Origin of the sequence: Glutamicibacter sp. MNS18, assembly GCF_026107515.2 — a bacterium.
In the GTDB taxonomy this organism is placed as follows: domain Bacteria; phylum Actinomycetota; class Actinomycetes; order Actinomycetales; family Micrococcaceae; genus Glutamicibacter.
Genome location: NZ_JAPCHW010000001.1, coordinates 286076 through 342241, shown reverse-complemented (window position 1 = coordinate 342241; position 56166 = coordinate 286076). Strand labels below are relative to the sequence as shown.

The following is a 56166-nucleotide window of genomic DNA, read 5'->3' as shown; positions in this document are numbered from 1 at the left end:
GCTGACGGGGTCGCGGTGGAGTCCGACATGTACCTCGACGACGGGTTTCGTGCCGTGGGTTTGGTCAGTCTGAGGGACGCGGCGATCGCAGGACGTCTCTTCGTGTCCATCCAAGCAGTGCAGGCGGCGGCCAGCCGCGCCGATCCCACATGCCGTTGGGATCTGGACGGCGCGACCTATCGTGGTTATCCCACCCAGGATGTGAGGCAGTGGCTCGACCTGCTGGTGCACGGCACCTGGAGCTATGCTGCCCAGCCCTTCCAGCAGCTGGCGAAGAACGCCCGGGAGGCCGGCCATGACCGCGATGTCCGCAGGATCCTGATCCGGCAGCGAAGGGACCAGCTCCATCGTGCCGCTCCGGGTTCCGGAGAAAGGCTCTGGGGAGCGTTGACCCGGGTCACCGTGGGATACGGTTACCGTCCCTGGCTGGCGTTGCTGTGGGTCGGGGCGGTGTTCTGCATCGCGCTGGGCATGGTCTTTTGGTGGGCCGTCGATGGCCTGGTCACCACACCGCAGATGCAGCAGTCCGGGCTCGGGCTCGCCTGCACGAACACCCAACGGATCCTGATCGCCATCGATCTCTCCTTCCCACTGGTATCAACAGGTGCGGATATCGCCTGCCAGATCGATGCTGGAAGCGCCGCGGGAGAACACCTCTTGCGGGTCGGGGCCGTGCTCAAGGCCTTCAGCTGGGGATTCACCGCCCTCTTCGTCGCCGGATTCACCGGTATCGTCCGCAGAAGCTAGCTCCACCTCGGCCGATACTTCCCGTTGGCACTTCCTTCCTCGAAGCCCCGGTCGACAGCTGGTGGACACAGAGCGCCTGGGAACCGGCCCGATGCACCGAACCCGCCGGACCAGTCTGTGCCACTCCCCCGAGTTCCCCTTTTCACGACCACGGATGTTTCCCTCCACGAGGGTCAGTGTGTGATGCTGTGGTCCATGGTACTGACACCGTTGGAGCAGCGGCTGATCGACCACCTCGTTGCCGGGCTGCGTCTCGACCTGGATTCCGCCTACACCGAGCACTCGGGAGCAAGCGGCGAGGAAATGCTCGGGTGGGGAGCCGTGCGTGAAATCCGCTCGGAGGTGATCCGCAGTATTCTGCGCGGCCAGCTTGTTCCCGTGGAAGGCCCCGATCCGTGCGGATTACGGGTCAGTGGCGCACGAATAGTCGGGCGACTGGACCTGGAAAACATGGTGGTGGCCATCCCCCTTGAATTGGCCGGGTGTCATATACCCGAAGGAATCAACGCACGAGAATGCCGCATTCCACGGCTCGCACTGCACGGTTCGACTATCGGGGTATCCACCGCTGGCCGGAAATCCGGTGCACTGTGCCTGACCGGGGCCAATATCGGCAGCACGCTCCGGCTCACTGGCGCACGGCTGGAAAATGAGCAGGGCCCAGCCCTTTCAGCAGACCGGCTCCACGTGGGCGGCGGAATGATTCTCAATGATGGGTTCACGGCATTGGGCGTTGGCCCCTCCGGTGCGGTGCGCTGTCAGGGCGCCAGCATCGGCGGCCAACTCAATTTGCGCAATGCGCATCTGGAAAATAGTGATGGTCCAGCGTTGTCGGGCGACCGGGTCACGGCCGAGGGTGGCCTACGAATGAACGACGGGTTCAAGGCCTTCGGCACCGGAGATGCGGGGGCGGTCCGGCTTCTTGGGGCACGAATCGGTGGCCAACTCAGTCTGCGCGATGCGCACCTCGCGAACCCCGATGGGCCAGCCTTGTCGGCCAACGGGATCAGCATCGCAAGGGACTTGTTCATGGACGGCACGTTTGCGGCCGTTGGCAGGGTCGGCCTTGTAGGCGCAAGCGTGAAAGGGCGGTTGGTGGTCTCCGCGAAAGCGGCAAGAGCGGCCACGCATCGCCCGAGCAATAACTGGGAGGTGGATGGGTTGGGGTATTCGGGCTCCCCACCAATGAGGTGACGCAGTGGCTGGACCTGTTGCAGCTGGGCACCCCACGCTATGCCGCACATCCGTATCAGCAACTTGCCGGAAATGCCCGGGGTGCCGGCCATGACGGCGAAGCGCGGATGATTCTGATGCGGCAACGGCGCGATCAACTCGCTCGCGCGAATCCGGGTTTCGGAGCGAAGTTGTGGGGAGAGCTGACCCGGGTCACCGTGGGCTACGGGTACCGCTCCTCACAGGCCCTGGCCTGGCTCGCCGGGCTCTTCCTGCTCACTGTGGTTCTCATTTTTTGGATCCTGCCCCAGGGCCTGGCTACGGCCGCGGAACTGCAAGTGGACGGCACCAGCATCGGCTGCATGGCAACCCAACGCCTGCTGGTCGGAGTGGAGCTCTCCTTCCCGCTGGTATCGACCGGAGTGCACGAGGCATGCCAGATCGCCTTTGGCAGCGCCCAGGGAGAGGCCCTGGCGTGGGTGGGGAGCATACTGAAAACCCTCAGCTGGGTGTTTACCACCCTTTTCGTGGCCGGCTTCACCGGGATCATCCGCAGGAACTAGCCACCGAGGCGGTGTCGATGGAACCTCTGCACCAATGCAGGCACACGGCAGCACGAGCAGGGCATCTGGCTGCGAGGAGCCAGTAGCGACGCCCAGTCCGCTCGGGGCGATGCCGTCGACGGGTAAGTGTGGAAGGAGCTGTCGATTGCAGTGCGCAAAGACATGGAAGTGCCCGTGCAAGCACCGGGATTGTCAGCAACGAATAACATCTCAGCAAGGTCCGATTGACTGGTCTTCGAATTTCCCGTGAGCCAGAGCCACTGCGATGGCGTTGTGGCAGTTTGGCGCCTTGTTCCGTACCGGTACAAGCAAGCTGGACACCATCCATCAGACGCTCGATTACGCGACACACTACATCATGGGCTCATGGGTCTATCAGAGCAAGACGAGAACAGCCGCGATCCCCAGGACGTGCTCGCCCGGGCGATTGAGGCGCACGGGGCTCCGAAGGAGCTGCTCAGCGACCATTCCAAGGCGTTCAAGCAACTGCGCCAGGGGTCGACCGATGCAGTGGAAAACTTCCTCGCATCCAAGCGAACCATGCCGATCAGAGGGCTGTCAGGTAAGCCCACGATCCAAGGCAAAGTGAACTTTCATATCAGGTGCCGCAGCATTTTCTAGACGCGAACAAACTACAGAATCTCACGAAGCCGAAGAATCGGATCAAACACTGTCGCCAGCATGACACCCAACGTCGGCCGCATCAATCGCTGCATCAAGCCACCCCACGTTTGGCGTGGGAAACGCTCGTTCATTCCCTTGCAACCGAACCGATCCCCTTGATGGTATTAGAGGACAAAGCGGCGGAGTGTCTTAGGGTGCGCAAATTGCGTCAGGTTGAGCTGGACAAGGCGACTATCGTGGTGCCAATGACAGGTGAAATCATCGACGCTGACATCCTTGATGAACCCACGTCGGAACTGGCCTCGAACCAGATGCTAGTCGAAGTGAGGAGAGAACAGCGCAAGGACTTCTACCAGGAGAAGCACACTTCTGTTCCGACGACTTTTGCTGGACGTCAGTTTCATCGCGCGGTAACCGAGGAAGAGCTCCTACTTTCTGATCCAGACACTACAGAAGTTGTTCTCTCCTTCCCACTGCCGTTGATGGCTTTGCATGCGCGGGGTAAACTCATCGCTTCCTACTCGATCAGGGAATCGGGCTAACGAATACCACCACACAGGGGGAACGCAAGGCCCCTGAGTATCGTGAACAGTCGGTGCTTCGGGAAGACCAAAAACCAGAAGTGTTCAACCACGTCTAACGATGTTGGATGCAGAAACCCTAGGCCCGACGAATCTGCTCTTGGCACCTGTGCACGAAGAGATTGAGATCGGTTGTTCACGAAGTGGCGAGATCCGGTGTCTCCGATGTACCGAGATTCCGCACCAAGTTGCCAGAACAGTGGTACCTTCCGGCTAATTAGCACCCAGCCTTGAATAGGGAAAACAGCCAACGTTGAACTGAAGCGGTAACGGCTCTCCGCTGGCAGCAGATCCTGCTGCCAGCGGAAATCCGCCGTCATGAGCGCTCACTCTTTCTGTCGCACTAAGGCGTTATACCTCCGATGCTGGGGTCGAGGCTTGGAACTATCCTGCATAACCTGCCCGCACCACATCACAGGTACCCTTGAAATATGACTGCCGACGCACAATCAAGCATCATCTTTGGCGGACAATTCGCCCGTGAACTTCCCGAGCTCGCCGTTCACTGGCAGGCGGAGGAGGCTCCGGATCCCCGGCTGCTCGTACTCAACGAGCCACTGGCCGAGATACTGGGCTTCAACTCCGAGTCCTTGCAAAGCCCCGAGGGTCTGCAGCTGCTACTCGGTACCGTGCTCCCCAGTGGCACCACCCCGGTGGCGCAGGGTTATGCCGGTCACCAGTTCGGATCCTACTCTCCGCGACTGGGTGATGGGCGCGCCCTATTGCTCGGCGAGCTCATGGATTCGGCTGGCAACCTTCGAGATATTCACCTCAAGGGTTCCGGACGCACACCGTTCGCTCGCGGTGGCGATGGACTCGCCGCCATCGGTCCGATGCTCCGTGAATACGTGGTCAGTGAGGCAATGCATGCCATGGGCATTCCAAGCACACGCTCACTGGCAGTGGTAGCGACCGGGCGACCGGTTCGCCGCGAGGCGCTGCTGCCCGGCGCCGTGCTGACCCGGGTGTCCAGCAGCCATTTGCGGGTCGGCAGCTTCCAATACGTACGGGCCATGAACAACGAGGATCTGCTGCGCCGCCTCGCAGACCATGCAATTGAGCGCCACTATCCGCAGGTGATGGAAGCGGAAAATCCTTATCTCGCACTGTTCGAAGCGGTGCTCACCGCCCAGGCAACTTTAACCGCCCACTGGATGCTGGTGGGTTTCATCCACGGGGTGATGAACACCGACAATATGACCATCTCGGGGGAAACCATCGATTACGGCCCGTGCGCCTTTATAGAGGTTTTTGACCCGGCAACGGTCTACAGCTCAATCGATGAAAGCGGGCGCTATGCCTATGGCAATCAGCCCATCGTAGCGCAGTGGAATCTTGCCCGTCTTGCCGAAGCCCTCTTGCCACTCTTCCATGAAAACCAGGAACATTCCGTTGCCCTGGCACAGGAATCACTCGGTGCCTTCCACACTCAGTACAGTGCCACGTGGCTGGCCGGAATGAAAACCAAACTTGGTCTGGACGAGAGATTCGAGGATGAAATAGCCACGTCACTCACTGACGAACTCTTCGCTCTCCTGCAGGCAGACCGCATCGATTACACTTCCTTCTTCCGGAACCTGGGCACCGCCGCGCGCGGTGACACCGAGCCCGCACACTCAATGTTCTCCGACCCTGCCGCCTTCGATACCTGGGTCGAGCGGTGGCGGGCATTGGAACCGGATGCGAACCGGATGGACCGGACCAACCCTGTCTATATCCCGCGCAACCACTTGGTCGAGGAGGCTCTCGCTGCCGCCGTCGACGGTGATTTGGAACCCTTCTCGCAGCTCTTGGCCGCGGTCACCGCACCCTTCGAGCAACGCCCCGGCTTCGAACGATACGCCGCTGCCGCCCCGGAAAGCTTCGGACCCTACCGGACTTTCTGCGGCACCTAAACCGCCGTACGGGAAGGGCTATGCCATTCCGCGTCCCTTGGCATTGCCATGGAAGATTCCTCAAGGTGCCGCGTCAAACCCCTAAAATCTATCGGTTAGACAGCAGCATTTCACGGATCTCTAATTTGCGTATGTTCCCTCTCGGGAGATCGGTGAGATCGTGTCATGAGACAGCTGGGTGCCCACCGTGGTTTCCAGATGGTAGGCGATATCCCACACCGTCATGCCCCCGGCGTACAGAGAAATGACCATTCCATCCAGGCCGCCGGTACGACGTGAGCCCTGGGGCACCAGCGTCAGAACGAACGTGCCAGCCCGGTCCCGCGGGATTTGAAGGTCAATATCCCCGGCCATGGTGGACACGGTTTTCGGATATGAGCCGTTGCGGGAGTTCGGGATGAGGCGTCCTTGCTCGTAGCCGAGGTGGTCGGTGAGTTCGGCTTTCAGACCGCGTTCCAGCCCGGCGCGGATGTTCTGTTTCGATGTTGCCGTCTTTGCCGTCGAGCTGGATCTCACCACGGTCGATGAATCCCATAAGTTCGTCGAAAGCACCGGAGTCCTTCACGGCGTCCATGGAGCCAAGTGCCGCGAACTTCTCGGCGATATCTGACGCGTTTTCCATGGATGCTCGGGCCTGTTCTTTCTGGGTGGTCAGCCGTGCAGCAACGAGTGACGCTCTCAATAACGTTCGTTTTTGAGACAGGAAGCTTCCTGCAGACGAGGCATCTGTGACTATTGGTTTCAATTGGCGGTTTTTTAGAGTTGGAATGGCGTATTGCATGGCGTCCGGAACGAGCAGGCGGGCAATGCGTGGCATAAAGAAATGGGTAGCCGCCTCGAAGTTTTCGAAGTGGCTACCCATCAATCGGTGCTATTTTGCAGGTTGCGTCTCTGTGAAACCATGCTGGGTTCCGGTGGGGATTCCGAGAGTGATTGGCTGTGGTTCACCGCAGCATCCAGCCGGTTCGGTATCAACGGTTCTGCAGCCGTCGGATTCTTCAACGGGGGAATCGCATGATCCACCGAGGTCAGTGGAGCATACACCGGTTTCTGGCAGATCGAGCTCGACCATGGCAGCGGCGTGGGCGTCGCCAGCCAGGTGGGCCGCGATGGAGCGTATCTGCTCGTAGCCGGTGGCCATGAGGAATGTGGGCGCGCGCCCGTAGCTTTTCATTCCAACGATGTAGAAGTTCGATTCTGGGTGAGCCAGCACCTTTTCGCCGTGGGCGCTCACTGTTCCGCAGCTATGGAATTCAGGATCGATGAGCGGTCCGAGCTGGCGGGGCGCTTCAACTGCTGGGTCGAGTTCCAGACGCAGCTCTGAGAGCATGCCCAGGTCCGGGCGGAAACCCGTGGCGGGAACGATGAAGTCGACGGTCATCTCACGGTCATCAGCCAACTGCACGTGTAGTTGGTTGTCGCTGGTCAGTCGTGTGATCGATGTGTTCTCCAGCAATGTAATGTGTTCGTTTTCAACGAGGCGGCGCAGACTGGTACCGAGCTGACCACGAGCCGGGAGTTGGTCCGCAGCCCCGCCACCGTAGAGTTTGATCGGATTCGCCGCCCCACGCAGGCCCCATAGGATTTGGGTGTCCTCGTTTTCCTGCTTCAGCCGGCCTAGCGATATGAGGGTGTTGGCAGCCGAGTGTCCAGCCCCGAGGACCAGGATTGTTTTTCCTGTCAGCTTCTCGCGGTCAGCTCCAAGGGGATCAGGCAAGGGCGAGGTGATTTTGCCCTGGGTTCGGGCTTCCTCTTCGCCGGGTGCTTCGAGTCCGGCGCGGCCTACTGGGTTAGAGGTGTTCCACGTGCCCGACGCGTCAATGACTGCTCTGGCCGTGAAATCCTGAATTCCGTCAGGGGTCTGGGCGCGCACCAGGAAGAGTGCTTGATCTCGTCCGCCGGTGCGGGTTTTGTCCAGGCCCGTTCCTTCATCCGTTACGCGGGAGACGGCAAGGACGCGGTGCTGGAAGCGGATGGAAGGTGCTAGGCCAGGGTGCGCGGCCAGTGGCTTGAGGTAGCCTTCGACTAGTTCGCCTCCGGTTGGCAGCGATGTTTCGCGGGGCATCGCCCAGTCCGCGGCGTAGGCTCCTGAGGGCGTTTCCAGTAGGCGGCGCGCAACGGCATCGACGTTGTATTTCCAGGGGGAGAAAAGTTTGATGTGCGCCCATTCGTCCATGGACGCTCCAGCTTGCGCGCCTGCCTCGAGTACCAGGAAGTGCTGCTCGCGCTCGCTGAGGTGGGCGGCGGTGGCCAGGCCGACGGGTCCTGCGCCGATGACAATAATTGGATGCTGCTTAGTCATGAGGGGTGTTCCTAACGCTGTGGCAGCAGTTCGCTGATGAGGGTTTCGATGCGCGCGCGGATCTCGTCGCGGATCGGACGCACTGCATCGACCCCTTGTCCTGCTGGGTCATCCAGCTTCCAGTCTTCGTAGCGCTTGCCGGGGAAGATCGGGCAGGTATCGCCGCAGCCCATGGTGATCACGACGTCGGATTCTTTCACCGCTTCGGTGGTCAGGATCTTCGGGGTTTCCGCCGACATGTCGATGCCCTCCTCGGCCATCGCCTGCACGGCGGCAGGGTTGACCGATTCTGCTGGCGCGGACCCTGCCGAACGAACCTCGATCCGCCCTTCGGAAAGGTGCGCGAGGTATGCGGCGGCCATTTGCGAGCGGCCTGCATTGTGGACACAGACAAACAGTACTGAAGGCTTCAGGTTTTCCATTGTTGAGTCTCCCAAGTTTTTACTTGTTACTAAGCGTGTCGAGCAGTGCACGAACGCGTGTGGTGATGTCTTCGCGAATTTCTTCAAGGTCCTGGCCAGATGCGGCAGCGGGGTCTGGCACGTCCCACTCTTCATAGCGGACCCCGGGAAGGATGGGGCAAACATCCCCGCAGCCCATCGTGATGACAACATCCGCAGCGCGTACTGCATCATCGGTCAGCGGTTTGGGGAAACGTTCAGCCGACCGGCTTTCGCCTTCGATGTCGGTAAGCATGCGCTGAACGCCTGGATGGATTTCGGATGATGGTGCTGATCCGGCGGAGCGAGCAATGACTGCGCCATCTGAAAGATGGTTCAACAGTGCTGCAGCAAGTTGGGAACGCCCAGCATTCGCGACGCAGAGGAACAGCACCTGTGGTGTATCGGAATGCGTGTGGTGTCGAGCGATGTCGGCCAAACGTTGTTTTGCAAAACGCTCAGTCAGCGACACCAGGTGCTGGCTTACGCTGGCCGTGCGCGCCAGCGAGGCGTAAGACTCGCGAACAATTCGGAGCACTAGATCACCGGACAGATCTAGTGATCCCTTGGATAATTCTTGTGCGAGACGGGTGAGCTGCTCATCGTGCGATGCATGTAGTTCGAAAGACATGGCTAACCAGCTAACTTTTCAGAGTTTCAGCAGTGGATGGGAAGAACTTGCGGGACCACAAGGCGGCGTAAACCAGCGCTACCAGTACGGGTACTTCGATCAGCGGACCGACCACGCCGGCCAAGGCCTGGCCGCTGGTGGCGCCGAACGTGGCGATGGCTACCGCGATGGCCAGCTCGAAGTTGTTGCCGGCCGCGGTGAAGGCCAGCGTGGTGGTGCGCGGGTAGCCCAGCTTCAGGGCGTGGCCGATGAGCATGCCGGCGCCGAAGACCACGACAAAGTAGGTCAGCAGCGGGATGGCCATGCGCAGCACATCCAGCGGCTTGGAGATGATGTTATCGCCCTGCAGGGCGAAGAGCAGCACGATGGTGAACAGCAATCCGTACAGTGCCCACGGTCCGATTTTCGGCAGGAATTTACCCTCGTACCAGTCGCGGCCCTTGGCCTTTTCGCCCAGGGTGCGGGTCAGGTAGCCAGCCACCAGCGGGATACCCAGGAAGACCAGCACCGAAGCGGTGATCGCGGCAATGGAGAACTCGGCGCTGGTGGTTTCCAGACCAAGCCAGGATGGCAGCAGCTGCAGGTAGAACCAGCCCAGGGCGCCGAAGGCGATGACCTGGAACACGGAGTTGATGGCCACCAGCACGGCGGCCGCCTCGCGGTCGCCACAGGCCAGGTCATTCCAGATGAACACCATGGCGATGCAGCGCGCCAGGCCCACAATGATCAGCCCGGTGCGGTATTCGGGGAGGTCTGCCAGGAAGATCCAAGCCAGCACGAACATGAAGGCAGGAGCCAGGGCCCAGTTGATCACCAAAGAGGTGATCATCAGCTTCTTGTCGGCAAGCACTCGGCCGGTCTCGTTGTACCGGACCTTGGCCAATACGGGGTACATCATCACCAGCAGGCCGATGGCGATGGGCACCGAGACACCTGCAATGGTGAATCGATCCAGCAGCTCACCGAGCTGCGGGAAGATCCGGCCCAGGCCCAAGCCGACGGCCATTGCAAGCAGGACCCATAGGGCCAGGTAGCGGTCCAGGAAGGAAAGTTTGGCCGCCACAGGGGCGGTGTCGGGCACGGTCGCAGGTGTCATGCAATCATCACTCCAAGTTGAGACATCGACGAACATCGATGTTTCGAGTATGCTTGCTTATATCGACGTTTGTCAATCTCTGATATGAGCGAAGAAACGAGCCGAAACCGATGAGCATTCCCACCCTGATTCCCGCTGGCGCAAGCCCCGCCGAAGCGCCCGAGCTATGCTGCGTCCCATCTCAAGGCGAGCAGATTCTGCAGCCTGAGGATGCCGAGCTGCTGGCAATGCGCTTCAAGGCCCTGGCTGATCCAAACCGTTTGCGCATCCTTTCCATCGTTTCCGCAAGCAAATCGGCCGAAACCTGCGTGTGCGACCTGTCCGAACCGCTGGATCTGAAGCAGCCGACAGTCTCGCACCACCTGAAGATCCTGGTCGATGCCGGGATCCTGCACCGCGAGAAGCGCGGAGTATGGGCCTACTTCTCCGTAGTCCCCGGCGCCTTGGAATCCCTGGGCTCCAGTCTGGTGGCCAAGAAATGAGCGCAAGAGCCAAACCAGCGGCACTCTTCGTCTGCGTCAAAAACGGCGGCAAATCACAGATGGCCGCTGGACTCATGAAGGCCCGGGCCGGTAGCCAGATCGAAGTTTCATCGGCGGGCACGCAGCCGGGATCCAAGATCAACTCCCTCTCAGCCGAAGTGCTGCTCGAACAGGGCATCGACATCACCACGGAGCACCCGAAGCAGCTCACCGAAGATGCAATGCGCCAAGCCGGACTGGTCGTCGTCCTCGGACGCGAAGCGGAAGTCCCTCCGACCGACGGTGTGGAGATCGAAGTTTGGGAACTCGATGAACCAAGCTCCCGTGGCATCGATGGACGCGAGCGGATGCTGCTCGTGCGAGACGAGATCAGCCGCCGCGTCGCAGATCTGGCCAGTCGGCTGCTCTCCCCGAAAAATTAAGACGACACCACAGCGAGAAGAAAGAATCCCTATGATCTCTGACGAAATCCGCGACGTAATCATCGTCGGCTCCGGCCCGGCCGGTTATACCGCTGCGATTTACACCGCGCGTGCGAACCTGAAACCACTGGTCATCGCAGGATCAGTCACCTCCGGCGGCGAACTGATGAACACCACGGACGTGGAAAACTTCCCAGGTTTCCCCGAGGGAATCATGGGCCCGGACCTGATGGACAACATGCAGAAGCAGGCCGAGCGCTTTGGCGCCGAGATCCTCTTCGATGATGTCACCGCGATGGACCTCGCAGGCGAGATCAAGACCCTGTCCCTGGCCGACGGCACCACCTACCAGGCCCGCACCGTGATCATCTCCACCGGCTCCGCCTATCGCGAACTGGGCCTGGACGACGAGAAGCGCCTCTCCGGCCACGGTGTCTCCTGGTGCGCTACCTGCGACGGTTTCTTCTTCCGCGAGCAGAACATCGCCGTGATTGGCGGAGGCGACTCAGCCATGGAAGAAGCCCTGTTCCTGACCAAGTTCGCTGCCAAGGTCACTGTGGTGCACCGCCGCAGCGAGCTGCGCGCATCGAAGATCATGGCTGAGCGCGCCCTGGCGCACGAGAAGATCGACTTCGTGTGGGATTCCGAGGTCGTGGGCATCAACGGCGAGGACAAGGTTCAGAGCATCGAGCTGAACAACCTCGTCAACGGCGCCAAGAGCACCTTGGATGTCACCGGCATCTTCGTTGCCATTGGCAACGACCCACGTGTTGATCTGGTCAAGGATCAGCTCGAGCTGACTTCCGAGGGCACCATTGCCGTCGAAGGACGCACCTCGAAGACTTCGCTGCCAGGTGTATTTGCTGCCGGCGATGTTATCGATTCCACCTACCGCCAGGCAATTACCGCAGCTGCTTCCGGCTGCGCGGCTGCACAGGACGTGGAGCACTACCTGGCTAACGTCAATGAGACTGTAGCTACCGTCTAACCCAGCGGTTTCATCGGGGCGTTGAGAGCCGCTGATTTCCGGTTTTCCTGGAAGTCAGCGGCTTTCTCCAGTTTCGGGGTCGCTGGTAACACCAGGATCACTGGTGTGGGTGCCGGACTCCACTATTCCGGTCGTGCCTTTCATCTCGTTGACGGGCAGGGTAGCTGCCGGTTCAGGCGGCCAGCTGGCCATGCCTCCATTGCTGGTACCAAGCGTGGGCCCGTTCCAGCAGTTCGATCAGCAGCGCTGCTTCCGGTGCGGTAGCCGGTACCAACAGGCCTGTTTGCCGGCTACTGGTGATCAGTTTCCCGGCAATCACGTACAACCGGTACCGCCACCGCTTCACATCCCAACACCCGGCAGGATGCCCCACCGGAAGCATCGCCAGCTGAATCCAGCACGTCAGGTTCATGGCCAGCACCGCCAGGTTCGTCCAGGCCTGATTCGCTGCAAACGACCAGTAAGGCAGCTTGCCCAACCCGGTGGCCTTCAGCGTTTTGATCCGGTTTTCACACCGTCCCCGGGCCCGGTGCCGTGCGTCAAGAAACGCTGGGTTGTAGCGTGGCGCGTTGGTGAGGAACGCGGTGATGCGGTTGCCGTCGGTGTCGAACAGTGAGGCCTTCGCCCCGGGATGCAGCGGTTCGGCGCGCAGGTAGATGCGGGTGCCTGGCGGGTAGTCCTTCAATACCAGCACTTTGCTCGCATCGATAACCCACGCGTCATCGCGCAGGTTGCCGTGTTGGTCGGTGGCTGGTTCCCAGTACTTCTTCTCATCGATCCACCGGATAAACCGTTCATTGACCACCGGCAGGGCGTAGGAAGTGGAGAACTGGATTCCCAGTGCGTGAAGGTGGTGCAGGAACTCGCGTGAAGCACCAGCGCTGTCGGTGCGCACTAGAATCTTCTCACCGATCAATTGCTGGTCGGCGTCGTAGAAGTCATCGGGCAGCTGCGCCAAAGCCTGGTCCAGGATCGTGATGTGGTCAGCGGCAGAATTTGCGCCCTTGTTCCCGGGACGTAGGAGCACGGCCAGGATTTCCCCGGTCCCGTTCTCTTTGCCGTAATCCACCGTAGCGGTCATCGGCGCGAACCCGAAGCCGCGCTTATAGGTGCCCGTAGCGTGTTCTTTATCGGAGTGCACGTGCACCAATGTGGCATCGATATCGAGGGTCAGTGGGTCCTTGGCCGTGGCCCGGGCGGCAGGATTCCTCGCCCCGGCCGCGGCCCAGATGCGGGAGCGCAGCGTGCGGTGCATGGTGGCGAACGCGTACTCGAACGCCGCAGGCTGGTCCTTGATCCGGGCCATCATGCGACTGATCGTGGCTTCGGAGGCCACCGGGCCAAACAAGCCCGGTGAGGAGCTGAGCTGGTCGATATCGGTGACTTGTTCACCCCACGCAGCGAGCATGATGGCCAGGTCAGCGATCATCTTCCCAGGCCGGTGAATGGCCGTGGCTGGGACGAACTGGGAGAACCTGTCCTCGCAGAGCTGGCGGAAGTCCAGGGCGTTGAGGAAACTGGTCAGCACCCCGAGCCCTGCCTGGGATACCAGGGCTTGCCCGGTGAGTTCTGTCGGGACATGCGGGAAAACGCGGGTAGACTGATGCACTGAAAAGGTGATCCTTTGAACTGGGTGGATGAAGCTTCAACACCTCTATTTTCCCAGTTCAGATCACCTTTTCCTCGTTAAAGACAGTTAATGAAGCACTGAACGATGAAACCCCCAGGCTAATTAGTTTTCCCAGAAAGGGGTTCTCTCTTATGAGCAACGCAAAAGCAGTAACTGAAGCAACCTTCCAGAGCGAAGTTCTGGATGCCGAAAAGCCAGTCATCCTCGATTTCTGGGCAGAGTGGTGCGGCCCTTGCCGCCAGCTGGGTCCAGTTCTGGATCAGATCGCTGAAGAGCATGCTGCGAAGGTTGACGTCGTCAAGGTCAACGTTGACGAGAACCAGGGCATCGCAGCCAAGTACGATATCACGAGCATCCCAGCTGTTTACGTCTTCAAGGGTGGCGAGCACGTTGCTACCTCGATCGGAGCCAAGCCGAAGGCTGTCATCGAGAAGGACTTCGCAGACTACCTGTAAATCTTCTTTGATCCTTTGAATCGGTGCGCCAGGCTTTCCGCCTGCCGCACCGATTCTGGATTAACCAGTCAGCCCGACTACAGTCTGAGTTCATACAGGTAGGTATCCAGCCACTGACCGACCGCTTCTCCTCGTGTGGCCCTGGCAATCCTTTCTCGTCGCCCGACTTCGCGAAAGCCCGATCTGCCATGCAGGATTCGGCTGGCATCGTTGTCCGCGATAATTGAGGATTGCACCATCCAGTACCCGTGGCGTCTTGCTAGGGCGATGAGTTCAGTGAGCAACCGGGTCCCGACGCCGCAGCCAGCATATTCTTGGTCAACATAGACTGAATGCTCCACGACCCCTTGGTAAGCAGGACGCTGGGATACGGCTGTGGCTGCCGCCCACCCTGCAACAGCGCCTTCCGGAGTCAAAGCAGACAAAGATAATCCAGGAATCTTGGACTCGAAGAATTTTTCGCGGCTCGGCACCTCGGATTCGAACGTGGCAAGGCCCGTGGAGATGCCCTGAGCGTAGATACGTGATACATCGGCCCAGTGAGCTTCGGTCATTCCCACTAGCTGGATGGATTGTTTTCGCTTGATTCCCACAAAAGAATCCTACCGCCACCCTCAACGTCGATACGTGACCAAAGAATCTGCCACTAGGGAGATAGGGAGATTGCAGCTAGTTAGGGTAACACTCGAGTCTTGCGCAATCATGCGCTGGAGTCATGAGTCATCTACGGATACCGAAAACATTCGTTTTTGACACACTGAAATTGGGGAAATCGCATCACGCCATTTCAGTTGAAAATTCAAGGGTCAACTTTTCGCGCAGAGGTTCAAAACCCAGTTCCATAATCTATGAGTCAGTTCTATCGATGATTGACGGGTTTTGATACATTTCAAAGCATGGGACATCTTCTTGGATACGCGCGAGTGTCTACTGGTGATCAAGACGCTCGGTTGCAGCACGATGCGCTTACTGCTGCTGGGTGCTATCGGATTTTCACCGATACCGCGTCAGGAGCACTTGAGTCTCGCCCCGAGCTAGATGCAGCAGTTTCAAATGGATCGAATACCCAGCAAAACTCTCCCCGATGACATCGGAGTCTCCTATAACGGCTCTTCACAATTGAGGGTGTAACCGGGGCCTGAATCCGCCAGCCTCCAACAGTGAGCGTGCGATATAGTTCGCCAGGTTCCTGAACCCCAGGGCCGATCCACGTAGGTGTTCCAGCCTGCCGTTGATCGCTTCGGTGGGCCCATTCGAGGTCCCTTCCCGGTCGAAATAGGCCAGGATGTCCACGGAACGCCGTTTCAACGTCCTGCCCAGCGAGGCCAGCTCGCTCAGCTGCTGGGGAACCTTCGCGGTGAACAGGTCGATGACCTGTTCCAACGCCCACCGGCCAATCTTCCGATCGTGCTGCCGGTAGGCATCTACGATGCGCTGGTACACGCTCCAGGTCAGCTCGACCGGTTCATGCTGTTCATTGGCGAAGAGCTCTTCTAGTCGCTGGGTCTGTTTCTCGGTGAGCAGCTCATCCCCAGTCAGCAGGGTCCGGCGGGCCGCATAGAGCGGGTCCCCTTTGCGTCAGCGGTGTCCGCAGGTGTGCTGCTGGATACGTTGCCGGCATTTATCCAGTGCTTCGGCGGCCAGGCGCACCACGTGGAAGGGATCCATGACCTCGACCGCGTCCGGTAGCTCCTCGGCCGCGGCGGTCTTGAAACCGGTGAAGCCGTCCATCGCCACCACCTCGATCCCATCCCGCCATGCTTGGGCACGGCCGGCGAGCCAGGACTTGAACACGGACTTGGAGCGCCCGGCCACCATGTCCAGTAGCCGGGCCGGGCCGGGCCGGTGCCTTCGGCCACCGGGGTCAGATCAATGATCACGGTGACGTATTTGTCCCCGGTACGGGTATGGCGCCACACATGTTCATCCACCCCGATCACCTTCACCCCGTCGAAGCGTTCAGGCTGGCTGATCAGCAGACGCTGTCCTTCGGCGAGCACCGCGTCATTGGCGGTATTCCAGGAGACCCCCAACCCCTCGGCGATCCGTGCCATAGACAGGTGCTGGCACACGATCCCGGCCAGCGCCCATCGCAGCCCTGCTCGTGAGATCTTCGCCCGTGGTGCGGCCGCACCGCTGGTGTCTTGGCGCCAGACCCGGCCACAATCCCCGCACCGGTACCGGCGCACCCGGATCACCAGCGTGGTCGGCCTCCAGCCCACCGGCTCGTGGGCCAGGCGGCGCACCACGGTGCCCCGAGGAGTGCCTGCCTGCCCGCACCGCCGGCACCATGACTCTTCCTCGGCGACCCGGCACAAAAGTTCGGCACGCGAAGGCAGCAACCGCTGCCCGTAAGCGATCAGTCCTAGCTCATCAAGGCGGCAGAACGTGGTCAGATCGGGGGCGGTGAAGGTAGGATGGGGCAACGTCGGGGTCTTTCGAAAACGGTCGTGTAGGAACTTCCATTCTCGTGAAGACCCCGACTTTTTTCCTTCCCAACGACACGCCCGGAAAACCCTGTCACCGGCAGTCCTGGTTTACACCCTCAATTGTGAAGAGCCCCTATAACGCTTCGTAATACCGTTGGATAGTTCTTGCCATGAGCACCCGTCGTTCGGCCAAGAACTCAAGATAGTTTGCAGCATCCACACTTTCCAGGTTTATAGGCAGCGCATTTTCCTGCAGATTTTTATCGAGGTCAGTTCCATTGACGATTTCTCCAAGATCCAGTTTCTGGGTTTCGATTTGAAGCCGTATACGAGATAGGTAGTCAGCTGGCGGGGCATCCTTGATGGCAATGTTCACGGCAGTTTCTGTCAATGCGTAATTCGCGACTTGATTATACTCAGCTCTGTCCTTAAAACCTGCCTTCACCAAGTAGTTTTTTGGTACGACATGATGAATATCGCCCGAATGTTCTTGCATCGTGGATACTGTAATATGCCTAGACAGAAAACCGCGCGCACCACTTACGACTTGTGCAGCGATGAACGACTGGAAGTACGGGCTATTCGTACCTGTCGTCTCCAAGTTCTGGGGCAGAGTCACTCTCCAGAATCCGTCACTCAGGTCCGCGCTTTCGATTTGCGCCAGATACTCGTCCGCGCCAAGCTGAGTAATTCTACGCATGTCTTGTTCCCAAGTGGATTCGAAACTCCCTGAGTGCCGTCCAGTGAGTACAGACATCACGAACCAACGACGTGTGATTCGTTTGCGCTCACCCTCGCTAATTGATTTGTCTTGCCGTAGTTTGAGATACAAGGCATACGCAAAATTCAGCGCATTTTTGGAATTGATCAGTTTCGACGAAATGAACCCTGCCGACTTGATCAACATGACGAAATTCTCAAACTGATACTTGGAAGTAATCTCGAATAAAGCAGACTCAAGCTTGTCATACGCCAGAGGAATACGATCGACATCCACCTTGCGACTTTCCGGATCACGCCCAGAAAGTTCGCTCACAATAGATGAAGCTTTGCCACGGTTGAATCCGACAAGGCCTGCAACGCGAACGATGTCGTTATAACTTGGATCATACAAGTCTTCCGCATCATATCGGAGCCATGCGACTTGCGCGAAGTACTTTGATTGAGAGAACGCGGAATCATTTTCAGCGATGTCTTCATAAGCATGTGGAGCTACAGCTAAATGGCAGAAGTAATCGATCAGCTTTCGTAGGTTCCTGCCTCGATCTCCGTAAGTAGCAATCTTACTCATCGCGAAGTCGGCACTCGAGAGAGGTACGCCCTTGGAGTTGATTCGAATGAAGATTTCCGAAACTGTCTCCACGTCTAGATCATCGCTCAATGCTATAACGCCGATCTGCGCATTTCTAATCTCGGCAAGTCGTGCGATGTTCTCGGCAGCTATATCCTGATCCACATTTTCATTTACTCGAAGGTAGTTCGTAACGAATTTGAATGCAGCCGCACTCTTGAAGATCTCGCTAATATCAGAAATCCATTGTGGATCTTTCCGAATCACAGGTGTCAGGGTGGCAAATTCTTCTGTGAGTGGATTGAAGGCAATGGTGATTCGTTTTTTACTATATTTTTTGGTCACGACCGGCAGACCAGCGATTGCTGCCTGAATTGCTGTGACCCGTTGTTGTCCATCAATTAGTATCTGTTGATGCGCAGCTGTTATTCCACCTTTCAGATGTGCCCCTACAGATTGCCAAGTGATCAGGTATCCCACCGGAAAACCACGATAGAGCGAATCCATCAAGTCGCGAACTTTAATGCTGTCCCAGACGAATGGACGTTGGAGCTCAGGGATCGCAATCTGCTCGCTCTGCACCTGTGCAAGTAGAGTACTCACGGGCAACTGGTTAACGGTGTACTTGGCCAAGGGTTATTCCTGATCCACGAAGGTGAATTGCATATATTTGACAGTCTATTTGACTTTTACGGTGCCACAATATCTGTGCACTTACGTGTCGCCTACAGAGGCGGAACAGATGGAAAGAAGAATAAGATATCATTCCTCTGTATCCTCAGAATGTTAAGCAGCTTACCGGTATTTGAAGAACTACATCACTTCTTGGCGGTCAAGACTATTCGCGTCACCGGCTGCGACGAATCGGTAGCAAAGTCCAAGCCGCTCGGTTTCGCTCCGGCCGCCACCAACTGGGCCCCCAACGCTGCCACCATCCCGCCATTGTCCGTGCACAGTGGGAACGGCGGGACGGTCAGGTCGATTCCCGCCGATGCGCAGCGTGCGGCCAGGAGTTCCCGTAGTCGGCTATTGGCTGCCACTCCCCCGCCGAGCAGCAGGGTCTTCAGTCCGTGTTCGGTGCAGGCCTTGACCGCCTTGGAGGTGATCACGTCCACCACGGCTTCCTGAAAGGACGCGGCGATGTCATTCACGGGAACTTCCAGCCCTTGGGATTCGAAGTGCTCCACACAGCGCGCCACCGCGGTCTTCAGTCCGGAGAACGAGAAGTTGTAGCGGTGCTTGCCCGGGTTTTCGGCGCTGCCGGTGAACTTGGGCAGGCTCAGTCCGCGGGGGAAGCGGAAGGCCTTGCGGTCCCCGTGTGCGGCGGCTTTGTCGATGGCCGGCCCCCCGGGATATCCGAGACCCAGCAGCCGTGCGACCTTGTCATAGGCTTCGCCTGCGGCATCATCGATGGTCGCTCCGAGCAATTGCACGTCCTCGGTCAGCGAGGTGATCTTCAGGATCTCGGTGTGTCCCCCGGAGACCAGCAACGCGCCAAAGGTGCTGGGCAATGGCTTGCCATCCAGTACCCCGACGCCCACGTGGGCAACCAGGTGGTTGATCCCGTACAGCGGCTTACCGGTGGCCAGGGCCAGCGCCTTGGCAGCGGCAACACCCACCATCAGCGCCCCGGCCAGACCGGGGCCGCTGGTCACGGCGATCGCGTCGATGTCATCGAGTTCCAGCTTGGCGTCGGCCAGGGCCGCATCCAGGGTGGGGATAAACGCCTCCAGGTGGGCGCGGGCGGCGATCTCCGGGATCACCCCGCCGAAGCGCACATGCTGGTCCATCGAGCTGGAAACGGTGTTGGTCAGCAGTTCGGTGCCACGCACGATCCCCACGCCGGTTTCGTCGCAGGAGGATTCGATGCCCAGCACGATCGGGGTCTTGGTGGTGCTCATTGGTTGTCCTCTTCGTCGCGTAGTCGCAGGCGCATGATCAGTGCGTCGGTGCCGTCGCGGTAGTACTTGGGCCGTTCGTGGATCTTCTGGAATCCCAGTGACAGGTACAGGCCGATGGCCACCGGGTTGTCCTTGCGCACTTCGAGCATGACGTCCCGGGCCCGGCGTTCCCGTGCCTTGTCGATCATCACCTGCATCAGTGCCCGGCCCAGTCCGTGGCCCTGGGTGTCGGGGTGGATGGCAATGGTCTGCACATCGGCGAAGGGCAGCACGGTGCACAGCCCCGCGTAGCCCAGGATCCGTTTCTCGGCTTCGTACACCCAGTAGTCGCGGGTCTCGGTCTGCGCCAGTTCGGCATCGAAGAGTTCCAATGGCCAGGCGTCGGTGGGGAAGGTCGCGGTTTCCAGTGCATGGACTGCAGGGATGTCCGCGGCGGTCATGGTGCGCAGTACCGGTTTCATCCCTTGGCCTGCTTCATGAAGGCCGGGACCTGGGCATCGGATTCGCGCAGGTACAGCGGTGCGGTGCTGGACAGGTCCGCTCCTGTGGCGAGGTCGGCGAGCGCCCGGGGGGCCAGGTCGGCCGCGCGGGTCAGCCAGTTGCTGCTGGTGTCCGCTACAGTGGCGCCGGCCTCGGCCAGTGCTTCGGTATAGAGTCCTGCGCCAACTCCGTGGACGGGAAGGGCCGGCAGTTCGGCGGCCGGGCCCACGTGTGGTCCGTCCAACCGGGTTCCGTCGGTACCGAAGCGTGCCCAGTAGACCTCGCGGCGGCGGGCATCGGTGGCCACCAGGAAGTCGGTGGTTGGTGCCAGTTCCCGGGTGACCCGGTGGGCCAGCGCGCCGAGGGACATGGCCCCGTGCAGCGGCAGTGACCAGACATAGGAGAAGGTGCGGGCGGCGACCAGTCCCACGCGTAGTCCGGTGAAGGGTCCGGGGCCGGTGCCCGCGATGATCCCGGCCAGTTCGTTGCCGGTGATTCCGGTGTCTGCCAGCACGTCCTGGACGTAGCCGGCCAGGGTTTCGGTCTGGTCGTTGCCGCGTTCGCTGTTCCGTTCGGCCAGCACGTTGCCGGTGGCCTCGTCGTAGAGGGCCACGGAGGTGTTGGCGGAGGTGTCGATCACCAGGTATCTACTCATGCTCGGACTCCAGGGCCTTGGTGTGCGTGATGGCCGTATCGATGGTTTGCAGTGTCTCTTCCCAGCGGGCCGGTGGCCAGTCCGGGCCGATCGCGCGCAGGATCAGGGTGCGTGGTTCATCGCCCTCATCCTCGTCGTCGAATTCCCAGGAGGCCGAGGTGTGGCTGGCGGGCAGGGCGGCGCGTTCCAGGTCGATTTCCAGCCGGGAGTCGGACAGGTGCTCGACCTTGTGCCGTCCCCATTCCACCACGGTGACCGAGGTGGGGGCGGTGGCTTCCAAATCCAGGGTGTCCACCTCGTGCGGTTCAGCCAACCGGTAGGCATCCACATGCACCAAATCAGGGCCTTTGATCTCGCTGGGGTGGATGCGGGCCAACACGAAGGTCGGGGAAATGATCCCTTCCCGCACCTGCATGCCGGCGCCCAGCCCTTGGGTGAAGGTGGTCTTGCCGGCGCCGAGCTGTCCGGTGAGGACCAGCAGGTCGCCGTGGCGCACCAGCTTGCCCAGGGCTTCACCCACGGCCTGGGTCTGGGCCACCGAGGTGAGCTGGAATCGTTTTTCGCGGTCACTCACCGGTGGTGTCATCCTCCTCCAGTGCGGATTCGCCCCAGCTGCCCTCCAGGTAGAAGCGCGGGACGCGCGGTGAGATGCGAGTGACCACCTCGTAGTTGATGGTCCCGGCGGCGTTGGCCCATTCGGTGACCGAAGGGCCGTTCTCGCCGAAGATGACGGCGGTGGCACCCAGGTACTCTTCGGGGTCGATATCCGGTCCCAGGTCGACCACGCACTGGTCCATGGCGATGCGTCCACGTACCGGGTAGGTCTTGCCGTGGATGCTCACCGGAGCCCCGGTCGCGATACGGGGCAGCCCATCGGCGTAGCCCAGCGGGATCAGCCCCAGGTACGTTTCACCGGTGGTGCGGTAGTGCAGCCCATATGAGACGCCCTGGTCCTTGTTGACCTTCTTGATATTCGCCACCCGGGCCTGCACAGTCATGGCCGGACGCAGACCGAAGCTGGAGGGCTCATCCCCCTCGAACGGGCTGAGTCCGTAGAGTCCCAGACCGAGCCGGACCATGTCATGGTGGGCGTCGGGACGGGAGAGGATGGCCGGGGTGTTGGCGATATGGCGCACCTCCAGGCCGAAGCCGGCGGCCTCGACCTTGGCAATGGCCGCATCGAAGGCCTCGAGTTGTTCGTCGGTTTCCACGCGCTGCGGCTCATCGGCCACGGCCAGGTGGGAGAAGATCCCCACCACCCTTAGCAGCCCTTCCCGCTGGTAGTCCTTGGCCTGGGCCAGAAGCTCATCGAGGGTGTCCAGCATCGCGCCGTTGCGTCCCAGACCGGTGTCGAGTTTCAGGTGGACCCGGGCAGGGGTCTCCACTTTGCGGGCCGCGGCGGCAATCCGTCCCAGTTCCAGGCAGCTGGAGGCACCCAGGTCGATATCGGCGGCAATGGCGGATCCGAATGGGGTATCGCAGGTGTGCAGCCACGCCAGCATCGGGGCGTCAATACTCTGCTCGCGCAAGGCGAGGGCCTCGGTGACATGGGCGCACCCGATCCAGCGCACTCCGGCTTCCAGAGCCGCCCGGGCGACCCTGTAGGCGCCGTGCCCGTATCCATCGGCCTTGACCACGGCCATCACCTTGGACGGTGCGACCAGGTCAGCCACCTGGCGGACGTTGTTCCGGATGGCCGACAGGTCGATCAACGCACGCCGTTCCCATAGGTTCCCGGTCTGGTCCGATTCAAGCCCGCTGTGATGTAGCTGCTGTTCCACTTCGAAGTTCACATCAGCCATCTTCCCACTTTTCGCGCCGTGATGCGTATCGGGGGCAACACGGCACAGGGCGGGGCATCCACCTGGTGAAGGTGAACGCCCCGCCCTGAATCGGTTGGTGATGCGTGTGGTTGGTTTCTAGCGGAGTTTCTGTAGCTCGTCACGGATCTGGGAGAGCAGTGCCAGCTGTGGGTCCGGCTCTTCTTCCTCGTCCTCGATCCCACGGTGGCGATTCAGCGCCTCGGTGGCCTTGTTCATCGGCATGACCACCACGAAATAGACGGCCGCGGCGATCAGCAGGAAGTTGACCAGTGCGGTGAGGAACACACCAACCTGGATCAGGTTGCCGTTGATGTCGAATAGGAGGAAATCGTCAAAGCTCGGCGCACCGACCAGGGCCGAGATCAGTGGCATCAGCACATTGTCAACCAGAGCGGTGATGACGGCGCCGAAGGCGGCACCGATGACGACGGCAACGGCCAGATCGACAACGTTGCCCTTCATGATAAATTCGCGGAATCCCTTTAGCATGGCTCGATCATACACAGAGGCGCCCATCTTGGGGATCCTCTATGGGAAGAAGTTCCAATTTTTTTACTAACCCTCACCGCTGGTTAACTCGACGGCTAGATCTTGCGTAGCAGCATCCGGTTCACCGAGTGGTCCCCGCTCTTGCGCAACACCAGTTGCGCCCTCCCCCGGGTGGGCAGCACATTTTCCCGCAAGTTCGGCTCGTTGATACGTTCCCAAATGCCCTTGGCCGTTGCCCTGGCCTCGATGTCGCTGAGCTTGGCGTACCGGTGGAAGTAGCTGGCGGGATTGGAGAAGGCCCCGGAACGCAGCTTCATGAATCGCCGGATATACCATTCGGCGATATCGCTGGTGCGGGCATCCACATAGACCGAGAAGTCGAAGAAGTCGCTCAATGCCAGCCCCACGGTGCCATCGGAGCGGGTACGTGCCGGCTGCAACACGTTCAGCCCTTCCACGATCAAGACCTGTGGGGACCGGATGACATTGCGTTCCCCGGGCAGGATGTCGTAGGTCAGGTGGGAGTAGATCGGTGCGCTGACTTCCGGGACCCCGGATTTCACCGCGGACACGAATCGCAGCAAGGCGCGGCGGTCATAGGATTCGGGGAAGCCCTTGCGCTCCATCAACCCACGGCGTTCCAGCTCCGCGTTCGGGTAGAGGAACCCATCGGTGGTGATCAGCTGGACGTCGGGGGTCTGCGGCCAGCGGCGCAGCATCTCACGCAGCACACGGGCGGTGGTGGATTTGCCCACGGCCACCGAGCCGGCCACCCCGATCACGAATGGGGTCTGGCGGGTCTGTTCGCCAAGGAAGGTGGTAGTGGCCTGGTGGGTTGCCCCGGCGCCACGCACATAGAGATACAGCAAACGGCTCAGTGGAAGGTACACGTCACGGACCTCGTTCAGGTCCAATCCGTCGCCAAGACCACGCAACCGGTCAATGTCTTCCTCATTGAGCGGCTGCTCCATACGGTTCGATAACCTCGCCCAGGTTTGCCGGTCGAGCTCGACAAATGGGGAGATCGAAATATCCTGAAGCTGCGTTGGTTCCACGCAGGAAATTGTGTCAAGAATTGTCCCCATACCCAAACACAAGTCCCAGCCGTGACTCATGACACAAGATTTTCTTGGTTCACCGTGAGGGAATTTCTGCCTGTCCTTGACTACTACAGGTAGTCTTTTTTCCATGTGCGGAATTGTTGGATATGCAGGTACAGCGACCAAAGACAGCGACCATGGCGCGCTCGAGGTCCTCATTGAGGGTTTGCGCCGACTCGAATACCGGGGTTATGACTCGGCCGGAGTGGCAGTCGTTGCCGATGGCGCGATCCACGCCCGGAAGAAGGCCGGCAAGCTGGCCAACCTGGAAAACGAGATCAGCGAGAACCCGTTGCCGGCGTCTCTGACCGGTATCGGGCATACCCGCTGGGCCACCCACGGCGGTCCCAGCGATGTCAACGCCCACCCCCATCTGGCGGACAACGGCAACCTGGCCGTGATCCACAACGGCATCATCGAGAACTTCGCCGAGATCAAGGCCCTGCTGGTCAAGGACGGCGTGGAATTCCTCTCGGAAACCGATACCGAGGTCGCGGCCGCCCTGCTGGGCAAGACCTACCGCGAACAGGACACCAAGGACCTGACCCAGGCGTTGCGGACCACCGTGAACCAGCTCGAAGGCGCCTTCACCCTGCTGGCCACCCACAAGGACCACCCCGGTGTGGTCGTGGCCGCCCGCCGCAACTCGCCGCTGGTGCTGGGGTTGGGCGAAGGCGAGAACTTCCTGGGCTCGGATGTCTCGGGATTCATCGACTTCACCCGCCGGGCCGTGGAACTGGGCCAGGACCAGATCGTGACCATCACCCCGGATCAGCACTCCATCATCGGATTTGACGGAAACCCCGCCGCCGGCAAGGAATTCACCGTCGACTGGGATGCCGCCAGCGCCGAAAAGGGCGGATTCCCCTCCTTCATGGAGAAGGAAATCTACGACCAGCCGGCCGCCGTGGCCGACACCCTGCTGGGCCGTTCGGACGCCGAAGGCCGGATGACCCTGGACGAGCTGCGTATTGACGCCGAGGAACTGGCCAATGTCACCAAGATCGTGGTGCTGGCCTGCGGTACCAGCGCCTATGCCGGTTCGGTGGCCAAGTACGCCATCGAGAAGTGGTGCCGTATCCCGGTCGAGGTGGAACTGTCCCACGAGTTCCGCTACCGCGAACCGATCGTGGATGAGAGCACCCTGATCGTGTCCATCTCGCAGTCCGGCGAGACCATGGATACCCTGATGGCCGTGCGCTATGCCAAGGAGCAGGGCGCGAAAACCCTATCGATCTGCAATACCAACGGGTCCACCATCCCGCGTGAATCCGATGCGGTGCTGTACACCCACGCCGGCCCGGAGATCGCGGTGGCCTCCACCAAGGCGTTCCTGGCGCAGATCACCGCAACCTACATCCTGGGCCTGTACCTGGCCCAGCTGCGTGGCAACCTGTTCAGCGGACAGATCAAGGACATCATGGCCGACCTGGGCAAGATCCCGGCCAAGATCCAGGACATCCTGGACCGCTCGGATGACATCCGTGAACTGGCCCGGTCCATGGCCGAGGCTTCCTCGGTGCTCTTCCTGGGCCGCCACGTGGGTTACCCGGTCGCCATGGAAGGTGCCTTGAAGCTCAAGGAAATCGCCTACATCCACGCCGAGGGCTTCGCCGCCGGCGAGCTGAAGCACGGCCCGATCGCGCTGATCGACGAAGGCCAGCCGGTCTTCGTGGTGGTCCCCTCCCCGCGCGGCCGCGATTCGCTGCACTCCAAGGTCGTCTCGAATATCCAGGAAGTGCGCGCCCGTGGCGCCAAGACCCTGGTGATTGCCGAGGAAGGCGACGAATCGGTCCAGGCCTACGGCGAGTTCGTCTTCTACGTTCCGGAGACCCCGACCCTGCTGATGCCTCTGCTGGCCACCGTGCCGTTGCAGCTGTTCGCCTGCGAACTGGCGACCGTCAAGGGCTACGACGTGGACCAGCCACGTAACCTGGCCAAGTCGGTCACCGTCGAGTAAACGTTCCACCCGGTCAACGGCCGGCACCACACAACGTGTGGTGCCGGCCGTTTTCTATTCCCGTTGCAGGATCGCATAGTCTGGAATCCATGATTGCAGGAATCGGTGTAGACATCGTGGACGTGCCACGTTTCGGACGGCAGCTGGAGCGCACCCCGGCGCTGCGTGAGCGCCTGTTCACCGGGGCCGAGCGGGAGCTGCCACTACGGTCGCTGGCGGCCCGCTTCGCGGCCAAGGAGGCGATCGCCAAGGCGCTGGGTGCCCCGGCAGGGATGAATTGGCAGGATTGCAGCATCATCAAGGATGCGGCCGGGGATCCACAGGTGCACATCACCGGCACCGTGGCCGCGGCGGCAGCGTTGCGAGGCATCGATTCCTGGCATTTATCGCTCTCCCACGACGGGGATATGGCCGTCGCCATGGTGGTGGCCGAACGCTGAATGACCTGCCGGCCAACGAGTTTTTCCGCCTGTCGGCGACACGACGGTCCTGATACCGCTCACTGCCCCGGATGGGTGAGTATTCTGAAGTCATGATCCCCGTCTACAGTGTTGCCCAAGTCCGCGCAGTTGAATCGGCAGAGATTTCCCGCCACGGTTCCAGGGAGCTGATGTTGCGGGCCGCCACGGCTGTTAGTGACACCGCAGCGCAGATGCTCGGCACCGGACAGGGACGCGTCACGGCACTGATCGGGCCGGGGAACAACGGTGGGGACGGACTTTATGCCCTGGCGAACCTGGCCGAGGCCGGTCACCAGACAACCGCGGTGCTGTTGCAGCCGCAGGCCCATGATGAGGCCCTGGCTGCCTACCGTAAGGCCGGTGGCACCATCACCACCCTCGCCGATTCGCCCAAGGCTCTGGCCGATGCCGGGCTGGTGATCGATGCGATCTATGGTCTGGGCTACCGTCCGGGTTCCGGGCTTCCTGCCCTTCCCCGTGGCACCCGTGTGCTGGCGGTGGATATCCCCTCCGGGCTGGATTCAGGGACCGGCAAGGGAGATGACCATGCCCTGCGTGCCGAACGCACGGTGACCTTCGGGGCGATGAAGACCGGGTTGGTGACCGGGGATGGTCCGCTGTTGACCGGGCAGATCGACGTTGTCCCGTTGGACTTCGATTTCTCGGGGCAAACCCCGGAGTTCCAGCTGGTGGATCTTCCTGCGACCAACGACCTGTTGGAGCGCCATCGTTCCTGGCGGGATGCCGGGAGGCACAAGTATCAGCGTGGGGTGTTGGGCCTGATTGCCGGATCGGAAAAGTATCCCGGTGCCGCCCAGTTGACTGCGCGCGCCGCCGTGGATTCCGGGGTGGGGCTGCTGCGTACCTATGTGCCCGAGGCGATCCATGGCTACCTGGCCACCACCATTCCCGAAGCGGTGCCGCTGACCGATGAGCAGGTCGCCGAGGCGCTCTCCCAGGCCCGTCGCCACCTGCACGGGAGGGGTGCGAAGATCTCGGCCTGGGCCATCGGCCCGGGCGTCGATTCCTCCCACCAGCCTTCCGAGGTCATTGCCAACGTCTTCACCAGCCGCCAGCCGGCGGTGATTGATGCCAGCGGGCTGGAAATCGTGCCGACCGGTCCCAGCGAGCAGCCTCGGGTGTTGACCCCGCATGCGAAGGAACTGCGGATGTTGCTGCGTCGTGCCGGGATCAGTGTCACCGCCCAGGAGATCACCGACGAGCCGCAGAAGTGGACCCGCTGGGCCGCACTGGCCTACAACGCGGTGGTGCTGCTCAAGGGGCCGACCAACTATATTGTCGAACCCGGGGGACGTACCCTGATTGTCTGCCAGGCCAACCCGAAGCTGGCCACCGCCGGCAGCGGGGATGTGCTCACCGGGATCCTGGGCACGCTGCTCAGTGATGCCTCGATGACCGGGGTGCAGGGTACCGCTGCCGTCAGTAACCAGCGGTTGCTGGAGCTCAGCGCCTGCGCTGCGGTGATCCACGGTGAGGTGGGTCGTGTGGCGGCCCGGAACGCCACCGTGAGCGCCTCACGGCTCGTGGCCCAGATCCCGCAGGTGATGGCCCGCTTCGGCTTCTAGAAGCATTCCCTGGGCTGCTGGTGCCCACACGAATACCGGACGTAACAAGGCCCCCAACCACCTTCGTGGTTGGGGGCCTCGTTCTGTCTTGGACTGGTCTCAGGCCTGCGCACCGGGCACCGGGACCACGGTCATGGCCCGGGTGTCCAGGTCGGGGCTCGGTACCTCGAAGCGTTCCCCTGGCCCGGTCATGGTCCACCCGGCTTCCCGCCAGGCATCCCTGTCCAGCACGTTGCGTCCGTCGATCAGCTGCCGCTGGTTGACCAGGTTTGCCAGCTGCGCCGGTTGCAGGGCCCGGAATTCATCCCATTCGGTAAGCAGCAGCACCACGTCCGCCTTGGCCGCGGCTTCTTCCCACGATCCGACATAACTCAGCCGGGGGAAGCGGCGACGGGCGTTCTCATTGCCCTGCGGGTCGTACACCGAGACGTCGGCACCGGAGTTGTAGAGCCGCACGGCGATGTCCAGGGCCGGTGAGTCACGCACGTCGTCGCTGTCGGGTTTGAAGGTCACGCCCAGTACGCAGACCTTCTTGCCGGCCACGCTGTAGTCCAGCATGGACTCGGTCACCGAGACCATCCGGTCGCGGCGGCGCAGGTTGATCTGGTCCACCTCGGCCAAGAAGCCCATGGTCTGGCTCAGTCCGAGTTCCGAGACCCTGGCCTGCAGGGCGCGGATGTCCTTGGGCAGGCAGCCACCGCCGAAGCCCACTCCGGCGTTCAGGAAGCGCCGTCCGATCCGCGCGTCGTAGCCGATGGCATCGGCCAGGGTGCGGATATCCCCACCCACGGTCTCGGTGACCTCGGCGAAGGCGTTGATGAAGGAGATCTTGGTGGCCAAAAACGCGTTGGCGGCCACCTTGACCAGTTCGGAGGTCTCCAGGTCGGTGACCACCTCGGGGGTGTGATTGGCCAGGATCGGGGCGTAGACCTTACGGATCAGCGCCAGGTCCGCCTCGTTCTGCACACCGTAGACCAGCCGGTCCGGGGCCAGGGTGTCCTTGACGGCAAAACCCTCACGCAGGAACTCCGGGTTCCAGGCCAGCGAGACCTGCGCGCCGGGGCGCGCGATTTCGGTGATGCGTTCGCTCAGCCGGCGGGCGGTGCCCACCGGGACGGTCGACTTGCCCACGATCAGCGCGCTGCCGGTGACATGGTCCAGCAGGCTGTCCACCGACCCGTCCACGTAACTCATATCCGCCGATTGCGAGTCCGTGCGCTGCGGGGTGCCCACGGTGATGAAGTGGATATCCGCCTCGGCGGCCACTTCGGCATACGAGTCGGTGAAGCGCAGCCGTCCGCTGGCCACATGCTTTTTCAGCAGCTCGGGCAGGCCCGGCTCGTGGAAGGGCAGGATTCCCTGGGCCAGTGCCTGGAGTTTCTCCCGATCCACGTCCAGTCCGATGACCTGGAAACCGAGTTCGGCCATGCAGGCCGCATGGGTGGCACCCAGGTATCCGGTGCCGATGACGCTAACGCGTAGGCTCACGCAGTACTCCCCGTTAGTTTTGGACTCAACACTGTGAGTCTATGACTCACCCCCGGCCGCAACCCGTCTGGCGGGGCGGTCCGGGGGTGAATACTTCACGAACTTTCAGCTGATGCTCAGAGTGCCAGGTGCTCCAAGACGCTGTCGGCCAGTAGCTCCGCTTCGCTCTGGGCCTGTTCCTGGGTGGCGGCCTCGACCATCACGCGGACCACCGGTTCGGTGCCCGAGGGGCGTAACAGCACCCGCCCGGTGGAGCCGAGCCGCTCCTCGGTCTCGGCCACGGCGGTGAGCACCGGATCGCTGTCACTGACCGCGCCCTTGTCCACGCCGCGCACGTTGATCAGCACCTGCGGCAGCACCGTGAGTACCGAGGCCAGTTCCTTCAGGGACTTGCCGGTGGACTTCACCCGGGCGGCTAGCTGCAGGCCGGTGAGCACCCCGTCCCCGGTGGTGGCGTAGTCGGCGAAGATCACGTGCCCGGACTGTTCGCCACCGAGCGAGTAGCCGTGGGCGTTCATGCTTTCGAGCACGTAGCGGTCACCCACCGCGGTCTGCTTCACGGTGATGCCGTTGGCTTCCATGGCCAGCTTCAGGCCGAGGTTGCTCATCACGGTGGCCACCAGGGTGTCGTCCTTGAGCTTGCCCTGGTCCTTGAGGGCCAACGCCATGATCGCCATGATCTGGTCCCCGTCCACCACATTTCCTTCGTGGTCCACGGCCAGGCAGCGGTCGGCGTCGCCATCGTGGGCGATCCCCAGGTCCGCACCATGCTCCAGCACGGCGGCCTGCAGCTTCTCCAGGTGGGTGGAACCGTAGCCGTCATTGATGTTGATGCCATCGGGTTCCGCGCCAATGACAAAGACCTCTGCGCCGGCGGCGTTGAAGACCTCCGGAGAGCAGCCCGAGGCCGCCCCGTGGGCGCAGTCCAGGACCACCTTGATCCCGTCCAGGCGGTTGGGCAGGGTCTGCAGCAGGTGGATGATGTAGCGGTCCTCGGCATCGGCGAAACGGGCGACCCGTCCGACGGCACCACCGGTGGGCCGTGGTGGCTCCATTGTCAGGCAGGCCTCGATCGCGTCTTCCAAGGCGTCGTCGAGTTTCTTGCCGCCGCGGGCCAGGAACTTGATTCCGTTATCCGGGGCCGCGTTGTGCGAGGCGGAGATCATCACGCCGAAGTCCGCGCCCAGGTCCCCGACCAGGAAGGCGGCGGCCGGCGTGGGCAGTGTGCCGGCATCCTTCACGTCGATCCCGGAGGCCGACAGGCCCGCTTCAATCGCAGCGGAGAGGAAGTCACCGCTGATCCGCGGGTCCTTCGCCACTACGGCTACTGGGCGTCGGCCGTCCTCGGACTGGCTTAATCCCAAAACCACCGAGGCTGCCTGCGACAGACGCATCGCCAGCTCCGGTGTCAACAACTCGTTTGCTTTTCCACGGACCCCATCGGTCCCAAATAACCTTGCCATCACCCTCAATCATAAGTGGTGTGCCCCGGGGTTCCGGGCCATTTGTGCCCTTTGGCCGAAACATCCGCACAAAATCCTGATCGGGCATCGGATGAACCGGGCTGATTTGGCCTTGGATACACGTTAAATGGGACAAACCCCACACCCGGTGAACGGGTGCGGGGTTTGCGCGAAGCGGTAGGGTTTAGCGCTTCGAGAACTGCGAGGCCTTGCGGGCCTTCTTCAGACCGGCCTTCTTGCGCTCGATGACGCGGGCGTCACGAGTCAGGTATCCGGCCTTCTTCAGGGTCGGACGGTTGGCGTCACGATCAATTTCGTTCAGCGCGCGGGCGATACCCAAACGCAGGGCACCGGCCTGACCCGAAGGGCCACCGCCGTGGATGCGTGCGAACACGTCGTAGGCGTCTTCCAGGCCAAGAACCTTGAAAGGCTCATTGACATCCTGCTGGTGCAGCTTGTTCGGGAAGTAGGTTGCCAGGTCGCGACCGTTCAGGGTCCACTTGCCGGAACCCGGAACCAGACGCACGCGGGCGATAGCCTGCTTGCGACGTCCCACGGCACCGCCGGAAACGGTCAATGGGGCGCGCTCGACGTCGGTGCTCGAAGCAGCGGACGCGCTGGTCTCGGTGGTGTAGGCCGACGGTGCGTCGCCTTCGAATTCGTTGATCTCTTCAGCGTTCTGAGCCACGATTATCTCCTAATAAGTTTTCTACTCGGGGCCAGGACTACTGTGCGACCTGGGTGATGTCGAATGGCTTCGGAGCCTGGGCAGCGTGTGGGTGCTCAGCGCCGCGGTAGACCTTCAGCTTGCTCAGCTGGGCGCCCGACAGCTTGTTCTTCGGAAGCATGCCGCGAATGGCCTTCTCCACAGCCTGAACTGGATTCTTCTCCAGCAGTTCGGCGTAGGAAGTGCTCTTCAGGCCGCCCGGGAAGCCCGAGTGGCGGTAGGCGCGCTTCTGCACGAGCTTGTTGCCGGTCAGGGCAACCTTCTCGGCGTTGATAATGATGACGTGATCGCCCATGTCCATATGGGGGGCGAAAGTTGCCTTGTGCTTGCCGCGCAGCAGAACAGCTGCTTCGACAGCCAGACGTCCGAGAACGACGTCGGTGGCGTCAATGACATGCCACTGACGGGTCTGGTCAGCAGGCTTAGGGGTGTACGTACGCACAGTAATTGCCTTACGTTGATTCGTTTCTGGTCAAACAGCCGCTTGTGTCATGGCGTGAGATCCATCAGGGACGAGCACTGTCGTGTTTATTCTTGTGTTTGGACCAGTACGTCAGGTGAGGACTGATTTAACCGGCTGTCCATAGGTGTTCGCATACCGGGCAGACCAGCGACTATGCAACTAAGCCGTCACGCCATGGTACGTAGTGTCGAACGTGGACACACACAACTTAGAAGAGTTTACCGGATCTTCGGCCCAACCACCAATTCTCAGTGTCCGGTTCCACCTGCGATGTTCGGTGGATCAGGGGTAGTTTCCGTCACATTGGGGCTGCGCGGCCGGCGTGCGGGAACCGCTGGTTCCCGCACGCCGCGCGCTGGTGGTGACCACCGTTGGTGCGCCTCGCACGCAGTTCCCCCCAAAAATGCGAACTGCGAGGTTGGTCGCCGGAAGGTGCCGGACAAGGTGCCGGTCCACGGGTTCAGTCCAGCAGGCCTGTGCAACACAAGACATTGCGGTGTCCGGAAACCGGGACGTACACCCGGTGGCAGTTGTGCCTTCTCTTGCAATCCCCATCGCAAGTGCCGCCGGTATTGTGCTCGTCACTTTCCATCACCAGAATAGGCCGTCGCCAGGTTAAGCGCATTACGCAGTGACTACTTGTCTTTGGTTCCCGATTACGTAGTGGCGGTGCTCGTGTGCCCCGATGTCCTCGGCGGCCAGCAGCGCCCGGCTGCCCAGCGCGTATTTGTCCAGGATGGCGGCGATATGCCCCTCCACGGTACGGATGGACACGGTCAGCTCGCGGGCGATGTCGCGGTTGCCGCGGCCGCAACGCACCAGGCCGAGGATCTGCGCCTCCCGCTGGGTCAGCTTGCGGCGTTTGGCTTCGTGGGCCGCAAAGGGCAGGACCGGCAGCGATTGTTCCGGTGCGGTGCGCAGCACCTGGACCAGCGGGGCCGGCAAGGGTGGCAGCTGCACGGATTCGCAACGGCGGATCAATTCGCCGGTGAAGGCCATCAGCTCCTCAATGCGCCGGGATTGCGGGATGGGCATGTCGACCACGTGCACCAGCATGCGCCGCAGCAGGATCCCGTCCACCAGCCAGGCGGCCAGGAAATCCTGGCCCATCTCCCGCAGCGTGCCCACCGCCTCCAGCGGATCCAGCAATCCCAGTTCGGCCCGGGTGGCCAGGCTGATCGCCCGGCCCCGCGGATCCTGCAGCCCGTGGGCCAGTTCCAGGGCCCTGGCCAACGCCTCCGGCTCGCGCATCAGGGCCTGGCTCAGCTCCTCCTCCAGCGCGCCTCGACCCAGGCCCAGCAGTTCACTGAGCGGCAGCGGGGTGCGGGCCGTGGACGGCTCGTCGTTCAGCTGCTGGGCGCCAAGCCAGACCTCGAAGGCGTGTGCCCCGTCGCTGACATTGTTCTGGTCCACGTCCCGGGCCAGGGCCGCGGCCTCGGCCAACATCCGGCGCCCGTCCTCCAGGTCCCCGTCCTGCAGCTGGATCATGCCCTGCGCCGCATGCCAGGCCGGTGCGGCGTGGGCGTGCCACGGTGCCGGCTGTTCACGCAACCGGGCGAGCAGGGTGTTCCACTGCCGGTGGTAGCCGCCCAGGGCCAGGCAGATCGCCGCATTGGCCAGGAAGCTGACCCGCAGCGTCCGGGCGTTGGAGGATTGCGGGTGCAGCCCGCATTTGCGCAGTCCGGCGATGAAGTGCACCACCGCGCCGCGCAGGTTGGCGTTCAGCGCCGCGGCCAGGCCACGGCGCATGTGCCCATGCAACTCATCGGCTGGCAGCAGGGCCCAGAACGCCGGATCCCCGTGTTCGGCCGGGACGGGCAGCGAGCCCAGGACGGCCAGGCGTTGTGCGGTGGGCAGCAGCCGCCCGGTTTCGAGGCATTGCTGCACCACCAGGGCCGTGCCGGCCGGGTCGCTCCAGTCGTACCGGTGCGGACCCGTCCGGGAGTTGAGCACCCGCAGCGCCTGGTAGGGACCCTGGAGCAGCGCGGCATGCCGGGCCAACGCGGTCAGCGCCTGCTGGTAGCCCTGCTGCGAGCGCAGGCTGCCCAGCTGCTCCCGGAGGGCCCGGGCGAGCCTTTCGGCCGCGGCGAACTCTCCCCGGTCGCAGGCCAGGTCCAGGGCCTGGCACAGTTCCCCGGTGTCAGGGGATTCCAGGCGGCCCAGCTGCACCAACCGACGGTTGATGCTGCCGACCTGGCAGCACGGGGTTTCGGCTTCCAGCCGCTCGGCCAGGCGTACCTGGTCGTAGGGTGAGAGCAGGGCCGTCCAGTACTCGCCGAGCAGTGTCCCGTTCAGGGCGACCACCATGGTTCCGGAGCACCATTCGCGCCGGAGCAGTCCCCCGGCGGTCAGCTGGTCCAGTACCGCGCGGCCGGACAGGCGGCGGGCCACGGCCACCGGCAGGTGCCCGGCCAGTGCACACAGGTCGAGCAGCTCACGCAGTTCGGGCAGCAGCCGGACCCGGCGTAGCCGCAAGAGGTTCGACAGCTGCCCCGATCCGGTCAGCCCTCCGATCCGTCCGGTGGTCAACCGGGACCTGAGCTGTTCCGGGTCGGTGTGCTGAAGCAGCGCGTCCAGTACCCGCTGCTCTCCCCCGGTGGCGTGGTGCAAGCCGATGGCGCACAACTCGGGCACCGGAATCGGGCCGGTCACCCGGAACAGCTCCGGGATCCGTGCCGCGGGCAGGCGCAGCACCGGACAATGGACCAGGTAGCCGGCCTCGTCCCAGCGCAGCCAGCGCACCGGCAGCGTGCCGCCCGGTACCAGGTGCAGGGCCAGACGCAGCCGTCCCTCCTGGGCCAGGGCTCCCAGCACCCGCTGGCTGAACCCGTCCAGGTCGGCCGGTTGCTGGATGACCAGGACCGGAGTGCCTGGCCGGCTCTCAAGCAACCGGCGGAAATGCTCCAGTGCACCGAACAGTCCTGCGGCCGGGCCCTGGACGGATTCCGCGGCCAGCGCGCCACCGAGTTGGGCCGCCAGCGGCTGCAGGTCCGCGCCTTCGGTCCCGGGCATCCCGGTGGCCCTGATGCGGCCCAGCAGGTGAAGCCCCGGGTGTTGCCGCAGCTGGCCGGTCCACAGATCCAGGCTGTCCAGGAAACCGTCGTGGATCACCCATCCCCAGCGGTGCCGGCCGGCTCCCTGCTCCAGCAGGTCCTGGATCAGTCTGGCTTCCGCGCCCGGCAGCGGGCCGCTCATGCTTTCTCCGCCAGGGCCGTGAAGCGGCTGGACAGCTCGTGGCGGCTGGAAATCCCCAGTTTCCTGTAGGCGTTACGCAGGTGTGTTTCCACCGTGCGTACGGACAGGTCCAGGTCGACGGCGATCTGCTGGTTGCGGGCTCCAGCCGCGGCCAGTGCGGACACCTGGTATTCGCGGTCGCTCAGTTGGCTGAACACCTGCCGTGGATCCACCACGGAGCCGGTGGCGGGTTCGGGCAGCCAGTTGGTGATCCCGGCCTGCCCGGCCTGCTCGCGGGCCATCCGGGCCAGCAGCGGGTCTGATTCGGCGTGCGCCCGGGCGTAGAGGGAGAGCACCTGGGCCAGCCGGCTGGTTGCCCTGGAGGCATCATGTTCAAGCTGCCGCATCGATTCGGCCCCGGGCTGCTGCCCGGCAAGCTGTTCGATACGGTGTGACCACGCATGGAAGAACAGCTTCACCCCGGGGGCGAGGTCTGTCCCGTGCCGCTCGGCCAGCTCGCGGATCCGCCCGATCAGCCGCAGCGGATCCCCCTGCAGGTCGGTGACCAGGTGTGCCAGTTCGCGCAGCTGGACCGTACCCAGCGGGGCCGGGGTGCCGTGCTCGATGGGGTTCAAGGGTGCACCCGAGGGCTGGTTCATCAGCACCGAGAGTTCCGTGCTGAAGCCCGAGCGGTCAACGACCGCCTGCAGTGCGTAGCCCTCGTCAATGTATTGCTCCAGTTCCTTCCATTCCCCGGTCAGGAACAGCACGGTGCGCAGCGCGTCGGCAACGTTCTGCCGGGTGATGGCCGAGGCCGTGGTCTGCAGGTGGCCGATACTCCTGATCCGGGCCAGGGCGCGGGTACCGTGGCCGAGCATGGCCTCGGCGATGGCCGCCAGGGCCGTGATGTTCTGCCACATGGTCAGATCCAGGGCGCTCCCGGCCTGCTCGGCCAGTTCCAGGACCTGTTCGTATTTTCCGTGCATTCCGGCTAGGACAACCGCGGCGCACAGCTCCAGTCCGCCCACCCCGGCGCAGCGTGCGGACTGTTCGGGCCAGAGTCCGGTGGCAACACAGACCAGCGCTTCGGCCGCGCCCAAACGGTCTTGTCCCCCGGGCTGGTCCAGACCCGCCTGGGCCTGCTCGCGGGCCTCGGTGGCCCGGCCTTCCAGCACGTGGGCTTCGGCCCGCAACCAGTGGGCGGCAGCACCCCGGCTTTGGGCCAGGATCAGCAGGGCCAGCTGGGGGTGGCCGTGTCCCAGGGCGTCGCGGGCCGCGGTGAGCAGCACTTCTATACCCACTTCCAGCCCGGCATGTTGCCACCACAGCACGTGGGCCGCCGGGGGCCGGTATCCGGGCTCCTGCAGGTGGCGGTGGACCAGGTCGGCGAAGTCGTCCAGGCCGGAGGGGTCCAGCAATTCGATGCGCAGGCCCAAGTCCAGCAGGCCGTTGGCCAGTTGCACGTTGGACTGGCGGTCGGGTGCGGCGAGCAGGCCCAGGTCCTGCAGGATCTCGAGCCGTTCGGTACCCACCAGGCGCACCGCCTGGGACGGTGGGCAGGGACCGATCACCGACAACAGCCGGGCGGCGTCCATGACCTGCGGACCGTACGCGTGGCGCAGCCGGGACGTGAAGGCCCGCAGCGTTGAATGCGAGCCATCGAAGGGCAGCAGGAACTGTTCCTGCCATTGCGCCGGGCCGGTGGCCTCGGGCATGTTCTGGCTGGTGAAGCGGGCAAGGGTGTCCACCGCCAGCAGGTTCGAGGCGGTGTAGCGTGCCGCGGCCAGCACCTGCCAGGGCAACGGTTCCCTGCCCCAGACCTCGGCCAGGAGGCTGCGGATCTCTTCCCGGTCCAGAGGCCGCAACCGCAGCCGCTGGGCATCGGATTGGATGAGCAGTTCAACCAGCTCGTCCTGGGTATCCAGGCGGTGGCAGCAGATCACCGCGTGGGCCTGGTGCTGTCCCAGGGCCCAGAGCAGCAACCGGCGGGAGGAATGGTCCAGCTGGTCGAAGTCGTCGATCAGCAGCACCGGGCGGGTGGCCCGCTCCAGGCAGGCCAGCAGGTCCGCGTACGCGGTGGCCGGCGTGCTGACCAGGTGTCCCACCGCGGCATAGGGGATGTCCTTGTCCGCGGGATCGCAGAGAACCAGCAGGCTGGTGCGGGTGCCCAGTTGTTGGCGCAACGAATTGAGCACCGCGGATTTCCCGGAGCCCGCGGCACCTTCGACGATGATGACCTGGTGCTCATCCAATCCCGCCAGTACCTGATGGACAATCTGCTCGCGGACCTTCACCTGCTCTGCGCTCCTGGCTGTACCGTGGGCCGGCTACGTAGTGGTTTCATCGGCCGGCATCCCTGTGGACGGTCGAAAGCGCCGCCAACTGCCATCTTCGCCCTGACCTGTACCGGCTGTCAATGACCGGTTGGCCATTCTTCGTCCGCCAATGGAGGGATTACGACCTCGTCAATGCGGCGTTTGGCGCGCGTTTGCGCGGCACGAACGGCCAGTTCCGCGGCCCCCGGGTAGCGCACCTCCTCGAGCACCAGCGCCCGCGGGTGGGCCAGCTTGGTCTTCGAGTCGCGCACCATGGCCACCAGCCGTTGGGCCAGGAACCCGGGCTTTTCGCGCCCGTCCCCCACCATCACCGCGGCGCCGATCAGGGCACGGACCATATTGTGGCAGAAGGCGTCGGCCACCAGGTGCGCGTTGATGATCCCGTCCTCCCCGCGGGTAAAGGAGAATTCCTGCAGGGTGCGGATGGTGGTCGCATCCGGCCGTGGTTTGCAGTAGGAGAGGAAATCGTGGCGGCCCAGGACGCTGCGCGCCTCGGCGTTCATGGCCTCCACGTCCAGTTCCTCGCGGTGCCACATGGTCAGCTGCCGGGTCAGCGGATCCCAGCGCTGCAGGCCGTCGGCAATGCGGTAGGAGTAGCGGCGTTGCAGGGCCGAGAACCTGGCGTCGAAGCCGTCCTCGGCCCGTTGCGCGTCGAGGATCAGCACTGCCCCCTCCTGCGGCCCCAATACCCCGTTCAGGCGACGGACCAGGGCATCGGCCGGGCTCAGTTCCGAGCGCCGGGGCAGCTGCCGGTATTCGGTGGGGGTCAGATCGAAGTGCACCACCTGGGCTCGGGCGTGCACGCCGGCGTCGGTGCGGCCGGCCACGGTGACCCGCACCGGGCGGCGGATCAGCATCGCCAGCCCCTCCTCGATCAACTGCTGCACCCCCAACACGTTGGGTTGGCGTGCCCAGCCGTGGAAGGCCGAGCCGTCGTACCCGATGCGCATCCGCAGCCTGATGCTGGCCGGTTCGACGCTGCCCTCGGTGACCAGGGCTCCAAAGGGGTTGATGGTTTCTGCGCTACTGCTCATAGCTCAATTATGGGGTGTGACCTCACGGCCCCGCGAATCGCCGAGGCTCCTCCTTCCGGGCATGGCAAAGACCCCGGGAGCTACCTCCCGGGGCCCTTGTCTCACCGTGCAACGGTGGGCGTGGCTAACCTGTGATGGCTGCTTAGGCCTCTTCGGTTGCCTCTGGTGCGGCGTTCTCGGCGGCCTTTTCGGCTTCCTTCACCACGGCCTGCTTCGGGGAAACAGGCTCCATGACCAGTTCGATGACAGCCATCGGGGCGTTGTCGCCCTTGCGGTTGCCGATCTTGGTGATGCGGGTGTAGCCGCCTTCACGGTTGGCCATGACCGGTGCGATGTTCTCGAACAGTTCGTGAACGATCGACTTGTTGGTGCGGCTGCGCGAAGCGATAACGGCCTGCACACGACGACGCGAGGCCAGGTCTCCGCGCTTGGCGAAGGTGATCAGGCGCTCTGCGTGCGGGCGAAGACGCTTGGCACGGGTCAGGGTGGTGGTGATCTGCTTGTTCTCGAACAGCTGTGCAGACAGGTTGGCGAGGATCAGTCGCTCGTGTGCTGCACTGCCTCCGAGACGCGGACCCTTTGGTGGGGTTGGCATTGGTGTTCTCCTAGATGAATAATCCTGTGCTGCCGGGGCGAACCGGCTTCACGGATGAAGTAGTTTGTCGCCAGACGCGGTGCCTAGAGGCTGCCGTCTCCGTAGACATCGTCGCCATCTTCCATGGCGGCACGGGAACCGAGATCGAATCCTGGAGGGGAATCCTTCAGGGCCAATCCGAGTTCAACAAGCTTTGCCTTGACTTCGTCAATGGACTTCGCACCGAAGTTGCGGATGTCCATCAGGTCGGCCTCCGAGCGGGTGACCAGTTCACCCACCGAGTGGATGCCTTCACGCTTCAGGCAGTTGTACGAACGCACGGTCAGTTCCAGATCCTCGATCGGCAACGCCATGTCGGCAGCCAGGGCTGCGTCGGTTGGCGATGGGCCGATCTCGATACCTTCGGCGGTGGTGTTCAGCTCGCGGAACAAGCCGAACAGTTCCACCAGGGTGGTACCGGCCGATGCCACGGCATCGCGCGGGGAGATCGATTCCTTGGTCTCCACATCAACGATCAGGCGATCGAAGTCGGTACGCTGCTCAACACGGGTGGCCTCCACGCGGAAGGTCACCTTGAGAACCGGCGAGTAGATCGAGTCGACCGGGATCCGGCCGATCTCGGCGTCGGCGCTCTTGTTCTGGGCAGCGGACACGTAGCCACGGCCACGCTCAATGGTCAGTTCCATATCGAACTTGCCGTTGGCGTTCAAGGTGGCGATGTGCAGATCCGGGTTGTGGAACTCGACACCGGCAGGCGGGGTGATATCCGCTGCGGTGACGACGCCCGGGCCCTGCTTGCGCAGGTAGGCGACAACCGGTTCGTCGTGCTCGGAGGACACGGACAGGTTCTTGATGTTCAGAACCAGTTCGGTGACGTCTTCCTTCACACCGGCTACGGTGGAGAACTCGTGCAGGACCCCGTCGATACGAACACTGGTGACGGAGGCACCGGGGATCGAGGACAGCAGGGTACGGCGAAGCGAGTTACCTAGGGTGTAGCCAAAGCCCGGCTCCAGCGGTTCGATAACGAACCGGGAGCGATTCTCGGAAACAACTTCTTCGGTCAGGGTTGGGCGCTGCGTAATGAGCACTAACATTTCCTTTCGGCGAGCGTCCGCTATATGACGCAACACGGGGGTGGAAACGACGGTAGCCTCGGCGGCGTACGTCTGTTGCAGGCTTTAGGCCCAGAAGGTCACCGACGGCAAAATGCGTGTCGGTGACTGTTCTGAACCGGCCCAGCGGTTGATTTAGACGCGGCGACGCTTTGGCGGGCGGCAACCGTTGTGGGCGCTCGGGGAAACGTCCTGGATGGACCCGACCTCGAGGCCAGCAGCCTGCAGCGAACGGATCGCGGTTTCGCGTCCCGAGCCCGGGCCCTTGACGAAAACGTCGACCTTGCGCATGCCGTGCTCCTGAGCGCGCTTTGCAGCGGACTCGGCAGCCATCTGGGCAGCGTACGGGGTCGACTTACGCGAACCCTTCATGCCAACCTCGCCGGCCGAGGCCCACGAGATCACAGCACCGGTCGGGTCGGTAATCGACACGATGGTGTTGTTGAAGGTGCTCTTGATGTGCGCCTGTCCAAGCGCGATATTCTTTTTGTCCTTGCGACGCGGCTTGCGCACCGCTCCACGAGTCTTAGGGGGCATTTCTTCTCCTACGAAAAAGTTTTTGGATCTAGACCGCTAGGGTTTAGCGAGTCTTCTTCTTACCGGCGACGGTGCGCTTCGGACCCTTGCGGGTACGAGCGTTGGTCTTGGTGCGCTGACCGCGAACCGGCAGACCCTTACGGTGACGAATACCTTCGTAGGATCCGATTTCTACCTTGCGGCGGATGTCGGCCTGAACCTCACGGCGCAGGTCACCTTCCACCTTGTAGGTGCCTTCGATGAAGTCACGCAGCTGAACCAGTTCAGCGTCGGTGAGATCCTTAACGCGAGTATCCGGGCTGATCCCGGTTGCTGCGATGGTCTCTTCCGCACGGGTCTTGCCCACGCCGTAGATGTAAGTCAGCGCGATGATTACGCGCTTCTCGCGTGGAATATCCACGCCTGCTAAACGAGCCATATTTGGCTACCTTTCAACGTTCGGAGGTCTGTAGCAGTGCCATCCCACATCGCTGTGGTCCCCAGCCTCCGAAACCGGGGGTATGCATCGCGCGTTATTTCGATGCGGCACTGCCTTTTTCATGACTACGCGTGGGGAAAATCCCGGATGGGATTTAGCCCTGACGCTGCTTGTGGCGTGGGTTCTCGCAGATCACCATGACACGACCATTGCGGCGGATAACCTTGCAATTGTCGCAGATCGGCTTCACGCTAGGGTTAACCTTCAAGGGTTTACTCCTCTTGCGGTTGCAGTTAATTTTGGAGCGGTAAACAAGCCCGTCTCAAGACAATGTTCAAGCGGCCGTCCAGGCGAGTGCTCGCTAGACGTCCGCATGCTCAATGTCTAAAAACTACTGATTTACTTGTAGCGGTAGACGATACGACCTCGGTTGAGATCGTATGGGCTCATTTCAACCTGCACCCGGTCCTCTGGGAGGATTCGAATGTAGTGCTGGCGCATCTTTCCCGAGATAGTAGCAAGCACAACGTGCTTGTTTGGCAACTCAACGCGGAACATTGCGTTTGGCAATGCTTCGGTTACCGTGCCCTCTACCTGGATGACACCTTCCTTCTTGGCCATTTTCCCCGCTAACTTTGGTAGTCGATACCGTGTGGCACCAACAAGTAATTGGTTCTGGTCGGTTCCGTAACCGTGCCCGCCGTCCCGTGAGGGCTTTTAGGCTCAGTTAAATAGACAACCAACAGTCAAGAATACGCTATAAGCGGTACCTGCCACAAATCAAGATGGGCACATAAAATGTTAGATCCGGCACGCCGGGTGCCGGATCCTTCCATTCGCTAGGCCTTGATGGGTGAGGGGGTGATCCCGAACGGCGCCAGGCCGGCCACTCCCCCGTCAAGGGCGGTCAACACCCAGATACCGCCCAGGTGCACGGCCACGGTGTGTTCCCATTGCGACGCATTCTGGCTGTCGTTGGTCACCACGGTCCAGTCGTCATCCAGCACGCTGGTGGCCAGCTTGCCGCGCACCAGCATCGGCTCGATGGCCAGGGCCATGCCCGGCTTGACGCGCGCGCCGCGGTGGCCACTGTTGTAGTTCAGCACATCCGGGGCCATGTGCATGGCCGAGCCGATGCCATGGCCGCAGTACTCCTCCAGGATGCCCAGGCGCGGGCCGGGTTGGGCAGCGACGTACTTTTCAATGGCCTCGCCGATCTGCCCGATGAACCGGGCTTCGGCGAAGGCGGCGATGCCGGCCCACATGGCCTGTTCGGTGATATCGCTCAGCCGCCGGTCGGCTTCGTCCACGGTGCCCAGCAGTACGGTGCGGGCCGAGTCGGCGTGCCAGCCGTCCACGATCGCCCCGCCGTCGATCTTCAGCACGTCCCCGTCCTTGAGCACGTAGTCGCTGGGGAAGCCATGGACCACCTCGTGGTTGACCGAGGCGCAGATGCTGGCCGGGAAACCGTGGTAGCCCAGGAAGTTGCTGGTCGCCCCGTGGCGTTCGAGGACCCCGGCGAAGACGGCATCCACTTCCTTGGTGGTAACCCCGGGTTGGGCTGCGGCCACTGCCTCGTCCAGCGCCTCGGCCAGAACCAGGCCGGCCTCGCGCATCTTCAGGATCTGGGCGTTGGACTTGTATTCGATTTTCGGTTGTCCCAAAGCCATGGACTTCCCCTCTGCTTGTTCCCCGGGCGGTGTGCGGCCCAGGAGTCGTTGTCCAGAAAATGGCCAAGGACCGCACCGTTCCCGTTGCCGGGGTGATCGGTACGATCCTTGGCCGTGCACGCCATGGGTACTAGGCGTTGACGTTCAGTGCGCTCATCACGCGGTCGGTGACCTCGTCGATGCCGCCGATGCCGTCGACCTTGCGCACGATGCCGCGTTCCTCGTAGCGGTCCACCACGATCTGGGTTTCCTCGTGGTAGAGGGCCAGCCGGTGCCGGATGACGTCCTCGGTGTCATCGGCGCGGCCTTCGATCTCGGCGCGCTTGAGCAGGCGCTCGACCAGCTCGTCGTCGTCGGCGGTCAGCTGCAGGACGGCATCCAGCTTCTGACCCTGGGCCGCGAGGATCTCATCCAGCGCGTCCACCTGGGCGCTGGTGCGCGGGTAGCCGTCGAGCAGGAAGCCCTCGGTGACATCCTGTTGCCCCAGGCGATCGCGCACCATGTTGTTGGTGACCGAGTCCGGAACGAAGTTGCCGGCATCGATGTACTTCTTGGCTTCGATACCCAACGGGGTGCCGCCCTTGACGTTGGCACGGAAGATGTCGCCGGTGGAGATCGCGACGATCTCCAGTCGTTCGGAGATCTTTACGGCCTGGGTGCCTTTGCCGGCCCCGGGGGGTCCGATAATCAACAATCGAGTCATCGCAGAAGTCCTTCGTAGTTTCGTTGCTGCATTTGTGCGTTAATTTGCTTCACGGTCTCCAGACCCACACCGACCATGATGAGGATCGAGGTACCGCCGAATGGGAAGTTTTGGTCGGCATTGAACAAAACGAACGCGATCAGGGGAATCAACGCAACAATCGCCAGGTAAAGCGAACCCGGGAAGGTGACACGGGAGATCACGTAGCTCAGGTAGTCCGAGGTCGGCTTGCCCGCACGGATACCGGGGATGAATCCGCCGTACTTCTTCATGTTGTCGGCCACCTCAACCGGGTTGAAGGTGATCGCCACGTAGAAGTAGGTGAAGCCGATGATCATCAGGGTGTAGACGGCCATGTACCACGGCGAGGAGGTCGCCGAGTGGGTCTGCAGCCACAGGGCCCAGGCGGGCAGTGTTCCGTCATCGCGCATGTTGAACTGCACGATCATCTGCGGCAGTGCCAGGATCGAGCTGGCGAAGATCACCGGGATCACCCCGGCCATGTTGACCTTGATCGGGATGTAGGTCGAGGTGCCGCCCACGGTGCGACGGCCGATGGTGCGCTTGGCGTACTGTACCGGGACACGGCGCTGCGACTGCTCGACGAAGACCACCAGTGCAATGACCAGCAGGCCCACCAGCAGCACGCCGGTGAACACTCCCCAGCCCTGCGAGCGGCCGATGGCACCCATGGCCGAAGGGAACCCCGAGGCGATGGAGATGAAGATCAGGATCGACATGCCGTTGCCGATGCCCTTTTCGGTGATGAGCTCGCCCATCCACATGATCAGGCCGGTGCCGGCGGTCAACGTGACGATCATCAGCAGGATGACCATCAGGTTGTCGTCCGGGACCAGGGGCAGCTGGCACGCCGGGAACAACGTGCCGGTACGGGCCAGGGTCACCAGGGTGGTTGCCTGGAGCAGACCCAGGGCGATCGTCAGGTAACGGGTGTACTGGGTCATCTTGGCCTGTCCGGCCTGACCCTCCTTGTGCAGTGCTTCGAAATGCGGGATGACCACACGCAGCAGCTGGACAATGATCGCCGCGGTGATGTACGGCATGATACCCATCGCGAAGATGGAGACCTGAAGCAGGGCTCCGCCGCTGAACAGGTTGACGAACTGGTAGATGCCGTCGGTGGTTTCACCCATTGCCAGACACTGCTGAACGTTGCTGTAGTTAACTCCCGGAGCCGGGACGAACACACCCACACGGTAGATCGCGATGATACCGAGCGTGAACAGCAACTTGTTACGCAGGTCAGGCGTCCGAAAAACTCGGGCTATGGCGCTGAACAAGCGTCCTCCTGACGTATTAGCTTGAGCCCGGATTCTGGACTCTTGCGTTGACTTTATGAATTCTAGCGGTTCGAAGTACCGGCGCGCCAAATATGCCGCTGATAATGTACCCTGATTAACCCCAAACCCCTACATTACCCGAAATCAGTAGGCTGATTAGCGGATCCTGGTGATTTGTGCTGGTTAAAGCCATTGTCCCGCTGAATCTGAGATGAACAGATTCAGCGGGACAATGTGCTGTGGATCAACCCCGATTAGAGGGTGGTCACCGAACCGCCGGCTGCGGCGATCTTCTCTTCAGCCGAGCTGGAGAAGGCATTGGCCTTCACGTCGACCTTGACCGAGATCTCGCCGGTGCCCAGCACCTTGACGGGCTGGTTCTTGCGAACGGCGCCCTTCTCGACCAGAGCCTCGACGGTGACTTCGCCACCTTCTGGGAACAGTTCGTTGATCTTGTCCAGGTTCACGACCTGGAACTCGACGCGGAACGGGTTCTTGAAGCCACGCAGCTTCGGCAGACGCATGTGCAGCGGCAGCTGCCCGCCTGCGAAGCCGGCCTTGACCTGGTAGCGTGCCTTGGTTCCCTTGGTACCGCGACCAGCGGTCTTACCCTTGGATGCCTCACCACGACCCACACGGGTCTTGGCGGTCTTGGATCCTTCGGCAGGACGCAGGTGGTGTACCTTGAGTGCGTTTTCCTTGTCAGACATGTTTACTTAGCCTCCTCAACCTTCACCAGGTGTGGGACCTTGTTGAGCATGCCTACGGTCACCGGGTCGGCGGTGCGGACAACGGTGTGCCCGATCCGCTTCAAACCGAGTGAGCGCAAGGAGTCGCGGTGGCCCTGCTTAGCACCAATGACGGACTTGGTCTGGGTGATTTCCAGCTTGGCGTCGCTTGGGACAATGTTCTTGGCCATTGCCTATGCACCTGCCTTCTGGGTCTGGATGTGGTGGATCATTGCGGCCGGGGCAACCTCGTCCAGAGGCAGTCCGCGGCGGGCAGCCACAGCCTGGGGCTCTTCCAGAGCCTTCAGTGCTGCAACGGTGCCGTGCACAATGTTGATCTGGTTCTGCGAACCCATCGACTTGGACAGCACATCGTGGATGCCAGCGCACTCCAATACCGCACGCACCGGACCGCCGGCGATAACACCGGTACCCGGAGCAGCCGGACGCAGCAAGACAACGCCAGCGGCGGCCTCGCCCTTGACCAGGTGCGGGATGGTTCCGCCAACGCGTGGAACGCGGAAGAAGTTCTTCTTCGCTTCCTCAACGCCCTTGGCGATAGCTGCTGGAACTTCCTTGGCCTTGCCGTAACCAACACCAACGGTGCCGTTGCCGTCGCCCACCACAACCAGTGCGGTGAAGCTGAAGCGGCGGCCACCCTTGACAACCTTCGAAACGCGGTTGATGGTCACGACGCGCTCAAGGAACTTGTCCTTGTCGTCGTTGCGGCTGTCCTTCGAATCGCGGCCACGGCCACGACCCTCTCCACGGCCACGGCCTTCGCCGCGACCGCGACCGTCGCCACGGCGGGCTCCGGTGCTTTCGGTAGCGGGAGCGGCAGCGCTCTCAACTGCCTCGGTAGCTTCAGACACCTGAGTTTCCTTCTCGTTAGTTGATTCGCTCACAGTGCCAGCCCACCTTCACGAGCGCCGTCCGCCACGGCAGCAACGCGACCGTGGTACTTGTTACCGCCGCGGTCGAAGACAACTGCCTCAATGCCAGCAGCCTTGGCACGCTCGGCTACGAGCTCACCAACGCGCTTGGACTTTGCGGACTTGTCGCCTTCGAAAGCACGCAGATCGGCTTCCATGGTCGAAGCGCTTGCCAGGGTGATGCCCTGCGAGTCGTCCACGATCTGTACAAAGATGTGGCGAGCCGAGCGGTTGACAACCAAACGTGGGCGTACCGAGGTACCGACGATGCGCTTGCGCACACGCAGGTGACGACGGCCACGAGCTGCAGACTTGCTCTTGCCCTTGATTCCGATAGCCATAATTACTTACCAGCCTTTCCGACCTTGCGGCGGATGATCTCGCCAGCGTAGCGAATGCCCTTGCCCTTGTAAGGCTCGGTCTTACGCAGCTTGCGGATGTTAGCGGCAACCTCGCCGACCTGCTGCTTGTCAATACCAGCAACGGTGATCTTGTTGTTGCCCTCGACGGTCAAAGTGATGCCCGCCGGTGCTTCAACGCTGACCGGGTGGGAGAAGCCCAGAGCAAGCTCCAGGTTCGCGCCCTTGGCCTGCACACGGTAACCGGTGCCGTGGATTTCGAGCTTCTTCTCGTAACCCTGGGTGACACCGATGATCATGTTCTCGATCAGGCTGCGGGTCAGGCCGTGCAGCGAACGCGATTCGCGCTCGTCGTTCGGGCGGGAGACGGTCAGGGTGTTCTCCTCCAGGGCGACGGAGATCGGTGCCGCGACGTTCAGCGACAGCTCACCCTTCGGACCCTTGGCGGCAACAGCCTGGCCATCGACCTTCAGCTCAACGCCGGCAGGAACGGTAATCGGTAGACGTCCAATACGTGACATTCTGTATTCCCTACCTTTCCGTTACCAGACGTAGGCGAGGACTTCCCCACCCACGCCCTTCTTAGCAGCCTGACGGTCGGTAAGCAGACCGGAGGAGGTGGACAGGATTGCAATACCCAAGCCGCCCAGCACATGTGGCAGGTTGGTGGACTTCGCGTAAACGCGCAGACCTGGCTTGGAGATGCGACGGACACCGGCGATCGAACGCTCGCGCAGTGGGCCGTACTTCAAAGTGATGGTCAGCTTCTTGCCGACTTCGGCTGCTTCTTCCTCGAACGAGGCAATGTAGCCCTGTTCCTTGAGGATGTTGGCAATGCGGATCTTCAGCTTGCTCGACGGCATCGAAACGCTGTCGTGGTATGCCGAGTTGGCATTGCGCAGACGAGTCAGCATATCTGCGACTGGATCTGTCATAGACATGTGGGCTTCAGCCCTTCCTCGTTACGGTTTCCTTTGTTATCGGACCTGTAACGTAGTGAGTTTAGTTTTCGGTCTTGAATGGGAAGCCCAGGGCCTTAAGCAAGGCACGGCCTTCGTCATCATTCTTGGCGGTGGTCACCACGGTGATGTCCATACCACGAACGCGATCGATCTTGTCCTGATCGACTTCGTGGAACATCGACTGTTCGGTCAGACCGAAGGTGTAGTTGCCGTTGCCGTCGAACTGGCGGTCGCTCAACCCGCGGAAGTCGCGGATACGAGGCAGGGCCAGGGTGATCAGGCGGTCAACGAATTCCCACATACGGTCGTTACGCAGGGTGGCGTGGGTACCGATCGGCATGCCTTCGCGCAGCTTGAACTGGGCGATCGACTTGCGGGCCTTGGTAATCACTGGCTTCTGACCGGTAATGGCGGTCAAATCGCGCACGGCGCCTTCGATGATCTTCGAGTCCTTGGCGGCCTCGCCGACACCCATGTTCACAACAACCTTGGTCAGGGTAGGTACCTGCATCGGGTTCTTGTAGTTGAACTGTTCCTGCAGGGCAGGGCGGATGTCTGCGGTGTACTTTGCCTTCAGACGTGGCTGGATCTTGGTGGCTGCTTCAGTCATTACAGATCCTTTCCGGAAGCCTTGGCGTAACGGACGCGCACAGTCTTGGACACGCCGTTCTTCTCAACGGTTTCCTCACGGAAACCAACGCGGGTAGGCTTCTTGGTTTCCGGATCCACCACTGCAACGTTCGAGACGTGCATTGGGGCTTCAACAACCTCGATACCGCCGGTGGTCGAACCGGATTCGGTCTGGCCTGCCTTGGTGTGCTTGGTGACGCGGTTGACGCCTTCAACCAGAACGCGCTGGGCTTCTGGGAAGACCTTCAGGATCTTGCCCTGCTTGCCACGGTCGCTGCCGGTGATGACCTGAACCAGGTCACCCTTCTTGATCTTTGCACCCATGCTTACAGCACCTCCGGAGCCAGGGAAACGATCTTCATGAACTTCTTATCGCGAAGTTCACGCCCCACTGGGCCGAAAATACGGGTACCGCGAGGTTCACCCTCGTTCTTCAAGATCACCGCAGCGTTCTCGTCGAACTTGATGTAGGAACCGTCGACACGACGAATTTCCTTCTTGGTGCGAACGATGACTGCCTTGACGACGTCACCCTTCTTCACGTTGCCGCCAGGGATTGCGTCCTTGACGGTTGCGACAATGGTGTCGCCGATGCTTGCGTAGCGACGCTTCGAGCCACCGAGAACACGAATGGTAAGGATTTCCTTAGCACCGGTGTTATCGGCAACCTTGAGTCGCGACTCCTGCTGAATCACTTATTAACTCCTGTCGTCTCGCTGGTTCTCATAAATGAGCCTTGCGGAACGGATATGGTCTCCTTGATACGATCGCTTACCCCCACCGGCGTGGGCGCACCGAATGCTGATCCCGAGTGGCGGCAGGGCCGAGGCGTAAAATACCAAGGTTGTGCTGCGTTCTTGAACGATTTCAGTCACGCTGCATCATGGCGAAGGTGGATAGTCCTCGGACACAATGCGCACAAGTATCAATCCTAGCCCAGATTGACATCGATTCGAAATGGTGTGGTAGAGGGAAGTTGAGCGTTCTTGGTCACACCATCCCAGGGAAGCGCTGCGCCAAGTCGTTACGGCAAGGCTGCGAAGTCTATCTGCTCATCCCCCGTCGCAGGGGAAGTGGCCACCTTACCCAAGTTGTGAGCTTGATGGGCCACGAATCTTGTCGCGCGAATCGGCCAGTTTCTCGACTTCCAAGATGAACATCGCGGCGCTGGCTGTCGAGATCTTCTTGGTGTGACCGGCAATCATGAACAGGATTCCCGTGGGAAGCAGGCCGAGAAGCACGCCATTGCCACCGCTCAAGAGCACCAACAGTCCCAGCACAACCCCGGCGACTATCTGGATAGCGCCCAGACGTTCCAGCCAGTCCCCTGATTTGGTGACGAAATCAGTGTCCGGAACGACAGGTTTTAGATTCTTTTCCATATCTCGGATTCTATCCGCGGACAGCCTGAACGGAGCACATGGAACGGATCCCCTTGAAGGGACCGCCGGCGAGAAATTCCGTACTCTACCGCGCACAGGCGGCAGATCAATCCCCGTCATCGACTCACCTTCCGCGCGAGGGCCAGTGGCCTACGCGACCAACCAGACTCGGCAACAACCGCTTCCGGAAGTTCGCACTGAGTGGAAGCAAGTTTGATGTTCCGCCAGCCGGTCTCCTTGACCTCCGCGCACCGGTTCCTCGTGTTCTTCCCCGTTGGACTGCGTGCACGCCACGACAACGACTGCAGCACCCGCTTCTCCGGCTTCCTCGCCGTCGCCCCGGCAAGAATCGCATCCGGGAGGCACCGGTGTATTCGTATTCGGTCCGCCCGACCGCAGTTGCCGGCACGCATGAAACCGGGTTCCCTACGTAGTCAGCGAAGTGAGTTGACGTCGTACTGGGGCTCGTCCTTCGTATATACCAGATATACCAACATGGAGATCACCTTGTGCGCCACCGTGATCCCGAAGGCACCGGCGATCAGGAAGCAGAACAGCCTCACCGCTTCCAATGTCGCCAGAACCTGCAGTTCATTGTTCATGATTTGCTCAAACTAGAGATCGGTTCCGATCGGTTCGACGACAGGACCCCAGGTCACGAGGCCGATTCCAATCCAAGGGAACACCAATGAATCATTTCCCGGTTTCGTGCGCGGTTCCATCTCGCTTCGACCCTTCAACTTCGCCCTTCGAATGCCGCCGAACGGTGCCGGTGCACTACAGCGTAGACCGGGTATGAAGGGTTTCGGGTGACTTCCGTAAATTGGATGAATCGCCCACTAGCATTTCGGCTACCGCCAGTCGTTATACGGTCGCGCGTACGCCTGCGGGAATTCTACGGCAGCATCTGCCCACATTCGTGGTGGCATCTGTCAAGTTCAGTTCCGGGCTTGGAGCCATCCGGCTCATGGAGGCAGGTAGCGTGAGCCGGGCAGGGCAACGCCCTGAAAGCTGGAAGGCATGGAATTCTTGCGGACAATATGGTGTCCTTTGCTTTATTGTTCGGCCGCCCACCGGGCCACGCGTTCCGTGCTTTCGGACTCGGCGAGGTCCTCGACCCTGCTCATGATGGACCACCGTACCCCGAAGGGGTCAATGATCGAGGCGAAACGGTCCCCCGAGACGAAATTCGTCGCCGGTTCGCGGATCGTCGCCCCACCTGCTTCGGCACGGGCAACGATCCGGTCCACATCTTGGCAGTACAGCCCGAGGGAGTAGCAGGCTGCTGGTGGGATGGGAGGTGCTACCAACCCATACTCGGGATTGGGCTCACCAATCTGCAACCTGCCCTGTCCGAAGTCCAACTCCGCATGCACCATGATCCCGCCCATCACGGTGGTGTCCACGATCCGCGCCCCGAAGACCTCACGGTAGAATTCCAGTGCCTCTGCCGCATTGGGGACGGCCAGGAACGGTGTCAGGGTGGTGGATCCATGCGGGATTCCGTTACGTGTATGTTCTCCGGTCACGCCCAGGACCGGTTCATTGAAATTTTCCATATACCCACGCTAGGCGCCTGTGGCACGCTGGTGCTTGTAGATTCGCGACAAGTTCGAAGGCGGTGCGAAGTGTCCAACACCGGAGATACCCGTGGGGTGCTCTACCCCGCGCAATTACCGAAATTTTACCGCGTGGCGCCGGAAGCGGCGCTAGCTGATCGGGTTTCCTGGTTCTGGATCGTTCACTGGCATCTGGCCCCTGGTCGGGTCTCTCGCCAGGAGCTGTTGCCGTTTCCACAAATGAACCTGGTGATCCAGCAGGAAGGCATCTCGCTGTCCGGCCCGGCCACCGGTGCCTCGCACCGGGACCTGCACGGTAGCGGCTGGGCCCTGGCCGCGCTCCTGCGTCCGGCGGCGATACCTGCGCTCTGCAGTGCGCCCCACCAGCTACGGGACCGCGAGGTTCCCTTCCATGCCCCGGGGCTACACCAACGCATCGTGCAGTTGGCCACCCGCGCACCGCAGTCCTTGGCACATCTCGGTGTACAGCTCTTCTCCGAGTGTCTGGAGGAACTGCTGCCCACACCACGAGCGCAGGACCTGCAGGCGAACGCCCTGTTGGAACTCATCGGCAACACTCGCCAACTCGTCCGGGTCGAAGACCTGGCCAACCAGATGAATCTTTCCGTACGCAGCCTGCAGCGGTTCGCGCTGCGCTACACCGGGCTCACTCCCCTGTCTCTCATCCGCCGCTATCGCTTGCAGGAGGTCGCCCAACGGTTGCGTGAGGACCCCATGCTCAGCCTGGCACAACTGGCCGCCGAACTGCAGTACACGGATCAAGCCCACCTTTCGGCAGATTTCCGCCGGGTATTAGGGCATAGCCCAGGCCGGTACCGCCAGGCCGCACAGGGCACGTAGTTTTCCCATCAACCGGCTACCGATCATCCATCGCCAGCACCCTCATGAGATGAAGTCTGCCACCAAGGGAATCAGGAACATCCAGCGGGCAAAGACCTGCAACCGGGGTATCCCTCCGTCGCATTCCCACGGGCACTACGCCAACTAGGCACTCAGCATGCCTAGCAGCAGTACGAGCCACCAGCCCCACCGAATGTAGGTCCGCACCCGTTGAACGTTGGTGAAGAGAACCGAGCCATCAGCGGTACCGATTGTGGACGCTTACGACGACTGCCCATGACTCGGCGGCCCCTACGCCGCGCCCGCCGACTCAACTTTGAAATGCACCCGGTGAAACTGTCCATTACCCGAGTCGAGATCCCGGTAGGCTACGCAATAGGCTTTGAGCTGGAACACTTCAACCGCTTCCACGCCAATCAGATTTCCAGTCAAGAGGGGTAGCCCCTCGTTGGTTTCCTCTCCCGCGGTTCAAAGATCTCGAAGGGTCAACACGACGTATGAGCAGCGACAGGATTGATAATCTTTCTAGCGCACTAATGCAGCTGATGAACAACGACGATTTCAGATCCGCTGCGCTACCAAAGCCCAATTTTTGGAGCATCATTCATTACGGTGAAGCAAGCTACGAAAACCGTTATAACCGAGTATTCCGTTGGTTGCTCGATCCGACAGGCAATCACGGCCTTGGACCTCGGGTGGTGAACGGGCTCTTGAACGAACTCGACCCGCAGGGCCCCCACGTCGGTTCGATCCGCACACAGACTCATACAGAAACCGCTGTACCGCGATCTGATGTCCAGGGTTCAAAGTATGCCCTCAAGGGTCGGATCGACATTACCTTGAACGATCTAACCAACAAGGTCTATGTTGCTTTCGAGTGCAAGATGAAGAGCTCCCAGCACACTGAACAGCTGGGCCGGTATCGCACCTGGGTTCAGCAAGAGTACAGACACTACAACGCCAGATATTTTGTGTTTCTTACCGAACAGCAAGAGGTACCCGATGACGATTACGGATCGGTTTTCCCTGACGAATCATGGGTCAACGTCACTTTCGCTGAACTCGCGAGAATAATCGAGAACGCTGTTAAAGACGCTGGTACTTCGTGTGGTCGCGAAGCTCGGGCAATTATTGAACAATTCCTCACGGATCAACAACGACGCACGGCGTCGAAAATCGATGACTACGTTCATGCCCTGTACCACCAGGACGGAAAACCGCTTTTTGGCGATCTCTTGCTGCACGCGATTCGGAGTCTGGAGCGAGATGCGTCGGCCGTAGAGTCCTACGCAAAACTCAAGAAGATTCAGCTCAGTCCTTCAGCTGTGATCGAACCTTCGCAGGTGCATACTGCGCTAACCGCTGCGTTCGAACGGCTAGGCGGCACGAGTTCTGCGCTTGATAGCATTCTGCAGTTATGTTGGGATCTGCGGCCTGGCTTGCAAGACCATACCAAAAATTCTAAGACCGTAGAGATCATCAGGCAATTCGCAGCGTCCATCGCTGGAACGGAAGTGGAACCAGGCACTGAGTCCCTGGCAGCAGGACTTCCAGAGTTCTTCCACTCAGTGAAGCTCACCCAAGCGGGCCAAGCAGTGCACCTCACCCTGCATAACCAAGATGGAATCTACTTTGCCGGAAATAAGAGTGGGGTTGTCCCTTCGGTTCTGCACCATTACGCCGCGGGTGATCGTGAGTTCAAGGCCAACGGCTGCATCCTTAATCGAGCTAAAGTCAAAGAAGGCTTCGCGACCACCCATGATAGTTCCGGTGTAGTTCTCGCTGCAGCCTTCGTCAACTACTTGCGTGGGCAATCAGCCAACGATGGTCAATTGTGCGGTTGTGGTCGGCACTTCACTGGTCTTGTCCGCTAACCGTATTGTCTGGCAGGCGGGCGAACCCACCGCGGTGGATTCGATCAGTGGCTGGGAATTCCTATCCCGGACATTGCAGCATTAGCCGGCAGGTCCGGTGTCCCTCCCTGCACAGACGCTGTCCGGAAGCTGATTCCCTGTACATTTGTCTGGTCCACGGAACATGAACGATGGACCGAATTCAGGCTCGCACCTCACACCAACCGGCTACCCAGTCAATGCAAAACGCCCCGAACTCTTCTTTCGAAGTGTTCGGGGCGTTTTCAGCAATTCACGTTATCCGTGGAATCACCGCGAAGGACTACTTGGCCTTCTCGACGATTTCCACCAGACGCCAGCGCTTGTCTGCAGACAGCGGACGGGTCTCAGAGATAACAACCAAGTCGCCAATGCCGGCTTCGTTGTTCTCGTCGTGAGCCTTCACGTTCTTGTTGCGACGCATCACCTTGCCGTAGAGGGCGTGCTTCACACGGTCCTCCACGTCAACGACGATAGTCTTCTGCATCTTGTCGGAAACCACGTAACCACGGAGGGTCTTGCGGTCGTTACGCTCGGTAGCGTTATCCACACCGTTCTCCTTCTCGCTCATTACTTGGCTTCCTTGCCCTTCTTGGTCTCTTCAACCGGGACAACGACTTCCTGACGAATGCCCAGCTCGCGTTCGCGCAGCACAGTGTAAATGCGGGCGATATCGCGCTTGACGGCCTTCAGGTTGCCGTGAGTTTCCAACTGGCCGGTGGCCGACTGGAAACGGAGGTTGAACAGCTCAGCCTTGGCCTTCTTCAATTCCTCGTTCAGACGAGCATTGTCGTAGCCATCCAAAGCCTCAATGGTTAGGTCCTTTGAACCGATAGCCATTCCTATTCACCACCCTCACGACGCACGATGCGTGCCTTCAATGGCAGCTTGTGGATCGCCAGGCGCAGGGCCTCGCGAGCTACCTCTTCACTAACACCGGACAGTTCGAAAAGAACCCGCCCCGGCTTGACGTTCGAGATCCACCATTCCGGCGAACCCTTACCGGAACCCATGCGGGTTTCGGCAGGCTTCTTGGTCAGCGGACGGTCTGGGTAAATGTTGATCCAGACCTTACCGCCACGCTTGATGTGGCGGGTCATGGCGATACGAGCGGCTTCAATCTGACGGTTGGTCACGTAGGCCGGGGTCAGAGCCTGAATGCCGTATTCACCGAACGAAACGGTGGTTCCGCCCTTGGCAGCGCCCGAGCGACCCGGGTGGTGCTGCTTGCGGTACTTCACACGACGTGGGATAAGCATTTAAGCCTCTCCTCCTTCCGCACCGGTAGCCTGTGCGGCACCCTTGGGGCGGTCGTTGCGACGACGACGGTCGCCACCACGTGGACGGTCGTTGCCACCGCGGCCACCACGTGCCGGAGCGGCAGCGGCCTGCTGTGCAGCGAGTTCCTTGGCGGTTACGTCACCCTTGTAGATCCAGACCTTCACGCCGATACGGCCGAAGGTGGTCTTGGCTTCGAACTTGCCGAAGTCGATGTTCGCGCGCAGGGTGTGCAGCGGCACACGGCCTTCGCGGTAGAACTCCTTGCGCGACATTTCGGCGCCGCCCAAGCGACCCGAGCACTGCACGCGGATGCCCTTGGCACCTGCACGCATAGCCGACTGCATGGCCTTCT

General features: G+C 61.5%; 60 protein-coding genes and 4 pseudogenes (2 of these 64 only partly in view). 16 read left to right on the top strand and 48 right to left on the bottom strand.

Going from position 1 to position 56166, the window contains the following annotated elements; genetic code table 11:
• The 6 genes from OK351_RS01675 to OK351_RS01650 form a co-directional block, all read left to right on the top strand.
• Positions 1-747: the end of a hypothetical protein gene (locus tag OK351_RS01675; RefSeq protein WP_265155595.1), read on the top strand. 1839 nt of this gene lie to the left of the window's left edge; only the last 747 of its 2586 coding nucleotides appear in the window; the start codon falls outside the window, past its left edge; it ends in the stop codon at positions 745-747.
• 210 nt (positions 748-957) lie between these two features.
• A complete protein-coding gene (locus OK351_RS01670) occupies positions 958-1941 on the top strand; it encodes a hypothetical protein (RefSeq protein WP_265155594.1) in 984 nt (327 codons plus the stop codon).
• Positions 1938-2483: a hypothetical protein gene (locus OK351_RS01665; protein ID WP_265155593.1), complete on the top strand. Its 546-nt coding sequence runs from the start codon at positions 1938-1940 to the stop codon at positions 2481-2483. Before OK351_RS01670 ends, OK351_RS01665 begins: the two co-directional genes overlap by 4 nt.
• 366 nt (positions 2484-2849) lie before the next feature.
• Complete coding sequence (locus OK351_RS01660; RefSeq protein ID WP_265155592.1) at positions 2850-3104, top strand: hypothetical protein; 255 nt, start codon at positions 2850-2852, stop codon at positions 3102-3104.
• Complete coding sequence (locus OK351_RS01655) at positions 3086-3649, top strand: hypothetical protein (protein WP_265155591.1); 564 nt, start codon at positions 3086-3088, stop codon at positions 3647-3649. Before OK351_RS01660 ends, OK351_RS01655 begins: the two co-directional genes overlap by 19 nt.
• Before the next feature lie 470 nt (positions 3650-4119).
• Positions 4120-5583 (top strand): protein adenylyltransferase SelO, encoded by a 1464-nt coding sequence (locus tag OK351_RS01650; protein ID WP_265155590.1) that lies wholly within the window; start codon positions 4120-4122, stop codon positions 5581-5583.
• A 138-nt stretch (positions 5584-5721) separates the two neighbouring features.
• Here OK351_RS01650 and OK351_RS01645 read toward each other — a convergent pair.
• The 5 genes and pseudogenes from OK351_RS01645 to arsB form a co-directional block, all read right to left on the bottom strand.
• Positions 5722-6238, bottom strand: a pseudogene (locus OK351_RS01645) (transposase); the annotation flags it as partial.
• A 216-nt stretch (positions 6239-6454) separates the two neighbouring features.
• Positions 6455-7885, bottom strand: a complete 1431-nt coding sequence (locus tag OK351_RS01640) for an NAD(P)-binding protein (RefSeq protein ID WP_265155589.1) — start codon at positions 7883-7885, stop codon at positions 6455-6457.
• Positions 7886-7896: 11 nt separating this feature from the next.
• Positions 7897-8307: an arsenate reductase ArsC gene (locus tag OK351_RS01635; RefSeq protein WP_265155588.1), complete on the bottom strand. Its 411-nt coding sequence runs from the start codon at positions 8305-8307 to the stop codon at positions 7897-7899.
• A gap of 19 nt (positions 8308-8326) precedes the next feature.
• A pseudogene (locus OK351_RS01630) lies at positions 8327-8929 on the bottom strand (ArsR family transcriptional regulator); the annotation flags it as partial.
• Positions 8930-8966: 37 nt separating this feature from the next.
• Positions 8967-10052: an ACR3 family arsenite efflux transporter gene (gene arsB / locus OK351_RS01625; RefSeq protein WP_265155587.1), complete on the bottom strand. Its 1086-nt coding sequence runs from the start codon at positions 10050-10052 to the stop codon at positions 8967-8969.
• 110 nt (positions 10053-10162) lie between these two features.
• Here arsB and OK351_RS01620 point away from each other — a divergent pair, with 110 nt between their 5' ends.
• Genes OK351_RS01620 through trxB form a run of 3 tightly spaced genes read left to right on the top strand, consistent with a single transcriptional unit; the run spans position 10163 to position 11944 of the window.
• Entirely contained in the window at positions 10163-10534 is a 372-nt protein-coding gene (locus tag OK351_RS01620; RefSeq protein ID WP_265155586.1) for an ArsR/SmtB family transcription factor, read from the top strand.
• Complete coding sequence (locus OK351_RS01615; protein ID WP_265155585.1) at positions 10531-10956, top strand: arsenate-mycothiol transferase ArsC; 426 nt, start codon at positions 10531-10533, stop codon at positions 10954-10956. The genes OK351_RS01620 and OK351_RS01615 overlap by 4 nt, the downstream gene beginning before the upstream one ends.
• Positions 10957-10987: 31 nt before the next feature.
• A complete protein-coding gene (gene trxB / locus OK351_RS01610; RefSeq protein WP_265155584.1) occupies positions 10988-11944 on the top strand; it encodes a thioredoxin-disulfide reductase in 957 nt (318 codons plus the stop codon).
• A 172-nt stretch (positions 11945-12116) separates the two neighbouring features.
• Here the strand turns inward: trxB and OK351_RS01605 are convergent, their stop codons facing one another.
• The gene (locus OK351_RS01605) at positions 12117-13553 is read right to left on the bottom strand and encodes an IS1380 family transposase (protein ID WP_265155583.1); all 1437 of its coding nucleotides are present in this window, start codon (positions 13551-13553) and stop codon (positions 12117-12119) included.
• Between the two features lie 152 nt (positions 13554-13705).
• On the opposite strand from OK351_RS01605, the gene trxA reads away from it, so the two are divergent.
• Positions 13706-14029, top strand: coding sequence for a thioredoxin (gene trxA / locus OK351_RS01600; RefSeq protein WP_265155582.1), 324 nt, complete (start codon positions 13706-13708; stop codon positions 14027-14029).
• Between the two features lie 77 nt (positions 14030-14106).
• Here the strand turns inward: trxA and OK351_RS01595 are convergent, their stop codons facing one another.
• Positions 14107-14622, bottom strand: a complete 516-nt coding sequence (locus OK351_RS01595; protein ID WP_265155581.1) for a GNAT family N-acetyltransferase — start codon at positions 14620-14622, stop codon at positions 14107-14109.
• A 303-nt stretch (positions 14623-14925) separates the two neighbouring features.
• Here OK351_RS01595 and OK351_RS01590 point away from each other — a divergent pair, with 303 nt between their 5' ends.
• On the top strand, positions 14926-15117 hold the full coding sequence (locus tag OK351_RS01590) for a recombinase family protein (RefSeq protein WP_371931359.1): 192 nt from the start codon (positions 14926-14928) through the stop codon (positions 15115-15117).
• 25 nt (positions 15118-15142) lie between these two features.
• On the opposite strand, the pseudogene OK351_RS01585 reads toward OK351_RS01590, so the two are convergent.
• The 9 genes and pseudogenes from OK351_RS01585 to coaA form a co-directional block, all read right to left on the bottom strand.
• Positions 15143-16455: pseudogene (locus OK351_RS01585) on the bottom strand (ISL3 family transposase).
• 136 nt (positions 16456-16591) lie between these two features.
• Entirely contained in the window at positions 16592-18382 is a 1791-nt protein-coding gene (locus OK351_RS01580; protein WP_265155580.1) for a GmrSD restriction endonuclease domain-containing protein, read from the bottom strand.
• 185 nt (positions 18383-18567) lie between these two features.
• Positions 18568-19650 carry a tRNA (adenosine(37)-N6)-threonylcarbamoyltransferase complex transferase subunit TsaD gene (gene tsaD / locus OK351_RS01575; RefSeq protein WP_265155578.1) on the bottom strand — a complete coding sequence of 361 codons (1083 nt, stop codon included), beginning with the start codon at positions 19648-19650 and terminating at the stop codon, positions 18568-18570.
• The gene (gene rimI, locus OK351_RS01570) at positions 19647-20111 is read right to left on the bottom strand and encodes a ribosomal protein S18-alanine N-acetyltransferase (protein ID WP_265155577.1); all 465 of its coding nucleotides are present in this window, start codon (positions 20109-20111) and stop codon (positions 19647-19649) included. The genes tsaD and rimI overlap by 4 nt, the downstream gene beginning before the upstream one ends.
• A complete protein-coding gene (gene tsaB, locus OK351_RS01565) occupies positions 20108-20785 on the bottom strand; it encodes a tRNA (adenosine(37)-N6)-threonylcarbamoyltransferase complex dimerization subunit type 1 TsaB (protein ID WP_265155576.1) in 678 nt (225 codons plus the stop codon). Before tsaB ends, rimI begins: the two co-directional genes overlap by 4 nt.
• Entirely contained in the window at positions 20778-21371 is a 594-nt protein-coding gene (tsaE, locus tag OK351_RS01560; protein WP_265155575.1) for a tRNA (adenosine(37)-N6)-threonylcarbamoyltransferase complex ATPase subunit type 1 TsaE, read from the bottom strand. The genes tsaB and tsaE overlap by 8 nt, the downstream gene beginning before the upstream one ends.
• Positions 21352-22587 (bottom strand): alanine racemase, encoded by a 1236-nt coding sequence (gene alr, locus OK351_RS01555; protein WP_265155574.1) that lies wholly within the window; start codon positions 22585-22587, stop codon positions 21352-21354. Before alr ends, tsaE begins: the two co-directional genes overlap by 20 nt.
• Positions 22588-22704: 117 nt before the next feature.
• Positions 22705-23097 (bottom strand): large conductance mechanosensitive channel protein MscL, encoded by a 393-nt coding sequence (gene mscL / locus OK351_RS01550; protein ID WP_265155573.1) that lies wholly within the window; start codon positions 23095-23097, stop codon positions 22705-22707.
• Between the two features lie 95 nt (positions 23098-23192).
• Positions 23193-24152 (bottom strand): type I pantothenate kinase, encoded by a 960-nt coding sequence (coaA, locus tag OK351_RS01545; RefSeq protein WP_265155572.1) that lies wholly within the window; start codon positions 24150-24152, stop codon positions 23193-23195.
• Between the two features lie 133 nt (positions 24153-24285).
• Between coaA and glmS the strand changes: the two genes are divergently transcribed.
• The 3 genes from glmS (at position 24286) to OK351_RS01530 (ending at position 28204) form a co-directional block, all read left to right on the top strand.
• Positions 24286-26157 carry a glutamine--fructose-6-phosphate transaminase (isomerizing) gene (glmS, locus tag OK351_RS01540; RefSeq protein WP_265155571.1) on the top strand — a complete coding sequence of 624 codons (1872 nt, stop codon included), beginning with the start codon at positions 24286-24288 and terminating at the stop codon, positions 26155-26157.
• 89 nt (positions 26158-26246) lie between these two features.
• A complete protein-coding gene (locus OK351_RS01535) occupies positions 26247-26597 on the top strand; it encodes a holo-ACP synthase (RefSeq protein ID WP_265155570.1) in 351 nt (116 codons plus the stop codon).
• A 92-nt stretch (positions 26598-26689) separates the two neighbouring features.
• Positions 26690-28204 (top strand): NAD(P)H-hydrate dehydratase, encoded by a 1515-nt coding sequence (locus tag OK351_RS01530; RefSeq protein ID WP_265155569.1) that lies wholly within the window; start codon positions 26690-26692, stop codon positions 28202-28204.
• Positions 28205-28303: 99 nt separating this feature from the next.
• On the opposite strand, the gene OK351_RS01525 is transcribed toward OK351_RS01530, so the two are convergent.
• The 28 genes and pseudogenes from OK351_RS01525 to OK351_RS01390 form a co-directional block, all read right to left on the bottom strand.
• Positions 28304-29692, bottom strand: a complete 1389-nt coding sequence (locus OK351_RS01525; RefSeq protein WP_265155568.1) for a UDP-glucose dehydrogenase family protein — start codon at positions 29690-29692, stop codon at positions 28304-28306.
• A gap of 116 nt (positions 29693-29808) precedes the next feature.
• Positions 29809-31155 carry a phosphoglucosamine mutase gene (glmM, locus tag OK351_RS01520; RefSeq protein WP_265155567.1) on the bottom strand — a complete coding sequence of 449 codons (1347 nt, stop codon included), beginning with the start codon at positions 31153-31155 and terminating at the stop codon, positions 29809-29811.
• A 184-nt stretch (positions 31156-31339) separates the two neighbouring features.
• Complete coding sequence (rpsI, locus tag OK351_RS01515; RefSeq protein ID WP_265155566.1) at positions 31340-31843, bottom strand: 30S ribosomal protein S9; 504 nt, start codon at positions 31841-31843, stop codon at positions 31340-31342.
• A gap of 37 nt (positions 31844-31880) precedes the next feature.
• Positions 31881-32324 carry a 50S ribosomal protein L13 gene (gene rplM, locus OK351_RS01510; RefSeq protein ID WP_265155565.1) on the bottom strand — a complete coding sequence of 148 codons (444 nt, stop codon included), beginning with the start codon at positions 32322-32324 and terminating at the stop codon, positions 31881-31883.
• A 645-nt stretch (positions 32325-32969) separates the two neighbouring features.
• Entirely contained in the window at positions 32970-35540 is a 2571-nt protein-coding gene (locus tag OK351_RS01505; RefSeq protein WP_265155564.1) for a helix-turn-helix transcriptional regulator, read from the bottom strand.
• The gene (locus tag OK351_RS01500) at positions 35537-37813 is read right to left on the bottom strand and encodes a helix-turn-helix transcriptional regulator (protein ID WP_265155563.1); all 2277 of its coding nucleotides are present in this window, start codon (positions 37811-37813) and stop codon (positions 35537-35539) included. Before OK351_RS01500 ends, OK351_RS01505 begins: the two co-directional genes overlap by 4 nt.
• Positions 37814-37932: 119 nt before the next feature.
• A complete protein-coding gene (gene truA, locus OK351_RS01495) occupies positions 37933-38889 on the bottom strand; it encodes a tRNA pseudouridine(38-40) synthase TruA (RefSeq protein WP_265155562.1) in 957 nt (318 codons plus the stop codon).
• Positions 38890-39037: 148 nt separating this feature from the next.
• Positions 39038-39484: pseudogene (rplQ, locus tag OK351_RS01490) on the bottom strand (50S ribosomal protein L17); the annotation flags it as partial.
• Positions 39485-39567: 83 nt separating this feature from the next.
• Complete coding sequence (locus tag OK351_RS01485; RefSeq protein WP_265155561.1) at positions 39568-40575, bottom strand: DNA-directed RNA polymerase subunit alpha; 1008 nt, start codon at positions 40573-40575, stop codon at positions 39568-39570.
• Between the two features lie 159 nt (positions 40576-40734).
• On the bottom strand, positions 40735-41136 hold the full coding sequence (gene rpsK, locus OK351_RS01480) for a 30S ribosomal protein S11 (RefSeq protein ID WP_265155560.1): 402 nt from the start codon (positions 41134-41136) through the stop codon (positions 40735-40737).
• Positions 41137-41179: 43 nt separating this feature from the next.
• On the bottom strand, positions 41180-41554 hold the full coding sequence (gene rpsM, locus OK351_RS01475; RefSeq protein ID WP_265155559.1) for a 30S ribosomal protein S13: 375 nt from the start codon (positions 41552-41554) through the stop codon (positions 41180-41182).
• A 154-nt stretch (positions 41555-41708) separates the two neighbouring features.
• Complete coding sequence (rpmJ, locus tag OK351_RS01470) at positions 41709-41822, bottom strand: 50S ribosomal protein L36 (protein WP_265155558.1); 114 nt, start codon at positions 41820-41822, stop codon at positions 41709-41711.
• Positions 41823-41953: 131 nt separating this feature from the next.
• Positions 41954-42175 carry a translation initiation factor IF-1 gene (gene infA, locus OK351_RS01465; protein ID WP_054821343.1) on the bottom strand — a complete coding sequence of 74 codons (222 nt, stop codon included), beginning with the start codon at positions 42173-42175 and terminating at the stop codon, positions 41954-41956.
• Between the two features lie 218 nt (positions 42176-42393).
• Positions 42394-43224, bottom strand: coding sequence for a type I methionyl aminopeptidase (gene map / locus OK351_RS01460; RefSeq protein ID WP_265155557.1), 831 nt, complete (start codon positions 43222-43224; stop codon positions 42394-42396).
• Positions 43225-43354: 130 nt separating this feature from the next.
• Positions 43355-43927, bottom strand: coding sequence for an adenylate kinase (locus OK351_RS01455; protein WP_265155556.1), 573 nt, complete (start codon positions 43925-43927; stop codon positions 43355-43357).
• The gene (gene secY / locus OK351_RS01450) at positions 43924-45228 is read right to left on the bottom strand and encodes a preprotein translocase subunit SecY (protein ID WP_265155555.1); all 1305 of its coding nucleotides are present in this window, start codon (positions 45226-45228) and stop codon (positions 43924-43926) included. The genes OK351_RS01455 and secY overlap by 4 nt, the downstream gene beginning before the upstream one ends.
• Positions 45229-45482: 254 nt before the next feature.
• Positions 45483-45938: a 50S ribosomal protein L15 gene (gene rplO / locus OK351_RS01445; protein WP_265155553.1), complete on the bottom strand. Its 456-nt coding sequence runs from the start codon at positions 45936-45938 to the stop codon at positions 45483-45485.
• A 2-nt stretch (positions 45939-45940) separates the two neighbouring features.
• On the bottom strand, positions 45941-46147 hold the full coding sequence (rpmD, locus tag OK351_RS01440) for a 50S ribosomal protein L30 (RefSeq protein ID WP_265155552.1): 207 nt from the start codon (positions 46145-46147) through the stop codon (positions 45941-45943).
• Positions 46148-46150: 3 nt separating this feature from the next.
• Positions 46151-46861, bottom strand: a complete 711-nt coding sequence (gene rpsE, locus OK351_RS01435) for a 30S ribosomal protein S5 (protein ID WP_265155551.1) — start codon at positions 46859-46861, stop codon at positions 46151-46153.
• Entirely contained in the window at positions 46858-47229 is a 372-nt protein-coding gene (gene rplR, locus OK351_RS01430) for a 50S ribosomal protein L18 (protein ID WP_265155550.1), read from the bottom strand. Before rplR ends, rpsE begins: the two co-directional genes overlap by 4 nt.
• 2 nt (positions 47230-47231) lie before the next feature.
• Positions 47232-47768 carry a 50S ribosomal protein L6 gene (gene rplF / locus OK351_RS01425; protein WP_265155549.1) on the bottom strand — a complete coding sequence of 179 codons (537 nt, stop codon included), beginning with the start codon at positions 47766-47768 and terminating at the stop codon, positions 47232-47234.
• Positions 47769-47789: 21 nt separating this feature from the next.
• Positions 47790-48188, bottom strand: coding sequence for a 30S ribosomal protein S8 (rpsH, locus tag OK351_RS01420; protein ID WP_265155548.1), 399 nt, complete (start codon positions 48186-48188; stop codon positions 47790-47792).
• Positions 48189-48249: 61 nt separating this feature from the next.
• A complete protein-coding gene (rplE, locus tag OK351_RS01415; RefSeq protein ID WP_265155547.1) occupies positions 48250-48819 on the bottom strand; it encodes a 50S ribosomal protein L5 in 570 nt (189 codons plus the stop codon).
• On the bottom strand, positions 48819-49163 hold the full coding sequence (gene rplX / locus OK351_RS01410; RefSeq protein ID WP_265155546.1) for a 50S ribosomal protein L24: 345 nt from the start codon (positions 49161-49163) through the stop codon (positions 48819-48821). Before rplX ends, rplE begins: the two co-directional genes overlap by 1 nt.
• 2 nt (positions 49164-49165) lie before the next feature.
• The gene (gene rplN, locus OK351_RS01405; RefSeq protein WP_265155545.1) at positions 49166-49534 is read right to left on the bottom strand and encodes a 50S ribosomal protein L14; all 369 of its coding nucleotides are present in this window, start codon (positions 49532-49534) and stop codon (positions 49166-49168) included.
• Between the two features lie 387 nt (positions 49535-49921).
• Positions 49922-50221, bottom strand: coding sequence for a hypothetical protein (locus tag OK351_RS01400; RefSeq protein WP_265155544.1), 300 nt, complete (start codon positions 50219-50221; stop codon positions 49922-49924).
• A 434-nt stretch (positions 50222-50655) separates the two neighbouring features.
• Positions 50656-50823 (bottom strand): hypothetical protein, encoded by a 168-nt coding sequence (locus tag OK351_RS01395; protein ID WP_265155543.1) that lies wholly within the window; start codon positions 50821-50823, stop codon positions 50656-50658.
• Positions 50824-51276: 453 nt separating this feature from the next.
• On the bottom strand, positions 51277-51780 hold the full coding sequence (locus tag OK351_RS01390; RefSeq protein WP_265155542.1) for a VOC family protein: 504 nt from the start codon (positions 51778-51780) through the stop codon (positions 51277-51279).
• 69 nt (positions 51781-51849) lie between these two features.
• On the opposite strand from OK351_RS01390, the gene OK351_RS01385 reads away from it, so the two are divergent.
• The gene (locus tag OK351_RS01385; protein ID WP_265155541.1) at positions 51850-52641 is read left to right on the top strand and encodes an AraC family transcriptional regulator; all 792 of its coding nucleotides are present in this window, start codon (positions 51850-51852) and stop codon (positions 52639-52641) included.
• Between the two features lie 497 nt (positions 52642-53138).
• On the top strand, positions 53139-54515 hold the full coding sequence (locus tag OK351_RS01380; protein ID WP_265155540.1) for a PD-(D/E)XK nuclease family protein: 1377 nt from the start codon (positions 53139-53141) through the stop codon (positions 54513-54515).
• A gap of 301 nt (positions 54516-54816) precedes the next feature.
• Here the strand turns inward: OK351_RS01380 and rpsQ are convergent, their stop codons facing one another.
• The 4 genes in view from rpsQ to rpsC are tightly spaced (at most 2 nt apart) and all read right to left on the bottom strand, a layout consistent with a single transcriptional unit that may run on beyond the window.
• A complete protein-coding gene (gene rpsQ, locus OK351_RS01375) occupies positions 54817-55104 on the bottom strand; it encodes a 30S ribosomal protein S17 (RefSeq protein WP_265155539.1) in 288 nt (95 codons plus the stop codon).
• Positions 55104-55373, bottom strand: a complete 270-nt coding sequence (rpmC, locus tag OK351_RS01370) for a 50S ribosomal protein L29 (RefSeq protein ID WP_054820636.1) — start codon at positions 55371-55373, stop codon at positions 55104-55106. The genes rpsQ and rpmC overlap by 1 nt, the downstream gene beginning before the upstream one ends.
• A gap of 2 nt (positions 55374-55375) precedes the next feature.
• On the bottom strand, positions 55376-55792 hold the full coding sequence (gene rplP / locus OK351_RS01365) for a 50S ribosomal protein L16 (RefSeq protein WP_265155538.1): 417 nt from the start codon (positions 55790-55792) through the stop codon (positions 55376-55378).
• Positions 55793-56166, bottom strand: partial view of a 30S ribosomal protein S3 gene (rpsC, locus tag OK351_RS01360; RefSeq protein ID WP_265155537.1) — the 3' end only. 415 nt of this gene lie beyond the right edge of the window; the window shows 374 of its 789 coding nt (coding positions 416-789); the start codon falls outside the window, past its right edge; the stop codon is at positions 55793-55795.

Bases quoted from the DNA above. Each gene is read 5' to 3' on its own strand.
- rpsK (WP_265155560.1), bottom strand. From the start codon at position 41,136: ATGCCCCCTAAGACTCGTGGAGCGGTGCGCAAGCCGCGTCGCAAGGAC.
- tsaB (WP_265155576.1), bottom strand. From the start codon at position 20,785: ATGAGTAGATACCTGGTGATCGACACCTCCGCCAACACCTCCGTGGCC.
- OK351_RS01590 (WP_371931359.1), top strand. From the start codon at position 14,926: ATGGGACATCTTCTTGGATACGCGCGAGTGTCTACTGGTGATCAAGAC.
- truA (WP_265155562.1), bottom strand. From the start codon at position 38,889: ATGAGCAGTAGCGCAGAAACCATCAACCCCTTTGGAGCCCTGGTCACC.
- OK351_RS01400 (WP_265155544.1), bottom strand. From the start codon at position 50,221: ATGGAAAAGAATCTAAAACCTGTCGTTCCGGACACTGATTTCGTCACC.
- alr (WP_265155574.1), bottom strand. From the start codon at position 22,587: ATGGCTGATGTGAACTTCGAAGTGGAACAGCAGCTACATCACAGCGGG.
- map (WP_265155557.1), bottom strand. From the start codon at position 43,224: ATGGCTTTGGGACAACCGAAAATCGAATACAAGTCCAACGCCCAGATC.
- rplF (WP_265155549.1), bottom strand. From the start codon at position 47,768: ATGTCACGTATTGGACGTCTACCGATTACCGTTCCTGCCGGCGTTGAG.
- OK351_RS01535 (WP_265155570.1), top strand. From the start codon at position 26,247: ATGATTGCAGGAATCGGTGTAGACATCGTGGACGTGCCACGTTTCGGA.
- rplP (WP_265155538.1), bottom strand. From the start codon at position 55,792: ATGCTTATCCCACGTCGTGTGAAGTACCGCAAGCAGCACCACCCGGGT.
- OK351_RS01395 (WP_265155543.1), bottom strand. From the start codon at position 50,823: ATGAACAATGAACTGCAGGTTCTGGCGACATTGGAAGCGGTGAGGCTG.
- OK351_RS01640 (WP_265155589.1), bottom strand. From the start codon at position 7,885: ATGACTAAGCAGCATCCAATTATTGTCATCGGCGCAGGACCCGTCGGC.
- glmS (WP_265155571.1), top strand. From the start codon at position 24,286: ATGTGCGGAATTGTTGGATATGCAGGTACAGCGACCAAAGACAGCGAC.
- rplR (WP_265155550.1), bottom strand. From the start codon at position 47,229: ATGGCTATCGGAATCAAGGGCAAGAGCAAGTCTGCAGCTCGTGGCCGT.
- rpsH (WP_265155548.1), bottom strand. From the start codon at position 48,188: ATGTCTATGACAGATCCAGTCGCAGATATGCTGACTCGTCTGCGCAAT.
- tsaD (WP_265155578.1), bottom strand. From the start codon at position 19,650: ATGAGCACCACCAAGACCCCGATCGTGCTGGGCATCGAATCCTCCTGC.
- rplE (WP_265155547.1), bottom strand. From the start codon at position 48,819: ATGACTGAAGCAGCCACCAAGATCCAGCCACGTCTGAAGGCAAAGTAC.
- OK351_RS01615 (WP_265155585.1), top strand. From the start codon at position 10,531: ATGAGCGCAAGAGCCAAACCAGCGGCACTCTTCGTCTGCGTCAAAAAC.
- OK351_RS01390 (WP_265155542.1), bottom strand. From the start codon at position 51,780: ATGGAAAATTTCAATGAACCGGTCCTGGGCGTGACCGGAGAACATACA.
- OK351_RS01455 (WP_265155556.1), bottom strand. From the start codon at position 43,927: ATGACTCGATTGTTGATTATCGGACCCCCCGGGGCCGGCAAAGGCACC.
- rplO (WP_265155553.1), bottom strand. From the start codon at position 45,938: ATGTCTGACAAGGAAAACGCACTCAAGGTACACCACCTGCGTCCTGCC.
- trxA (WP_265155582.1), top strand. From the start codon at position 13,706: ATGAGCAACGCAAAAGCAGTAACTGAAGCAACCTTCCAGAGCGAAGTT.
- glmM (WP_265155567.1), bottom strand. From the start codon at position 31,155: ATGGCAAGGTTATTTGGGACCGATGGGGTCCGTGGAAAAGCAAACGAG.
- OK351_RS01650 (WP_265155590.1), top strand. From the start codon at position 4,120: ATGACTGCCGACGCACAATCAAGCATCATCTTTGGCGGACAATTCGCC.
- OK351_RS01620 (WP_265155586.1), top strand. From the start codon at position 10,163: ATGAGCATTCCCACCCTGATTCCCGCTGGCGCAAGCCCCGCCGAAGCG.
- rpmD (WP_265155552.1), bottom strand. From the start codon at position 46,147: ATGGCCAAGAACATTGTCCCAAGCGACGCCAAGCTGGAAATCACCCAG.
- mscL (WP_265155573.1), bottom strand. From the start codon at position 23,097: ATGCTAAAGGGATTCCGCGAATTTATCATGAAGGGCAACGTTGTCGAT.
- OK351_RS01505 (WP_265155564.1), bottom strand. From the start codon at position 35,540: ATGAGCGGCCCGCTGCCGGGCGCGGAAGCCAGACTGATCCAGGACCTG.
- OK351_RS01635 (WP_265155588.1), bottom strand. From the start codon at position 8,307: ATGGAAAACCTGAAGCCTTCAGTACTGTTTGTCTGTGTCCACAATGCA.
- infA (WP_054821343.1), bottom strand. From the start codon at position 42,175: ATGGCCAAGAAGGAAGGTGTCATCCAGGTAGAGGGCACGGTAACCGAA.
- OK351_RS01660 (WP_265155592.1), top strand. From the start codon at position 2,850: ATGGGTCTATCAGAGCAAGACGAGAACAGCCGCGATCCCCAGGACGTG.
- arsB (WP_265155587.1), bottom strand. From the start codon at position 10,052: ATGACACCTGCGACCGTGCCCGACACCGCCCCTGTGGCGGCCAAACTT.
- OK351_RS01380 (WP_265155540.1), top strand. From the start codon at position 53,139: ATGAGCAGCGACAGGATTGATAATCTTTCTAGCGCACTAATGCAGCTG.
- rimI (WP_265155577.1), bottom strand. From the start codon at position 20,111: ATGAAACCGGTACTGCGCACCATGACCGCCGCGGACATCCCTGCAGTC.
- trxB (WP_265155584.1), top strand. From the start codon at position 10,988: ATGATCTCTGACGAAATCCGCGACGTAATCATCGTCGGCTCCGGCCCG.
- rpsQ (WP_265155539.1), bottom strand. From the start codon at position 55,104: ATGAGCGAGAAGGAGAACGGTGTGGATAACGCTACCGAGCGTAACGAC.
- rpsM (WP_265155559.1), bottom strand. From the start codon at position 41,554: ATGGCTCGTTTAGCAGGCGTGGATATTCCACGCGAGAAGCGCGTAATC.
- rpmC (WP_054820636.1), bottom strand. From the start codon at position 55,373: ATGGCTATCGGTTCAAAGGACCTAACCATTGAGGCTTTGGATGGCTAC.
- OK351_RS01530 (WP_265155569.1), top strand. From the start codon at position 26,690: ATGATCCCCGTCTACAGTGTTGCCCAAGTCCGCGCAGTTGAATCGGCA.
- tsaE (WP_265155575.1), bottom strand. From the start codon at position 21,371: ATGACACCACCGGTGAGTGACCGCGAAAAACGATTCCAGCTCACCTCG.
- rplX (WP_265155546.1), bottom strand. From the start codon at position 49,163: ATGGGTGCAAAGATCAAGAAGGGTGACCTGGTTCAGGTCATCACCGGC.